A 48,729-nucleotide genomic window follows, 5' to 3' on the forward strand; every position below is an offset into this window, starting at 1 on the left:
ACAACAGATAGTAGTTTCTTTTAAATAAAGGATGTAGTGTAAACTACATCCTTTTCATTTTGCAAAAAATACGTTTATATATAATTTAAGTTAAAATCTTATTAATAATTTTATTAAAGTTTATAATAAAAAAAACTTGATTATTGTTCATATGGATGTTACAATAACTATTGTAGTAATACAAAAAAATAATTTGATTAAAGATAACTAGATTATAACTTTCTCCTTTTAGAGAATTTATAACTTGAAATTGGTCTTTAAACAGGAGGAATTAGAATGGATAAAACATTAGAATGTAAAGATTGCGGTAAGGAATTCATCTTCTCAGAAGGAGAACAAGCTTTCTACAAAGAAAAAGGATTCGATAACGAACCAGTAAGATGCCCAGATTGCAGAAGAGCAAGAAAGCAACAAAGAAACAACAGATAGTAGTTTCTTTAAATAGAAGGTTGTAGCGTAAGCTACAGCCTTTATTTTTATGTTAAATTTAAAAAATATTTTGAAAATTTCAAAAAATACTTGCTTATTATTACAATAACTGTTATTATAAATATTGTAGCAATACAAAATAAATTGATTAAAGATAATTAGATTATAACTTTCTCCATTTAGAGAATTTATAAATTCAATGAAGTCTTTAAACAGGAGGAATATAGAATGGATAAAACATTAGTATGTAAAGATTGTGAAAAGGAATTCATCTTCTCAGAAGGAGAACAAGAATTCTACAAAGAAAAAGGATTCGATAACGAACCTGTAAGATGTCCTGATTGCAGAAGAGCAAGAAAGCAACAAAGAAACAACAGATAGTAGTTTCTTTAGATAGAGGGTTGTAGCGTAAGCTACAATCCTTTCTTTTTATATAAAAATGTAAACGAAATGCATTAGTTATATATTAGGTAAAATATTTGGTAAAAAAAGTTTAAAAAAATTTATGAAAACGCTTGATTTCACTTTTTTATTTTGGTAATATGGATTTGTAGAAATACAAAAAATTTGATTAAAGATAGATTAGGTTATAACTTTCTCCTTTTAGAGATAGTATAAGTTTTAATGAAGTCTTTAAACAGGAGGAATTAGAATGGATAAAACAATAGAATGTAAAGATTGCGGTAAGGAATTCATCTTCTCAGAAGGAGAACAAGAATTCTACAAAGAAAAAGGATTCGATAACGAACCAGTAAGATGCCCAGATTGCAGAAGAGCAAGAAAGCAACAAAGAAACAACAGATAGTTTGTAAACTCAAATTCCATAGGTTAGCCTATGGAATTTTTTTTATACTAAATTTTACGTACTAATAATATAAGTTAATTATATATTGTAATATAACAGTTATTAGAGGGGAATATATGATCACAATAAGTTTATGTATGATAGTTAAAGATGAAGAAAAAACATTAGGAAGATGTTTAGGATCAGTTAGTGAAATAGTAGATGAAATAGTTATAGTAGATACAGGTTCAAGTGATAATACTAAAGAAATAGCCAAATCTTTTGGAGCAAAAATATATGATTTTGTGTGGGAAGATAATTTTGCAAAAGCAAGAAACTATGCTTTTAGTAAAGCAACAAAGGAATATCAATTATGGTTAGACGGGGATGATTACTTAGATGACTCTAACTCCAAAAAATTAAGTGAACTTAAGAATACTTTAGAGAGTGATGTGGATTCTGTAACGATGAATTATTCTTTAATTAGAAACGAAAAAGACGAGACAACCTATTCATTAAGAAGGAATAGATTAGTTAAAAGGCAAAAGGGATTCATATGGATTGGAAAGGTTCATGAGTACTTAAGTGTTTACGGCAATATATATGATAGTGATATATCTGTAAATCACAATAAAGTTAAGGAGAATACGAATAGAAACCTTATGATTTTTAAAAAAATGGAGTTAGATAAAGATAAATTCACAAGTAGAGATTTATTTTATTATGCAAATGAACTTTATGATAATAAGTGTTATGAAGAAGCTATAATAAAATATAAGGAATTTTTATGTGAAGAAGGTATATGGGTTGAGGAAGTTAAGAGAGCTACGAGCAATCTTGTGCGGAGTCTAAGTTATGTGAAGGCTTTGCCGGATGATAGAATTTCAGTTATTTTTGATTGTATGAAAAAATACACTCCAAATGGTGAGATGCTATGTGAACTTTCAAATGCATTTATGGAAAAGGGTATGTATGATGAAGCTATACTACATTTAAAATCAGCATTGAATATTGATGAAGATATATTAAATAGTGGATTTAATAATAGAGCGTATGTAACATGGGTGCCAGCTATACAATTATGTGTTTGTTACTCTTTAATAGGGAAATTTGAGAAAGCATATTACTATAATGAATTAGCTTATTTAAATTCAGCACCAGAAGATAAAATAAATTATAATAGGGAATTTTTGAAGTCTAAAATAGATGAACTTGGTATTAAACTTGATAAAATAAAATATTTATTAAGCTGGGAAAAGTAAAAAAATAATAAGCGAAATATTATTTATAACAAAGTAGGAACCTTGAGAATATACTATAGTAATTATTCAAGGGTGGTGATTTTTTTGGGGTGCGAAAGTGTTTATAGCAAAGCAGATACTTTTGTTTCATCTAAATATCCAAATAAAAATTATAGTAAAGAGTCTCGTCTTTTTGTAGGGCAGAATTTTGACTGTAATTGTGAAGGGGATTTGGTAAAGACTTTAATGAAGTTTGATTTACCAGAATGGGTTTGTGGCTGCAAAGTTAGCGAAGCCGAAATAAGAATTTATGTTGAAAAAGTTAATGTTTCATGTGAATCTAAGGGGTTATATGTTGATTTGTTATATAATTTAGATTCTTTTTATGAAGAGTACGTAACTTATAAAACAGCACCATTTACAAGTTTGGTAAAGAAAAATATTTTAATTTCTAAAGCTTGTGAAGGAAGATATGTATCTATTGATGTAACTGAACTTGTTAAAGGTTTTATTAATGGACAAATAGAAAACAATGGAATAACAATAGCGCCATCTGAAGATAGCGTAGGAAGTATTGCATTATCATCTTTAAGAGGTGGAAATAGTGCAGTGCTTAAGGTATGTTATGTTGAGGACTGTTGTCCTTGCGAAGAAGGGCCTCCAGGACCAAGAGGACCTGAAGGACCAAGAGGAGAAATGGGACCAAGAGGTTGTATAGGACCAGAAGGAAAAGAAGGACCAAGAGGAAAAGAAGGTCCAAGAGGAATAGAAGGAAATGATGGACCAGAAGGTCCAGAAGGACCACCTGGTATTCAAGGACCGATGGGCCCAATTGGGTTAAGAGGACCACAAGGTATAGAAGGACCAGAAGGAAAAGAAGGACCAGAAGGAAAAGGAGGACCTAAAGGTGATATTGGACCAAGAGGTTTTATAGGGCCAACTGGAGAAACGGGACCACAAGGACCAAGAGGTTTTTCAGGAACTGAAGGACCGATAGGACCAACTGGTATTCAAGGAATACCAGGAATACAAGGTGTTATGGGTGGTGAAGGACCAGATGGATCACAAGGACCACAGGGAGCTACAGGTTCTAAGGGAGCAACTGGAGTAAAGGGTGATATAGGACCAACTGGCGCTGAAGGACCAATAGGACCAACAGGACCACAGGGGCCAAAAGGTGAAGAAGGACCAATAGGGGCAACTGGAGTTCAAGGACCAATGGGAACTAGGGGAATTCAAGGTGTAGAAGGATTAGAAGGACCAGAAGGGCCTCAAGGTAAAGAGGGTCCTCAAGGTATACAAGGACCAAAAGGTTGTGTAGGACCAACTGGAGCAACAGGACCGGAAGGACCAAGGGGAGTTCAAGGACCACAAGGGATACAAGGCGAAGATGGAATAACTGGACCGGAAGGAAAAGAAGGCCCAAGAGGAATCCAAGGACCAGTTGGACCACAAGGAATGACAGGATCTAGAGGGCCGATAGGACCAACAGGACCAAAGGGAGATCCAGGAGAACAAGGACCGAAAGGAGATCAAGGACCTATAGGAATACAAGGACCTAGAGGTATTATGGGAGTCATGGGACAACAAGGACCGGCAGGAGAAGTTGGCCCAGAGGGACCAAGAGGTATCCAAGGAGTTACAGGTCCTAAAGGAGATCCAGGACAGGTAGGTCCAAAAGGTACTACTGGAGATGCTGGACCAAAAGGACAAACTGGATCAAAAGGTGATAGAGGAGAAAGAGGACCAGAGGGGCCAAGAGGACCAGAAGGTCCGGATGGACCAAGAGGTGAAATGGGATTGATTGGGCCTATAGGTCCAGAGGGACCACAAGGACCAAGAGGACTAGAAGGGCCAGAAGGTATGCAAGGTGAATCTGGAGAAAGAGGTCCAATGGGACCGATGGGACCAGAAGGAAAAGAAGGACCTAAAGGGCCAGAAGGACCGATGGGACCAGAAGGCGAACGTGGAGAAATGGGACCTAGGGGACCGATGGGATTAAGAGGACCGGAGGGCCCGATTGGACCAAAAGGTGATCCTGGAGAGTGCAATTGTAAGTCTAATGAATCTGCATATATAGTATCTGAAAAGTGTAGATGTATTGGTAGCAACGAAGCAATACCTTTATTGGAGAATATAATTGTATGTGGTGACTCTATATATCACAGCGAAGGAGAAGAAATTGTAGTTTTAGATGAAGAAGGTCATTATTTAATTAATTTCTCATCATCTGCAAGTGGAGAGAATGTTGGAATAGCATCGTTAGAATTAAGAGTAAATGGAGTTGTATACAGTGTAGCAGCTGGTGAGCTTGATAAATGTGGAGATTTAATTAACTTAGCAAGCACTGCGATTGTATGTAATAAATGCGATGAAGAAATAGAAATTGAACTTGTAAATGGAAGTAAGTGTCCGGTAACCTTCTGTTTAACTAGAATAACTATAGTTAAATTATCATAGAATATACAAATATAAGGCATGATATTTATCATGCCTTATATTTTGTTAACAATTGATAAAGAAGATTAATAAAATTATACATTTATTGATAGAAATTTTAAAACAGGATATAATTATAAACATTAGAAAGATTAAGAATCAAGTTTAAAATAGAAACAATAGATTGGAGAAAATAATGAATGTAGTAATAGCAATAGGTATTATACTATTAATTCTAAATGCAGCTTTTGCATTCTCTTTAATATTTATTGAGAGAAAGGATCCTACAACAACATGGGCATGGCTTTTAATATTTGCATTGTTACCAGGTATAGGATTTTTGATTTATGTATTAATAGGGCAAAACTTTAGCAGACAGAAATTATTTACTGAAAAAAGAATTAAGGATGTTAATAAAAAGAAAGAATTAAATAAAGTATTAGGTGATAGTGGTCATGATGGTGGCGAACAATTCAAAGACTTAAGAAGGATGAATTACAATAATTGTGGCGCTAGGTACACAATTGGGAATGATGTTGATATATTCGTTAATGGGGAAGATAAGTTTAAAAAACTTTTAGAGGATATAAAAAACGCTAAGGAATATATCCATATGGAATATTATATATTCAGAAAAGATGGTATAGGAAAGGATATTGTTGATGCACTTGAAGAAAAACTTGCTGAAGGTGTTGAGGTAAGACTTTTAGTTGATAGTATGGGATCTTATACAATTACTAAAAAGAAGCTTAAGAGATTCCTAGAACTTGGAGGAAGATTTGCGATATTCTTCCCAGGACTACTTCCTCATATAAATACTCGTATTAATTTTAGAAATCATAGAAAGATTGTTGTAATTGACGGTGAGTATGGATACGTTGGTGGTTTTAATGTTGGAGATGAGTATGTAAATAGAGATAAAAAAATAGGATTTTGGAGAGATACTCATATTAGAATAAGGGGTATGGCAGTTAATGATTTAAATGAAAGATTTCTTTTAGATTGGTGCTATGCAGCTAGAGAAGAGTTAGAGGACTTTAGCACCTTTTTACCTAAGGAAGAATTTAAGGGTGGAGATGTTGGAGTTCAAATAATTACAAGTGGACCAGATCATAATGAAGAGTATATTAAAAATGCGTATATTAAATTAATTAATAATGCAAAACAAAATGTATTTATTACATCACCGTATTTTGTTCCTGATGCACCAATTCTTGAAGCTATAAGAATTGCGGCGTTATCAGGAGTTGATGTTAGGCTATTGATTCCTGGCAAGCCTGATCATATGTTTATGAAGTGGGCTGCGGATTCATATTTAGGAGAATTATTTACATCAGGAGTACGTGTATATTATTATAGAAGGGGTTTTGTTCATGCAAAGACTATAGTTGTTGATAGTTCAGTTGTGTCTATTGGTACTGCAAATATGGATATAAGAAGCTTTAGTCTCAATTTTGAAGTTAATGCCTTTATATTCGATGAAGGTAAGGCTAAGGAATGTGAAGAGGATTTTAGAAATGATTTAGATGGTTCAGTAGAAGTTACAATGGAGATGTTTGAGTCTAGGCCAAAGAGGGTTCGTATAGTGGAATCTCTTGTGAGACTCGTATCACCAATATTATAAATGGAAGAGGTATGGCTTTAAGGCTGATTGAGAAATCAGTGTTAGAGCTGTACTTTTTTTATTTTAGATGTATGTTGTGAGCTGCGGCTAATTTTATTTTGTATGTAGGGTGTGAGGTGTGTATAAAATAACTATATTGGAATGTTATACGTGACTGTTGGTAATAGAAAAGTTACAATGTATAAAAATGAAGAATGTTGAAATAAAAGATAGGAAAATGTAGAAAAAAGTTTAATGCAAAATGAATAAAAAATACATAATTATAAATAGGATAAGCTTGTACAAAATTGTTGCTATAATAATAAAATAGAAAAGAAAAATGAAAAAAATTATGAGCAGAATAGAGCATTAATAATATTTGAAGTCATAACTTTATTTTTAAAAGATTTTTCAAATACGTGAATAAACCAATCTAAATAAGCATCTAAGTACTTAGTAGCTACTCCCTTAAAGGCACCAAGCCATACTTTTAATAGAGAAGAGAAAGCATATAAAAAATCTTTTAAATTTATTTTTTTTAGCTTAGGACATTCTTTAAATCTTCTAAGATCTATATTTAACCTACTAGCAATGGCGGGTGCATATCTATCAGAAAACCCAATAATATTTGAATTGAAAGTAACTTTGTTTTTTAGTAAGGAATAAGAAATAGGTTGAAAAAGCATTCCTTTAGATACTATTTTAGAAAAAGACATACAATTATCATTTACTGCAATAGAAACGAAAACCTTTTTTCTAGGTTCTGGAGCTAATGATACTGGAGGTACTTTCTGACCTTTAAAACTTTCTCTGAAATTTATATGCTTTAGACCGATGTAATTATAAAGAAAGATATTTTCATTGCAGTTAGGGAGCTTATTTAATATTTTATGTCTCCACTTGAACGAAGTGTTTATACTTAAGTTTAATTTGGAAGCGCATGCACGTATACTATTGCCAGAAAACATAAGGAAACAGTAGTCATACCAAGTTTTTGATGTTTTTTTAGAGTTGTACCATATAGAAGTTGTGGAATCTGAAAAAGTTCTACTACAATTTTTACATTTGTATCTTTGAATTTTTTTGTAACGTCCATATTTTATAAAATAGTCATTAGAACAAAAAGGACATTTTTTATAATTATTCATTAATATTCACCTCATTAGATTATAGACAATAAAAATGATATTTAAACTAACAACACACAAATGCAACATTCATATAAGAAGAAATAATTAGTATGAAAATCTAACTAAGCTAAAAGAAATGAATTACATAAACATCCATAAAAAAATCAATCCTTTTTTGTTGGAAAAGGTCAAAATTAGCATATTATTAAGAAAATAACCATAATACAATTAATTTATTACAATTAAACCTATATTATTGATTATATGGTATAATAAGTTAAATTTATTAATGTTATTTTAAAGGGGGCTTATAAATGATAGTAATACTACAACCAAAAACAAAACAGGAAGAAATAAAAAAACTAACTAAAGAGTTAGAAGCACAAGGGGTGTTAGTAAACCCTGTTATAGGAACAGATCTTAGCATACTTGGACTTGTTGGGGATACAAGTGCATTAGATCCAACTCAAATTGAGGCAAACTCAAATGTTATAAGAGTAATGCATGTACAAGAACCATTTAAGAAAGCTAATAGAATGTTCCATCCAGATGCTAGTATAGTTGATGTTAATGGAGTTAAAATTGGTGGTGAAAAAATAGCAATGATAGCAGGACCTTGCTCTGTAGAAAGTGAGAATCAAATACTTGAAATAGCTGAAAGTGTGAAAGAATCAGGTGCAGGTCTTTTAAGAGGGGGAGCGTTCAAACCAAGAACATCTCCGTATAGTTTTCAAGGACTTAAATATGATGGATTGACTCTTTTAAAGCTTGCAAGGGAAAAGACAGGTCTTCCGATAGTAACTGAAATAATGTCACCTTATGATGTGGAACTTTTCAATGATGAAGTAGATCTTATTCAAGTTGGGGCAAGAAACATGCAAAACTTTGATCTTTTAAAAGAACTTGGAATGACTAGAAAACCAATTCTTTTAAAGAGAGGATTATCAGCGACTATTGAGGAGCTTTTAATGAGTGCTGAATACATTATGGCAGAAGGTAATGAAAATGTAATTCTTTGTGAAAGAGGAATTAGAACTTTTGAAACTTACACAAGAAACACTTTAGACTTAAGTGCGATACCTGCAATTAAGAAATTAAGTCATCTTCCTGTTGTTGTTGACCCGAGTCACGCTACAGGCAAATGGTGGATGGTTGAGCCATTATCAAAAGCTGCAATAGCAATTGGAGCTGATGGATTAATAATAGAAGTTCACAATAATCCAGAGAAAGCATTATGTGATGGAGCTCAATCAATTAAGCCAGATCTATATAATCAGTTAGTTGAAGACTTAAAACCAATTGCAAAGGCAGTAGGAAGAGTATTATAATTAATAGTTATAAATATAGATTTTTAAAAAGGCGGTACAGTATGAAGAGACTTTTAGTAGATTTAGGAGAAAATTCTTATAATATAGATATAGAAAAAGGAAGTATCAATAATGTAGGGAAATACATTAAAGAAATTTTTAATTGTGAAAAAGTATTTATTATTACAGATGAAAATGTTGATAAGTATTATGGAGATATCGTTAAGAAATCTCTTATAGATAATAACTTTAAAGTTTTTAAAATAGCAATTAAACCAGGTGAGGAGAGTAAGTCTTTTCATTCGTTAGAAGACATTTATAATAAACTTTTAGATTTCAAGTTAACTAGAAAAGACTTAATTATAACTTTAGGTGGTGGAGTTGTTGGAGACCTTGGAGGGTTTGTAGCATCAACATTTTTAAGAGGAGTAGCTTTTTATCAAATTCCAACTTCACTTTTAGCACAAGTAGACAGCAGTGTTGGAGGAAAAGTTGCGGTTGATTTAGAAAGAGGTAAAAATCTAGTTGGAAGCTTTTATCAACCAAAAGGAGTATTAATAGATCCTAGTGTTTTAAATACATTAGATGAGAAATTCTTCAAAGATGGCATGGGTGAAGTAATTAAATATGGTCTTATAAGAGACAAAAATCTTTTTAATCTTTTAAAGTCATTAAAAGGTAGAGAAGAAGTTATGAGGCATATAGATGATATAATATTTACTTGCTGTAATATTAAAAGAGAAATAGTAGAGCGTGATGAGAAAGACCTTGGTGAGAGAATGGTTTTAAACTTTGGTCATACATTAGGTCATGCTATTGAAACTTTTTATGGATTTAAATCTTACACTCATGGGGAGTGTGTTGGTATTGGTATGTACTTAATATCAAAGCTTTCTTATGAAAAAGGGATAGTTCCAATAGATTATTCAGAAAATATTAAAAGTATATTAACTTCTTATGGGTTGCCATATGAGGCTAAATTAGAAGATAATGAAGAGATTGTAAATACAATAGCTTTAGATAAGAAGAATATGGGAAGTACTCTTAAGATAATTATAATGAAAGAACTTGGAAATGCAGAAATATATAATACAACAGTTGAATTTTTTAAATAGAGAAGAGGTGAAATAAATGGGAAGTCTAAAGATATACAACAAAAAACTTAAAGGCGAAGTTAATATTCCGCCATCAAAGAGTATGGCACACAGAGCAGTAATATGTGCATCATTAGCTAAAGGTACTAGTATTATTAATAATATTGATTTATCTGATGATATTATAGCAACGATAAATGGGATGAGATCATTAGGTGCAGTTATTACTATTAATAATAACTCTCTAGAAATTATTGGAGCTTCAAATGAATCAAGAAGTTATAATAGATTAATAGATTGTAATGAATCAGGATCAACACTTAGATTTCTCGTTCCTATAGCTCTATTATTCGAAGGAAAAAATAGATTTATAGGTAAAGGTAATTTAGGAAAAAGACCTCTTAATATTTATTATGATATATTTGAAAAACAAGGGATAAAATATTCTTATAAAGAAGAAACTTTAGATTTAGTAACTGAAGGTATTTTATCACCTGGAACTTTTAAAGTTAGAGGTGATGTAAGTTCGCAGTTTATAACAGGACTTATGCTTTCATTACCATTATTAAATGGAGATTCTAAAATAATAATAGAAGGAAGACTAGAGTCAAAAGGCTACTTAGACTTAACTTTAAGTGCAATGAAAGATTTCTCTGTTAATATAGAAAATAAAGGTTATAAAGAGTTTATTATAAAAGGCAATCAAAATTATATAGGTAGAGAATATAAAGTATGTGGAGATTATTCTCAAGGGGCATTCTTTTTATGTGCAGATGCTATAAATAATGAAGTTACATGTAATGATTTAGATGAAGATTCTCTTCAAGGAGATAAAGAAGTAATAGAAATATTAGAAAGAATGGGAGTTTCATTTAATAGAGAAAGTGATTCTATAATTGGAAATGCTTTAAATCTTAAAGGAACTGTTATTGACGCAGCTGGTTGCCCAGATATAATTCCAATACTTTCTGTAGTAGCATCTCTTTCTAACGGAAGAACTGAAATATTTAATTGCAAAAGGCTTAGAATTAAAGAATGTGATAGATTATCTGCCATAAGAGAAGAACTTACAAAGCTAGGCGCTATTATTAAAGAAGAGGGTGATTCATTAATAATAGATGGAGTAGATAAGCTAAAAGGCGGGGTCACTGTTTGGAGTCATAAAGATCATAGAATAGCTATGATGCTCTCAATAGCAGCAACACGTTGTGAAGAGCCAATTATATTAGAAAATTATGAATGTATAAGCAAATCTTATCCGCACTTTTTTAAAGACTTTAAGATGTTAGGAGGAGATTTTAAATGAGTGGAATGTTTGGAAATAACTTAAAATTTTCAATATTCGGAGAATCACATGGAGCTGCAATTGGACTTACAATTGATGGACTTCCATCAGGGTTTCCAATTGATTTAGAAAAAATTAATATTGAAATGGAAAGAAGAGCACCAGGTAGAAATTCATTATCAACAGCTAGAAAAGAGGGAGATAATGTAGAAATCCTAAGTGGATTATTTAATGGTAAAACGAGTGGTACACCTCTTTGTGGAATTATTAAAAATAGTGATAAGAAGTCAAAAGATTATAGTAAACTTAAAGATTTAATGAGACCTGGTCATGCAGATTATACAGGTAATATAAGATATGATGGATTTAATGATTATAGAGGTGGTGGACATTTTTCAGGAAGAATTACAGCACCACTAGTATTTGGAGGAGCTTTATGCAAGCAAGTTCTTGAAAGTTATGGAATCAAAATTGTATCTCACATTAAGCAGATTGGTAACATAAAGGATGAATTTTTTAATCCTTTAGAAATAGATGAGGATTTAATAGAAGAACTTCCAAAGAGAGTACTACCTTTATTAAATGAATATTTAGAAGATAGTATGAAAGAGGAAATATTAAGAGCAAAGAAAGATGGCGATTCTGTTGGTGGAATAATAGAATGTGCTATAGTAAATGCTATGCCTGGTATTGGTGATCCTTTCTTTGATTCTGTTGAGTCAACATTATCACATTTATTGTTCTCAGTTCCTGCTGTTAAAGGTGTTGAATTTGGAGAAGGATTTAATATTGCAAACCTTAAAGGTTCTAATGCAAATGATGAATTCTACTATGAAGGAGATGAAGTTAAAACTCGTACAAATAATAATGGTGGAATACTAGGTGGAATAACAAATGGTATGCCAATAATATTTAGAGTTGTAATTAAACCAACTGCTTCAATTTTAAAGGTTCAGCAAACAATAAATATAAGTGATAAGACAAACTGTGACCTTCAAATAGAAGGAAGACATGATCCTTGTATAGTGCAAAGAGCTGTTCCGGTTATTGAGGCTTGTGCAGCTATTGGGATTTTAGAACTTTTGAAAGGAAGAAAATAATTAATGGATGCTTTAGAAGGCTATAGAAAAGAAATCGATAATATAGATAAAGAGATAACTAGACTTTTTGAAGAGAGAATGAACGTAGTTTTAAATGTAGCAAAGTATAAGAAAGAAAACAATTTACCTATATTTCATAAAGGAAGAGAAGAAGAAGTTATTACTAAAAATATTGAAAGACTTAATAACAAAGATTATAGTTTAGAGATTAGAAAGTTTTTTAATGGAATGATGGAAGTTTCAAGAGAACTTCAAAGTAGAAAGTTAAGTGATGAATCTAATAATGATAATGAAGTTAAGGAACTTAAAGTTTTAACTGAAGATATTATAGGGTTTCAAGGAGTGCCAGGATCTTTTAGTGAAGAAGCACTTTTAAAACATTTTGGTGAAGATAATAAGAGGATTTTCTTTGAAGAATTTGAAGATGTATTTAAAGCTTTAAAAGATGGGAAAATAAATTATGGAATACTTCCAGTTGAGAATTCATCAACTGGTGGAATTAACGAAGTTCATGATCTTTTAATTAAGTATGGATTTTATATAGTTGGTGAAGAGAGTATTAAAGTTGAGGAACATCTTATGGCTCCAAAGAATGCCACTTTAGATACGATTAAGGAAGTATATTCTCATCCTCAAGGATTTAGTCAAAGTACTGAATTTTTAAAGGGATTTGAGAATTTAAGATTAATTCCATTTCATAATACTGCAACAAGTGCAAAACTTGTTAGTGAACTTAATAGTATAGAAAAGGCTGCGATTGCAAGTGAAAGAGCTTCTTGTATTTACAATCTTGAAATTATAAAACGAAATATAAGTAATAATAAAAACAACTGCACAAGATTTATCGTAATAGGTAGAGAACTTTTAAAAGAAGAGTTAGCAGATAAAGTAAGTATAGTATTTTCTCTTGAAGATAAGCCAGGAACTTTATATAAGCTTCTGAAATATTTTGGAGAAAATGATATAAATATGATAAGAATAGAATCAAGACCAACTAAAGGCGAAAGATGGAAATATTTTTTATATGTAGATTTTGAAGGTAGTATTCAAAATGATGAAGAGAAGAAAGCTATTGAATTTATTAAATGTAGTAGCGAATATTTTAGGCTTTTAGGATGGTATAAAAAGAGAATGGAAGTGAGATAATGGAGTTTTTTGGACTTGTCGGAGAGAAATTATCACACTCTTTATCACCAGAAATACATGAAGAAATATTTAAAGGTCTTAATGTTAATTGTGCTTATAAATTATTTGAAATAGAAAAAAGTAATATAAATAATTTAAGTAATGCATTAAAAACTTTAAGTATTAGAGGAGTAAATGTAACTATTCCTTATAAGGAAATTGTTATGGAGTCATTAGATGAAATATCAGAGGAAGCTAAAAAAATTGGTGCTGTTAATACCATCTTTAATAAATGTGGTAAATTAATAGGATATAATACAGACTACTATGGTTTTAAATATATGTTATTAGATAAAAATATTAAAATTAAAGATAAGAGAGTAGTTATTCTTGGAACTGGTGGTGCAAGTAAAGCTGTATTAGCTTGTATTTTAGATATGGGTGCTTCTGAAGTTTTATTAGTTAGTAGAAACGTTAAAGAAAATGATTTTAATGATGAAATAGTTAAATATATAACTTATGATAAACTTAAAAATGTTGATGGTGAAGTAATAATTAATGCCACTCCTGTTGGTATGTATCCTAGAGTTACAGAATCACCAGTTGGAAAAGATATTATAAGTAATTATAATAGCGTAGTAGATCTTATATACAATCCTATGGAAACCGAGTTTTTAAAGTATGGTAAAGAACTTAAAAAGAATACATGTGGGGGACTTATGATGCTTGTTGTTCAAGCTATTTGTTCGGAAGAAATTTGGCAGGGAAGAAGTATTGATAAAAAGGTTATAATAGATATATATAATAATCTTAGTAAGAAATTTTAGTTCTTATAAATAAGGAGCATGTATGGAAAAGAGAGATAAAATTATACTAATTGGTATGCCAGGTTGTGGTAAAACAACAATAGGAAAAGTACTTGCAAGGGAACTTAATTATAATTTTTACGATATGGATGATTACATTGAAGAGACTTCAAATATGTCTATAAAAGAGATTTTTGATAAATCAGAAGATGATTTTAGAGACCTTGAAACAAAAGCATGCAGGGAGCTCTCGTTAAAGAAGAGGTGTGTAATTTCAACAGGTGGTGGAGTAGTTAAAAGAGATATCAATATGGATATTTTAAAAGATATTGGTGTTATTGTATTTATAAATAGACCAATAGAAAAAATATTAACTGATGTAGATATCTCAAAAAGACCTCTATTAAATGGTGGTAAAGAAAGACTTTATAAACTTTATAGTGAGAGAATTTATAAGTACAGGAATTCTTGCCATGTAGAAGTAATCAATGAAGGATTTTTAAGGGAGGCTATTGATTTATGTAAGCTTCTTTTAAAAGGTAAGATTAAGGAGTAATTGTATATGAAGATTATGGTTATTAATGGACCAAACTTAAATATGCTTGGTGTAAGAGAAAAGAATGTTTATGGTACGAGTAATTTTGAAGATGTTATAAAATACATTAAAGAAGAAGGGGAAAAGAGAAATTTAAATATTACTTTTTTCCAAAGTAACACAGAAGGGGAAATAATAGATACTATTCAAAAGGCTTATTTTGAAAATTTTGATGGTATTATAATAAATCCTGGAGCCTATACTCATTATAGTTATGCAATACATGATGCAATAAAGGGAGTTTCTATAAATACTGTAGAAGTGCATTTATCAAATATTCACGCTAGAGAAGAATTTAGAAAAATTTCAGTTACAGCACCAGCTTGTATAGGACAGATATCAGGCTTTGGTGCACATGGTTATATTTTAGCTATGGATGCGCTAATAAAGGGAGTTAAGTAGTAAACAAAAGAGTTAATAATGTAGGATATGAAGTATTGTGGGTGTTAAACAAACAAATAGAGAAATTATTTTGGAGGAAATTTTATGATTATTGTTATGGATCCAAAGGCTAACGAGGATGAAATTAGAAAGGTTAGCTGTATTATAGAGGGATTAGGACTTAAAACTAATCTTTCAATGGGAGAATCCCATATTATTATTGGTGTGGTAGGAGATGCTTCAGTACTTGACTCGAATAAATTACTTAGATTTGATGGAGTTTCTAAAGTAGTAAAGGTTGATGAACCTTTTAAAAAAGCTAATAGATTATTCAAACCAGATGATACTATAGTAGATGTTTTAGGAAATAAAATTGGAGGAGGACATATCGGGGTAATGGCTGGTCCTTGTTCAGTTGAAAGTGAAGAACAAATTATACAAATTGCAAAGTCAGTTAAAAAATCAGGAGCTAACTTTTTAAGAGGGGGAGCATTCAAACCAAGAACCTCTCCTTATAGTTTCCAAGGGTTAGAACTAGATGGACTAGAATTATTAAAGAAGGCTAAGGAAGTAACAGGGTTACCTATTGTAACTGAGCTTATGTCAACTGATTATATTGATGATTTTGTAGAGAATGTTGATGTTATACAAATCGGAGCAAGAAATATGCAAAACTTTGATCTTTTAAAACAAGTAGGTAAGACAAAAACTCCTATTTTATTAAAGAGAGGGTTATCTGCAACAATTGAAGAATGGCTTATGTCAGCTGAATATATTATGGCTGGAGGCAATGAAAATGTAATTCTTTGTGAAAGAGGTATTAGAACATTTGAAACTTACACAAGAAATACTTTGGATTTAAGTGCAATTCCAGTTATTAAAAAGCTAAGTCACCTTCCTGTTATTGTAGATCCAAGTCATGCAGCAGGATATTGGTACTTAGTAGAACCACTTGCAAAGGCAGCTATTATGGCTGGTGCAGATGGACTTATGATAGAAGTTCATAACGATCCAAAGAATGCATTAAGTGATGGACAGCAGTCAATTAAAGAAGAAAGTTTTGAAAAGCTTATGGATAAAGTTAAAGCAATTTGTGAGTTTGAGGGGAAAACTCTTTAAAATTTAATAGGGGGTTATTTGGGTTTATGAGAATTACTATTGTTGGTCTTGGTGTTATAGGTGGATCCTTTGGGATGGCACTTAAGAAAAATGGTTACACAGATGTTTATGGTATAGACAATGATATAAATACAATTAAGAAAGCTGAGGATATTGGGATAATAAAGAAAGGGTATTTAGATGGTGAAGAAATATTGAAGTCATCTGATTTGGTTATAATTTCAATATATCCTAAGCTACTTAAGAATTTTATATTTAATAATAGAGGTAATTTTAAAGATGGAGCTGTAATTACTGATGCAACAGGTATTAAAGAAATGTTTATTGAAGATATATTAAGCATAATACCGAGTAATGTTGATTTTGTTTTTGGACATCCTATGGCTGGGAGAGAAAAAAAGGGAATAGACTTTGCATCAGATGAAGTTTTTAAAGGAGCTAATTATATAATTACAGAAACTAAGATTAACAAGGAAAATAATATAGTTCTTATAGAAAGTTTAGCTTACACTCTAGGATTTAAGAAAGTTAAGAGAATAAGTCCTAAATATCATGATGAAATGATAGCATTTACAAGTCAACTGCCTCACGTACTTGCAGTTTCACTTATAAATAGTGATAAAGAAGGACGAAATACTGGGGATTTTATTGGTGATAGTTATAGAGACTTAACTCGTATTGCAAATATTAATGAAGATCTTTGGAGTGAACTTTTCCTAGGAAATAAAGAAAATCTTTTAAAATGTATTAATAATTTTGAAGAAGAACTTTTAAAAGTTAAACAATCTATATTAAATGAGGATTCTTTAGTGCTTAAAGAATATTTAAAGAAGGCTACATCTAGAAGAGAAAAATTATAAAAGATTGAGGATTCATAATATGAGTCCTCAATCTTTTTCTGTGTAAATTTAAATAAAAAGGATATTTTACACAGAAAAAACATACAGTGTAAACTGTGTAAATACGATTACACAGTTATTGTGTCGAATAGTGGAAAAATATTTTGCGTGTAAACTGTGTAAATGTAAGGGTTTACGAATAAGTATAAAAAAATAATAAATTAACTAAAACTTGGCATGCAAATTGCTATAAGTAATAGTGTAAGGAAATATAAAAACACAAATGAAAATATGTCATATTATTTATAAATGAAATTATAAATATGAAAATTATATTTTAGAAATAGTATGGCAAATTAAATAGCATGGGAGGAAAGTCAAATGAAAAAATTTATGGACTGGATGGAAGCACACTTTATACCTGTTGCGGCTAAAATAGGGGCTCAAAGACACTTAGTTGCTATTCGTGACGGTTTTGTAACTATCATGCCACTAATTATGGCAGGAGCATTTGCTGTATTAATTAATAACTTAGGTTGGGAACCTTATCAAAACTTTATGAATAGTATTTTACCAGCAAACTGGAAGGATTTCGGAGGAGCAATTTGGAATGTTTCCTTTGGATTTATGTCAATCCTTGTTGTTTGTACTATCTCATATCATTTAGCTAAGAGCTATGATAAAGATGGAATGGCAGCAGCTGTTATTTCACTAGCATCATTTATGATGTTATATCCTCAAACAGCTTTAGCTGGAGATGCAGGATCTGCATACTCAGTAGATGCTATGGGAGCAAAAGGATTATTTGTTGCAATTATAGTAGCACTTATAGCTACAGAAATATTTGTTAAACTTATTGGTAATCCTAGATTAGTAATTAAGATGCCAGATGGAGTACCACCTGCAGTATCAAAATCATTTGCTGCATTAATACCTTCAATATTAGTATTAATAATTGCAGGAGCAGTTAAATTTATATTACTTGGAATCGGAATAGACAATATATTTGATACAGTATACAATGCAATACAAAGTCCACTTCAAGGAGTTATAGGTAGCTTCTGGGGTATGATAGTATTAATTTTAATACAACAATTACTATGGTTCTTTGGACTACATGGTTCAAACATATTAGCACCAGTAATAAATGCAGTATTATTACCATTACTTGAAATGAACATGTTAGCTGTTAAGTCAGGTGCACAACCTCAATACATCTTTAACAGCCAATTCCTAGATTCATATGTAAATCTAGGTGGTTCAGGTACAACTATTGCTTTAATAATAGCTATATATATAGCAGGTAGAAGAAGTAAACAACAAATGATGATTACTAAATTAAGTACAGCACCAGGATTATTTAATATAAATGAGCCAATGATTTATGGTATGCCACTTGTATTAAATCCAATCTACTTTATACCATTTATGCTAGCACCACTAGTATCAGCATCAATTGCATACTTCTTAACATCAATTGGATTTGTTCCAAGAGTAGCTTACATGGCAACATGGACAACTCCACCAATTATAGGGGCTGCAATTTCAACTAACTCAATTATGGGAGCAGTTACAGCATTAATTTGTTTAGCAGTTTCAATATGTATTTACTTACCATTTGTAATAATGGCAACAAAACAAGAATTAGACTCAGAAGGACTTTAAAAGTAATAACCTTAGGCTTTTGCCTAAGGTTATTTTAGTTTAGATAATTAATTGATAATTTAAAAAAGGTATATTAAAACTTCTTTTGTGAAACATAATTATAAGATATTTTGTATCTAATTATGATCGTGAAGGGAGTTTTTCTATTTTGGATAATTTAATGTTCTGTTATCAGTGTGAGCAAACTTTTGGTGGTAAAGGGTGTACAAAAATTGGGGTATGTGGAAAAACACCAGAAATTGCAGCACTTCAAGACTTACTTATATATGAGCTTAAGGGGATTAGTATTTATGCTAAAGGTTTAATGAAAAAAGGCGACAGTATAAATAAAGATGTAGTTAAATTTGTTGAAGATAGTTTATTTACCACTTTAACTAATGTTAATTTTGATGAAGAAGTTCATGTTGAATTACTTAAAAAATCACAGTTAATAAAAGAAGAACTTGAAGAAAAATACGGTGATGTAATAGATAAGGAACAGTGCACATATAAGCTAAGTAGTACTAAAGAAGAGATGATAAAGGATGCAAAGATAGCATCTATTATGTATGATGAGGATTTAGATGAAGATATTCGCTCATTAAGACAAACGATAATATATGGATTGAAAGGAATAAGTGCTTATGGTCATCAGGCAAGATTCCTAAATTATTTTTCAGATGAAGTAGATAACTTTTACTTTAGTGCATTAGAGTGTACTACAAATGATAGCTTATCTGTTGAAGAATTAATAAGAATGACTATGAAAGCTGGAGATATTAGCGTTATGGTTATGAAAGTTTTAGATGAAGCTAATACAGAATCGTATAAACATCCATCACCGAAAAAAGTGAATGTGAATATGAAAAAGGGCCCATTTATAATTATATCAGGGCATGACTTAAAAGATTTAAAAATGCTCCTAGAACAGACTGAAGGCACTGGGGTAAATATTTATACTCATGGAGAGATGCTTCCGGCACACGGCTATCCAGAGCTTAATAAGTATACTCATCTTGCAGGTAACTTTGGGAGTGCATGGCAAAATCAACAAAAAGAATTTGATAATATTAATGGGTGCATAATAATGACAACTAATTGCCTTATGCGACCTAGGGAAAGTTATAAAGATAGAATTTATTCAACGAATGTTGTTGGATGGGAAGGTATTAAGCATATAGGTACTAAAGAGGGTGGGATGAAAGACTTTACTGAAGTTATAAATAAAGCTATAGAGCTTGGTGGGTATAAGGAAGATGATGAAATAAAAGAAATTACAGTTGGATTTGGACGTAATGCAACACTTTCACATGCAGAAGATATAATAAATTTTGTTAAGAGTGGTGACATAAGACACTTCTTTTTAATTGGTGGATGTGACGGTGCAAGACCTGGAAGAAATTATTATACAGAATTTGCAGAAAAGGTTCCAAAGGACTGTGTGATTTTAACTTTAGCTTGTGGAAAGTATAGATTTAATAAATTAGATTTTGGTGACATAAATGGTATACCAAGATTACTAGATGTTGGACAGTGTAATGATGCCTACTCAGCAGTTAGAATTGCAACAGCACTTGCAGATGCGTTTGAAACGGATATAAATGGCTTGCCATTGGCTATTGTGTTGTCATGGTATGAACAGAAAGCTGTTGCAGACTTACTTGCGTTATTATCATTAGGTGTTAAAGGAATATATTTAGGACCATCACTTCCAGCATTTATAAGTCCTAATGTGCTTCAGTATCTAGTTGACAATTTTGATATAAAACCAATAAGTACAGCAGAAGAAGATTTAAATTCTATTCTTAAGCAAGAATCATAGGAGGTTTATAGTATGAGTTCAAAGGATAATAAAGAGGAAAGTAACAAAAAGGAAGTAGTTAAAGAGCATAGTAATAGAGAGAAGGATCTTAAAAAGAGTGAAATAGACTGGGAATTAATTAGATAAAGTAAAAAGGGGTGTAAAATATTTTACACCCCTTTTGAATAGATTATTTTTCATTGTATTCAGATACAAGTTCATAGACTGTTTTAGAAGTTGTATCTTCCATTTTATAACCGATTAAGTCTAGTATGTTTTGAAGGCTTTCTTCAGATGAAGTTTCAATTTCTATATAAGGGAAGGGACAGAAATCTTTATCATTTATATCTATTTCAACTAAGCCATCTAACACTGCATAGCTTTCTCTATATTTTTTTATTGATTGATGAAGTTTAAGACCTAGTGCTTTAAAGATTCCTTCAGACATTACTTTATCACTTACTATCACTTCGTTTTCTTCCATCTCTTTGAATTTACCTTGAGATAGAAGTTTTTTTGTTGTCATAAAGATTACTTCTTTATTTTCTAAAAGATCATTTACAGTTCTTATTCTTGCATAACCTTTATGCTTTAGAAGTCTACCATCTTCAAAATCATATATATCATTTATTTGATTTTCAGATTTTACTTTTTTAGCACCAATTGAATTAAGTTTTTCTCTTAATTTATCAACATCAATATTTACGATTCTTGTTTCTAATTCTTTTGCCATATTTTACGCCTCCTGAATATAGTTTATATAAGTAATTTTACATTAATTAGATGAGGTTTTAAATATAAACGACAGAATTATGTAAAAAATGAGTCGAAATAGAAACAAAGTGTAAACGGAAAGTTAATATAACGTTATACCTATTAACTTTATGAATAAAAGGTTATATTATTAGATTATACGTTAAAAATAAGTTAAACATTTATAATATTTATAAAACGATATAAAGGTTGGAGGAAGAAAATAGTGGATATATTAGCAATTATTTCAGGTCTTATTGGTGGATTAGGTCTTTTCCTTTATGGTATGAAGTTAATGGGAGATGGTCTTGAAAATGCTGCCGGTGAAAGATTAAAATCAATTATTGAAAAAGTTACGAGTAATAGATTCATAGGAGTTTTAGTTGGTGCATTTGTTACTGCTATAATTCAAAGTTCAAGTGCAACTACAGTAATGGTAGTAAGTTTTGTTAATGCAGGACTTATGAACTTAATTCAAGCTGCTGGAATTATAATGGGAGCTAATGTTGGTACAACAATAACAGCTCAAATGGTATCATTTGATTTAGAAGGAATAGCACCACTAGTAATAGGAATTGGTGTTATAGTAACTTTAGTTGCTAAAAAGAAGAAGACAAGAGACGTTGCAGGTATTTTATTAGGATTTGGTATTCTATTCTTAGGAATGGGAATGATGTCAAATGCTATGAAGCCAATTGCGGATTCAGAAATATTTAAACAATTCGTATTTTTAGTTGGAAATAATATATTCTTAGGAATTTTAGCAGGTCTAGTAATGACTGCTGTAGTTCAAAGTTCATCAGCAACAACTGGTATACTTATAGCTCTTGCAACAGCAGGTGCAATTCAATTAAATGTTGCATTACCAATTATACTTGGATGTAACATAGGAACATGTGTTACTGCATTACTTGCAGCAGTTGGTGCAAATAAGACAGCTAAAAAAGCTGCTATAATTCATCTGTTATTTAATATTATTGGAACTGTAATTTTCATTCCATTCATAGGAATGTTAGTAAATATAGTTCAAACAATGAGTCCAGATAGTGTAGCTAGACAAGTAGCTAATGCTCATACTATATTTAATATAACAGTTACTTTAGTACTGTTACCATTTGCTAACCTTTTAGTAGTATTAGCAAATAAGATACTTCCAGGTGAAGATAAAGTAGAGAAAAAAGGTACTTTATACTTAGATGATAAACTACTTGAAACACCAGTTATCGCATCAGTTCAAGCGGAAAAAGAAACTTTAAGAATGGCTAAGAAAGCAAAAGAAAACTTTGAGCTTTCAATGAGGGCATTTAAGAATAATACTGAAAAAGATGCTGATAAAGTTATCAAGGATGAAGATATAATAGATATGCTTGAAAGAGAAATTGCTGATTATTTAGTTAAAATATCTCAAGCAGAACTTTCTGAAGAGGTTAATAATGATGTAACTTCAAACTTCCATGTAATAAGTGATCTAGAGAGAATTGGAGATCATGCTAAAAATATAGCAGAACTTGCTTTAGAAAAAATACATGGCAAAATTGAGTATGATGAAGATGAAACTCAAGATTTAAATATTATGTATAATACAACATTAGAAGTGGTTGAAATGGCATTCTATGCATATGAAAATAAGGATGCTGAAGGTATCAAAGCATTAGCTAAGTTAGAATCTGCTATCGATGCTATGGAAAAAGAATTAAGAAATAACCATATTAAAAGACTTTCAGGTAAGAAGGCTTCAGCTTATGGTAGTGTAATATTCTTAGATATTATAAGTAACTTAGAAAGAATAGGAGATCATGCAGTAAATATTGCGGAAGTAATTTCAAATAAATAATATATAATCTGTGTAATTTAGGAGTAGCACTTTAGGGTGGTGCTCCTTTTTGTATGTAGAGGCGTATGTGGAAGTATTTCATAATAAAACTCTATATTGCAATGTTCTAGTTTAATGTTGATGGGCTAAATTCAAGAAAGTAGAAAAATGTATAATAAACTAATAAAAAGAAGAAAAATATAGAAAAAAAGAGAAAGTGAAATGAATAAAAAATACATAAATATTAATAAAATAAGCTTGTACAATATTAAGTTAAATAGAATACTCTTAAAAATATAATTAAAAAATTTAGGAGCAGAATATTGCATTTATAATATTTGAAGTCATAACTTTATTATTAAATGAGTCTTCAAAAACATGAATAAACCAATCTAAATAGGCATCTAGATATTTAGTTGCAACACCTCTAAAAATACCAAGCCATATTTTTAAAAGAGAAGAAAACCCATATAAACTATCTTTTAAATTAATCTTTTTTAATGCGGAACATTCCTTAAATCTAAATAGATCCTTATTTAATCTCTTAGCTATTGCAGGAGAATATCTATCATAAAAACCAGTGATATTAGAATTGAAATTAATTTTATTTTTTAGTAAATTATATGAATCAGATTGGTACAGCATGCCTTTAGAAACTATTTTAGAAAAAGACATATATTTTTCATTTACTATAATAGATAGAAAAACTTTTTTTCTTGGTTCTGGAATTAAAGATACTGGGGGTACTTTCTGTCCTTTAAAGCTTTCATTAAAATTAATATGTTTTAAGCCAATATAATTATAAAGATAAATATTGTTATTGCAGTTTGGAAGTTTGTTTAAGATTTTATGTCTCCATTTAAAGGATGTATCAATACTTATATGTAATTTAGCTGCACATTTTCTAATACTATTACCTGAGAACATTAAATTACAGTAGTCATACCAATAACTACTAGGTTTTTTTGAATTATACCATATAGAGTTAGTACATTCAGAAAATGTTCTACAACAAACTTTACACTTGTATCTTTGAATTTTTTTGTAACGACCATATTTAATAAATGATTCACTTGAACAAAAGGGACAATTTTTATAATTATTCATGCATATTCACCTCATTAGATTATAGCCAAGAAAAATGAAAATTAAACTACCAACACATAAACGGAACATTGGAATAAGGAAGTATTTATTATAAAACAATGCAATAACGACAACTTATAACTATATAAAAAATAAAATTATACTGTAGAAAGTATAAGAAGAATCACCTATTGCGGAAGAGAACATTTATGATACAATATAACATGTTATGAATTAGGGAGGATTAGAAATTTTATGGAATATATAAATGATATTAATATAAATGAAGCAGTAATACATATATTAGATAGCAATGGCGGTGAGCCGGTACTAAACGAATACACTTTAGATTTAAATGAAGATATATACAAATTTGTATTTAAACATATAGAAAAATGTTTCAAAGATGAAGAATTAAAATATGCGAAGTTTAATGCAGGAAGAAGTATAGTAAAGGAAGTTGTACAAGATTACTTAAATGGAATCGACAGTGACCTTATAAGCTTATCAAAAGAGCTTGCAATGCAGATGTTTGCAATAATGAATGGTAATGTTAATATACCATCATGTGACCTTATAGTAGCATCAATAGTTACAGATCAAGGACCAATGATTGCAGTACTTAAAATGGATTACATAAAAAACTTTACACACCAAGTTGAATTTGTTGAAAACAAAATAGGTATAGGAATAGTACCACAATCAGCAGGACTTCCAGGAAGCTCACAAAAGATTCAAAAAGCTGCTTTTATAAAACCTATAAGAGAAGATGATAAGTACAACCTTATGGTACTAGACAAACAAAGAAAGAGTAAAAATGAAGAAGAGTATGGAGCAAATTACTTCATAAACAATTTCTTAGGATGTACTATAGTTGCAAATGAAAGAGATGTAACTAAAAACTTTTTAAAGGCAGCAGAGGCTTGGACTAGAGAAAACTTCAGTGAAGATGCTGACCAAGCAGAAAAAGTTCGTAGTACAGTTAAAGCTAAACTTAGAGAAGAAGAAGTAATAAATATAGATGAACTTTCAGAAGAGCTATTTAAAAATGAAGGAAATATAAAAGAGAATTTCAGAACTTTTGTTAAGAGTCAAGGTGCTGAAGAAGTAGAAGTCGACAAGACATGGGTAGATAAGAAGCTTAAAAGAGTGAGACTTAAAATAGATAAAGAGATAGACCTTTATATAGATGAAGAAGTTTATAATGATGAAAGTAAATTTGAAATTGTAAGAAATGGTGACGGAAGTATTAATATGGTTATTAAACATGTTAAAAACTACATAGAAAAATAATTATATAAAAAATGCAAATATAAGTGAAAGAATTTTTTTAAAATCTTAGATTTATTCTTGAGGGAATTACAAGATGATAAATTCACTATATATTTGCACTTATACAAAATTTAACTCATTAGCTTAACTAATACTGCTTTTTGTGCATGAAGTCTATTTTCAGCTTCATCAAATATAGAAGGAGAGTATCTATCTAGTATTTCACTAGTTATTTCTTCGCCTCTATGAGCAGGCAAGCAGTGAAGAACTATAGCATCATCTTTTGCATAGTTCATAAGATTTGAATCCACACAGAAGCCTTTGAAGGCTTCTTTTCTTTTGTTACTTTCAGACTCTTGCCCCATGCTAGCCCAAACATCAGTTATAACAACATCAGCATCTATAATTGCCTCTTTAGGTGAAGTTGTAAATTCAAAGTTAACTTTGTTTAAAGAAGCTAGTTCCTTTGAATATTCAATATAATCATCTAAAGGTGAATAATCTTTTGGACATGCAACAGAAAAGTTCATACAGACTTTAAGGCAACCAACCATTAAAGAATGAGCCATATTGTTACCATCTCCAATATAACAAACTTTAAGCCCTTCAAAGGAATTCTTATATTCACGTATTGTCATTAAATCTGCTAGTACTTGACATGGATGTTCTAAATCAGTAAGCCCATTTATTATTGGAATAGTTGAATACTTTGAAAGGTCATTAACTTCATCTTGAGAGAATGTTCTAATCATTATCGCGTCTATATATCTAGATAAAACTCTTGCTGTATCGCAAATTGGTTCACCACGACCAATTTGAAGGTCGTTAGAACTTAAAAATAATGGATAGCCACCAAGATCATTCATACCAACTTCAAAGGAAACTCTAGTACGAGTAGATGCCTTTTCAAATATCATACCTAAAGTTTTTCCTTTAAGTAATTTATGTGGTATACCATGGTTTTTTTCATATTTTAGTTGATCCCCAAGGTTGAGTATTTCAAGTATTTCATCTTTAGAAAGTGATTTCATAGTTAGCAAATCTTTTTTCATAAATAGCCCTCCTTTATTTATCCTATTAAGTCTAATAGAATATTAGCCCCAATTTTAATTTCTTCATAGCTTATAGTAAGTGGAGGAAGAAGTCTTATTACATTTCTACCAGCAGTTAATACAAGAAGACCTTTATCTAAAGCTTTTTTTTGTATTTCGCTGCTATTTAAATTAGTTTCTATTCCAATCATTAGACCTTTTCCACGTACTTCTTTTATGTGGTTACTTTTATAATTTTTTAATATAGATGAAAGTAATTCACCTTTTTTTGATACATCTAACAAGAAATCTTCATTTAATACTTTGTTAGAAACAGTTAAAGCTGCGGATGAACAAAGGGGATTACCACCAAAGGTTGTACCGTGGTCACCCGGTGAAAATACATCTTTTAATTTCTCATTACACATAAATGCGCCAATTGGAAGTCCAGAACCAAGACCTTTTGCAACTGTTACTATATCAGGAGAAACATTAAAGTGATTATAGCCAAAGGCCAATCCAGTTCTACCTATTCCACATTGGACTTCATCAAATATAACTAATATATCTTTTTCACTACAAAGTTTGAAAATTTCATGGACAAATTCTTGAGATAAGGGATTAACGCCACCCTCACCTTGAATAGCTTCAATCATTATGGCACAAACATCTGCAGTAAGTGATTTCTTTAACTTTACAATATCGTTAGCCTTAGTATATTTAAATCCTTCAGGGAATGGGTGGAAGTATTTGTGAAATTTTTCTTGGCCCGTTGCTTTTAATGTACTTAAAGTTCTTCCATGGAAAGAATTTTCTAATGTTAATATAGTACTTCTTTTATCGGTTTCATATTTGTCATAACTATATTTCCTTGCTAGTTTTATTGCACCTTCATTTGCTTCAGCTCCAGAGTTTTGGAAACATATTTTACTCATTTTAGAAATAGAACATAATTTGTTTGATAATACAGTATTTTTATCATTTAAAAAAATATTAGAAGTGTGAAGCAAATTTTTAGCTTGTTCTATTATAGTTTCAGTTAAGTCTTTATCACAATAACCTAGTGAATTAACACCTATTCCACTTGTAAAGTCTAAATATTTGTTGTTTAAATTATCATAAAGATAAGTCCCAGAACCTTTTGTAAATATTACTTCAAAAGGTGAGTAAGTATTCATTAGAGAATTATTTAAATAGTCCATAAATATCATATCCTTTCTTAATAAATCATTGTACCAATACCATCATCTGAAAATAGTTCAAGAAGAAGAGCATTTTTAACAGTGCCATCAATAATATGAGCTCTATTTACTCCCATCCTAATTGCTTCAACGCAGCAATCAATTTTTGGAATCATTCCAGATTTTATAATCTCATCTTGAGTAAGTTTTGGTATTTCATGAAGTCTAAGCTTGGATATAAAAGTATTAGGATCATTTTGGTCAAGCATAACTCCTTTAACATCAGTTAGAAGTATTAGTTTTTCAGCTTTTAAAGAAGCTGCTATTTTTGAGGCGCATGTATCAGCATTAATGTTATATACACTATTTCCATCAGATGATAGTGCGATACTTCCAACTACAGGAATGTAATCTGAATTTAATGCCATATCGAGTAGGTTATTATTTATAGTTGTAATTTCCCCAACATTACCTAGGTCTTCTGATGATTCATATTTTGTAGCTTCAATTAATGCTCCATCCATTCCGCAAAGGCCTATAGCTTTTCCGCCTTTTTTTTGGAATAAACTAACTAGATCTTTATTCACTTTTCCGGCAAGAACCATTTGAACTAGTTCAATAGTTTCATTATCTGTATATCTAAGTCCATTAATGAATTTACTTTGGATATTTAATTTGTTAAGAAATTCAGATATGTGAGGACCTCCACCATGAACGACTACAGGGTTAATGCCGACGCACTTTAAAAGTATAATATCTTTAATAACAGACTCTCTTAAAGAATCTGAAAGCATAGCATTTCCACCATATTTAATAACGATTGTTTTACCATAATGTTTTTGGATGTAGGGAAGGGAATTAACTAATATATCCCCCCTTAATGAATCCTTTGAACTCATAAAAATTTCACTCCTTTAACTTCGATATTCAGCATTTATTTTTACATAATCATAACTTAAATCACAGCCAAAGGTTGTAACTTCAAAGTCACCTATTTTTAAATCAATAATTATAGTTACTTCAGGAGAATTTAATATATTTATAGCTTTATCTTCAGAGAAGTCTAAAGCGGAACCATTTTCGCAAACTTTAATCTCTGAAGTTGATTTAAAATATACATCAACTAAATTTAGATCAAAATCTCCATTGCTATAACCAAGAGCGCAAAGTATTCTACCAAAGTTTGGATCGCTACCAAACATAGCTGCTTTAACTAAAGAAGAATTAATTACACTTTTTGAAATAAGTTCTGCAGACTTTATAGATGACCCATGTAAGACAGTACAGCATATAAGTTTTGTTGCGCCTTCACCATCACTTGCTATTCGTTTAGCTTGAGTTAAATTTAATGTATTTAATGCATTTAAAAACTTATAATAGTTTTCATCTTTTTTATTTATAATTTCATTTTTTGCTTGTCCGTTTGCAATTATTAATACCATATCATTAGTACTTGTATCACCATCAACTGAAACCCTGTTGTAACTTATATTTACACTTTCTTTTAATGCTTCATTTAGAAGAACATTACTTATTGAAAGGTCAGTCGTTATAAAGGAAAGCATTGTTCCCATATTAGGTTCAATCATTCCTGATCCTTTAGAAATAGATCCTATAGTTATTTCTTTATCATCTATATAAAATTTAATAGCACATTCTTTTGTAAAAGTATCAGTTGTTAAAATTGCAGATGCTGCATCATTAGAGTTAGAACTAAGTGAAGAAACAAGAGAATCCATATTAGAGGTTATTAGTTCTATATTTAATGGAACACCAATTACTCCAGTTGAAGCAACTAATACATTACTTGGATTTATCTTAAGTGTATTTCCACAGGTTATAGCCATCTTTTTAGCATTTTTAAGTCCATTTTCTCCATTTAATGTATTTGCATTACCGCTATTTATTAATATTGCTTGAGCTTTATTATCTTTAAGATGATCTTTAGTTATAAATAGAGGAGCTCCTTTCACCGCGTTTTTTGTATACACACCAGCTGCCGTACCTAGTGTGCTTGAATATATGAGTGCTAAGTCTTTTTTTGATTTTTTAAGGCCAACATGTATACCAGAAGAATAGAAACCTTCTGGGGAAGTTATACTTCCATTTTCTAAAAATTCCATTTAAAAAGCCCCCTTTTTTATTGGAAAGTATAAAAGTTAATATTAATTAGAACGCAGGAGGAATAAAGTTTAGACCACAAGTTTCTTCAAAGCCTAAAGCTATATTCATATTTTGAATTGCTTGTCCGCTTGCACCTTTTATCATATTATCAATAGTACTTATAATAATAAGTTCATCTTTTCTATGATTAATATGAAGAGATATATTGCAATGATTTGAAAATGTAACATCTTGTATTTTTGCTGTTGAATAAAGAGGAAGAACATTTACAAAAGGCTCATTTTTATAGAATTCATTATAAATTTCGTGAATTTTTTTTAGAGTGGAAGTTAAAGGGTTTTTTAAAGTACAGTATATAGTTGAGAGTATTCCACGATTTATCGGAAGTAGGTGAGGTGTAAATATAACAGTTACATCATTAGTAGGTGAGGAAGCTTTAGTTAAAGTTTCTTCTATTTCAGGTATATGTCTATGCGATCCAATGCTATATGGACCAAAGTTTTCATTAACAGAAGTGAAGTGTGATGAATCAGTTAAGCCTCTTCCAGCTCCAGTAGTGCCAGATTTTGAGTCACAGATTATTTTTTTTGTTTCTATTAATGAATTTTTAAGTAGTGGAAGAAGAGCAAGTTCAATAGATGTTGGATAGCAGCCAGGATTACCAATTACTTTAGAGTTTTTAATTTTGTCTCTATTCATTTCAGGTAGTCCATAAATACTAATTTCATGAAGTGATTTTTTACTATATGATTTTCCGTACCATTTTTTATAAGAGTCTTCATTATCTAATCTAAAATCAGCCCCTAGATCAATTGAAAGTTTTCCTTTAGTAAAAGCTTTGTATACAATATCTTCACTTAGTCCATGGGGAAGAGCGGTAAATATAACATCACAGTTATTTATAACCTCATCTATATCTTCACATACTAAGTCAGTTTTGTTATAAAAGTTTTTATAAATATCACTAATTTTATTACCTTTATAGCTAACAGAGCTAATTTTATAAAGTGATACTTTAGGATGTGAAAGGAGGAGCCGCGTAAGCTCTGCTCCTACATATCCAGTTGCCCCAATTATCCCAACTTTAATCATAAATATAACCCCCTTTTGCATATATGATTATTTTAAATCTAAGTTAATTAATTCATGCTCCTTTATAAAGCTTTCTAAAAACTTTAGCTGAGTTAATATTGAATCTTTACCAGGACCACCAATTACATTTCGTTCATTTACACAAGTTAAAAGATTTATAGCGTTATAAACATCTTCTTCAAAAACATGAGAAAAGTTTTTAAGTTCTTGAATTGTTAAATCACTTAAACCTTTATTTTCCTTTATGCAGTACAGAACAGATTCCCCAACTATTCCATGTGCTTCTCTAAAAGGAACGCCTTTTTTAACTAAGTAATCAGCAAGATCAGTTGCATTTGTAAATCCAAGCTCTGCACCATCTCTCATAATATCTTCATGTAGCTTCATAGTATTTATCATTCCAGTGAATGTAGTAATAGAAATTTTTACTGTATCTAATGCATCAAATAAAGCTTCCTTATCTTCTTGCATATCTTTGTTATATGCAAGAGGTAGTCCTTTCATTACTGTAAGAAGTGTTATTAAGTCTCCATAAACTCTACCAGTCTTACCACGAACTAGTTCTGCAACATCAGGATTCTTCTTCTGAGGCATAATACTACTGCCTGTACTGTATTCATCTGATAGTTCTACAAAGTTAAATTCATTAGTACACCAAAGAATTACTTCTTCAGAGAATCTTGAAAGATGCATCATAATTATTGATAGTACGGATAGAAGTTCTATAACGTAATCTCTATCTGATACCGAGTCTATGCTATTTAAAGTTACTTTCTTAAATGAAAGTTCTTTTGCTACAAAGCATCTATCAATTGGATAAGTTGAAGTAGCAAGTGCGCCACTACCTAAAGGCATTTCATCTAATCTAATTAAATAATCTTTAATTCTTGAAATATCACGCTTAAACATTTCAGCATAAGCTAAAATATGATGTGAAAATGTAATCGGCTGTGCCTTTTGAAGATGAGTATAGCCAGGCATAATAGTGTCGATATTCTCATTAGCTTTTACATAGATTACTTTTAATAGTGATACTAAGTCATTAATTATCATAGGAACATAGCCTTTTAAATAAAGTTTAAGGTCTAAAGTAACTTGATCGTTTCTACTTCTTCCAGTATGAAGCATCTTCCCATCATCACCAATATAGTAAGTTAAAAGTCCCTCAATAAAACTATGAATATCCTCTGAGGATTCATCTATATCAATAACATCATTGTCTAATCTTTTTAATAACTCATTTAAACCATCTTCAATTTTAATACATGAAGACTTAGGAATTATATTTTGCTTTTTTAACATTCTAACGTGAGCTATACTTCCTAAAATATCTTCTTTATACATTCGTTGATCTATTCTAATGGATGAGTTAAAATCATTAACATCTTTATTAGTTCCTTCTTTAAATCGTCCGCCCCAAAGTTTCATAATATTTAGCTCCTTACAATTAATTATTTGATAAGGACTTTTCCATCATAGCTTTTACTGTAATAGGTAGTCCAAATAGATTTATAAATCCTGCTGAATCATTTTGATTATAAACATCATCTTCGCCAAAGGTAGCAAAGTCCTCGTTATATAGTGAGTATGGAGAAGTTATTCCTGCATTTATTATATTTCCTTTATATAATTTAAGCTTAACATCACCAGTTACATTTTCTTGAGTTTTGTTTACAAAGGAGGAAAGAGCTTCTCTAAGAGGAGTGTACCACTGGCCGTTATAAACTATATCTGCAAATTTTAAAGCTATCATCTCTTTGTAGTGTGCTGTTTCTTTATCAAGGCATAATGATTCTAAAAGTGAATGTGCTTCATAAAGAATTGTTCCACCTGGAGTTTCATAAACACCTCTTGATTTCATACCAACAAGTCTATTTTCAACCATATCGATTATCCCAATGGCATTTTTACCACCAATTTCATTAAGTTTTTCTAAAAGTTCTACGCCAGGTAAAGTTTGTCCATTTAATGAAACTGCAACTCCTTTATTAAATCCAAGTGTTATATAAGTTGGTTCATCTTTTGCATCTTCTAATGTTTTAGAAAGTTCTAATATTTTTTTGTAATCTGGTTCATTTTTAGGATCTTCAAGGTCTAGTCCTTCATGGCTTAAGTGCCATATATTTTTGTCTTTACTATAATTTGTTTCTGGTGTTATATTAAGCGGAATATTTCGTTCCTTAGCATATGCGATTTCTTCTTCACGAGATTTTATATCCCATATTCTCCAAGGTGCAATTATATCCATTTCAGGTGCAAATGCTTTTATTGCAAGTTCGAATCTCACTTGATCATTTCCTTTACCAGTACAACCGTGACAAATAGCTAAGGCCCCATTTTCTTTAGCTATTTCTACGAGTCTTTTACCCATTAATGGTCTTGCAAATGATGTTCCTAAAAGGTATTTACCTTCGTATACAGCAGATGCTTTAATTGTTTCAAATATATATTCATTAACAAATTCTTCTGTTAGATCTTCAATATATATTTTTGATGCCCCAGAGTTTAATGCTTTCTCTTCAAGTCCAGAAAGTTCATCTTTTTGTCCTACGTTGCAAGCAACTGCAATTACTTCTTCCACCCCATAAGTTTCTTTAAGCCATGGAATTATAATGGACGTATCAAGGCCTCCTGAATATGCTAATACAACTTTTTTATAATTTTTCATAATATAGCCCCCTTAATTTTAAAAAATATTTACAATAATTACTAAGATAAAAAAGATTATACTACTTAAAGTATAATTATGCAAGTATAAATGCATAAAAATTTAAAAAACAAAGAATTAATGTATAATATGCAATAAATAGCAAAAAATATACATAATAATTGTTATAAATTTTAGGGTTAAAATATGTAGTTTAACAAATAATAAAGAAGTAAAGATATATTAAAAGGAGTGATTAATTATGGCTACATTAAGTTGTGGAGTAGGAGAATGTTCTCATAACAAAGAAAATCATTGTTGTTTACAATCAATAGATGTAGGAGGTTGTCATGCTAAAACATCTAGTTCAACTAATTGTAATAGTTTTGATGAAAAAGAAGGATCATTATCAAGCTTAGAGCAATCAATAAATCCCAATATGGCAATAAGTTGTGCAGCTGCAAACTGCATGTACAATGAGAATGAAAGATGCGTATCAAATTATGTTGATATAGAAGGACAGAATTCTAGTACTGAATGTTCAAGTTTTGTACCAAAACAATAAGTATAAATAAAAAGTGTCTGCTATAAATATTTATAGCAGACATTTTTTATAAGATGTTTCTTATTTTAGGACTTTGAAGTTCTTTAATTCTAGCTGCATTATATTTTACAACATGGAGGGCTGCTAGAGCATCGTTTTTAGTTTTACATTTTATGTTAACTGTTAATAAAACAGTATTGTCAACTAATTGGTCAAGTTCTACATGGTTAGTGTACATAGAAGAAATAAATGATTCGTTTCTTAACAATTCTAATAATACAACAGAATCAGCATAAGCTTTATCCCAATTGTTTTCATTTAATAATTCTTCAATTTTTTCACTATCTGCAGAAATTGTATCACAAAGATTGATAAGTTCGTTATGAGCAAAAAAAACAAATCCAATAACTGTTAAAAATAAAATTATTGATAGTACTGTATTCTTCATTACTGTTGCTCCTTTGAATATTTATCGTAAAGTTGTACCTTGAAATTTCCATTTGTATCATACATGGCAATAAGAACTTTTTTAATATCATCAATACCGTTATCTTTCAATTGTTTATATATCCAATCTTTATTTTTATTAACTTTAGTTAATGGATTTTTATTTATCTTTCCATCAGATACTAGAATTTTAGGAAGATGTAATTCATTTGATTTTGAATTATCTTTTTTTTGAATACTTTCTTTACTTAAAATTTCATTATTTTCCATAGGTAAAAATGATATATGGCCATTTGTTTCAAGAATAGCATAATTAATCTCGTCTAAATTAAAATATCCTGAAAGCCTCATTTCTTCCATAAGTTCATCTATATTAATTTGCTGACTTTTAAGCGAATTATAATTAATTTTACTTTTATAAATTAAAATTGATGGTTCTCCTTCAACAACTCTTCTTGCAAACTGACATTTTAGTTGAAGTTGAGAAAGTAAAATTTTAAGAAATAAAAGAGTTAATATTGGAATAATTCCGAGTAACAATGGTAGCCTACTATCTTGCATTGGTAGTGAAGCTAAGTCAGAAATCATTATAGTAATTACGAATTCATAAGGCTGAAGTTCGCCTACTTGACGTTTTCCCATAAGTCTCATTACTAAAACTACTAAAATATAAAGTATAGTAGTTCTTATACAAACAACAAACATTTTTAAACACCTCTCTAGTAAATAATATTTGTAGAATTGTACAATTCTATTCAAAGATAGATTATATTTCATAGGTTTTAAAAAAGGTTAAAAAGAAATATAATAAAAGTAAGTTAAAGAATTTATATGTAAGAGAGGAGCAAGGTAAAGTTATGAATTTAAATATAACTCTTGAGGATGGCAAAATAATTTCAATAGAAAAGGGAAGTACATTTAAAGATATTATAGAGATGTATTACAAAGAGGATATTAATAATATTGCTCTTTGTACATTAAATGGTGAGTATTACGAGCTTATAAGAGAAGTACCAGAGGATGGAAAGCTTAAAAGAGTACATTTTAATAGTGATGAAGGAATTAATGTTTATACAAGAACACTTCAATTTATATTTATAAAGGCAGCACTTGATTTGTTTGAAGATTCTAAGATAACAATAGAACATTCTATTAGCAAGGGGCTTTTTGGTGAAATTCATAAAGAAAAAGTTCTAAATGAAGAGGATGTTAAAAATATAAAAGTTAGAATGAAAGAACTAATAGATAAAAATTTACCTATTAATAAAATACAAGTATCTAAAAATGAAGCAATAGAAGTATTTGAAAAATATAATATGGAAGATAAGGTTAAGCTTTTAACTTATATGGATTTTGATACTGTAAAACTTTATGAATTAGATGGAAGATATGATTATTTCTATGGTCAAATGGCATACAGTACCGGTGTTATAAAAGCATGGGACCTTATGTATTATGATTCAGGATTTATTTTAAGATGTCCAAGAAAGGAAGACTTAAATAGCATTCCACCTTATAAAGAGCAAAAGAGACTTTCTAATGTTTTTTATGAGACAGAAAGATGGCTTAATATACTTGGAATCAGTGATGTTGGAACACTTAATGAAAAGATTATGGAAAATGATCTTAAAGATGTAATATTAGTTTCAGAGGCACTTCATGAAAAGAAGTTTGCAAATATTGCAGATAATATTACAAATAAAAAAGGTGTTAAAATTATTCTTATTGCAGGACCATCGTCATCAGGTAAAACAACTTTTGCAAATAGATTAAGTATTCAACTTAGGGTAAATGGATTCCAACCAATACCTCTTAGTTTAGATGATTACTTTATAGATAGAGAGCTTAGCCCTAGAGATGAAAATGGTGATTATGATTTTGAATCTATATATTCATTAGATTTAGAAACTTTAAATGATCATTTAGAAAAGCTTTTAGAAGGAGAAAAGGTTGAAATTCCAACTTATAACTTTATGAAAGGGAAGAGAGAATGGCTTGGACATAAAGTTAGACTACCTCAAAATGGTGTTCTTATTGTTGAAGGAATACATGCTCTAAATCCTATTTTAACAGCAGCAATAGGAGAGGAATTCAAGTATAAGGTTTATATATCAGCATTAACACAACTTAACTTAGATAATCATAATAGAATACCAACAACTGATGTAAGAAAGATTAGAAGGATAGTTAGAGATTTTTTATCAAGAGGTTATGGTGGGGAAGAAACATTAAAGATGTGGCCATCAATTAAAAGAGGAGAGAGAAAAAATATTTTCATCTACCAAGAAGAGGCAGATGAAATGTTTAACTCAACATTAGTTTATGAACTTTGCGTACTAAAACCATATGCATTAAAAGAGCTAACTAAAATAGAAAAAGATAGTCCAATTTATAATGAAGCAAGACGACTAATATCATTTTTAAATTTCTTTAAAGAAATACCAATGGATAAAGTTCCAGAAAACTCAATATTACGTGAGTTTATTGGAGGAAGTTGTTTCTATAAATATTAGATTGTAAAAAAAGCCTAAAATGCAATTATACATTTTAGGCTTTTTATAATATTATAGTTTAGTTATTTTTATTCTATATTTTTTGAAAGCTTCTTCAACAAGGAACTTATTGTTCTTATTTACTTTAAATGAAAGAGTTGCTTTATTAGTAAATATAATAACATTAAATTTATCTTTAACTGGTACTATTTGGACAGTTTTTAATTGTTTATAACTATAAAATTGTCCTAAATAACAAACACCATCTTGGCAAAATGTAAATCTTAAAGATAAAACTGTTTGATAAATTATAAATAATATAGGAATCAAAATGTATATACTTGATACATCTAGTAATGTACCACCTGAATTTTTTATAGAAATCATACCAGCAACTAAAATAAATAAAACGAGCATAACGTTAAAAATAGCAGCTCCTGAATAAACACCTATTTTAATATAAGGACCTTTCTTTTTATGATGTGACTCAATATAAAAGCTTCTTCCAACAAAGAAAATTACAGCTACAAGTAGAGCTATTTCAAATATGTGCATTCCACTCACATGAATCTCCCCCTTTCATAATTATTCAATTATATAATAGCAAATTTTTTTTAGTTAATTGTTTACAGTGTGTGAACAATTAACTAAAGATATTATTAATAGAATGTTTTAAATCAAAAAAAGGTGAGCTTTTAATTAAGCTCACCTTTAAGATTTAACCGCACATTTTTACATTTACACGATTTTCTCTTAATGATTTAGATAATAAATCAGTACGTTTTTTACCTATCCTGAAATTGAATGAGTCACCTTTACCTTCAATAACAACAGTAGATGCAAAACGACCTTCTCTAATTAAAACTTTATTTATGTTTTTTGAATCTAAATATTGTCCCATACATAATAAGCCTTTATTAAATAATACTAATCTTGATGAAGCGAAAGCTTGGAATACTATCATTATTAATATTAGTAATATAAATATGTACTTCATTGAGAAAAGATTAATATTATTTGCAGTTATATAGGCAAAAGCAAGAATTAGTAGTCCTATGTTTACTAAAGTAATACCAGAAAAGATAGCAAACTTATCTGTTTTATTAGATGTTTTCTTGCAAGTACGTTCAATGTATATTGCCTTACCGATTAGAAATAGAAGTGTTAGAACGATTAATATATTTAATATTAATGAAAAATTTTTCATATGTGTTAAGTCCTCCTTAAAAGTTATGTACTAATTATTGTATAGATAAAAAAAGATAATGGTATGAATAAAATGTAAATTTTACATAAAAGAATAAACTTCTAAATTATCCATTTAACTTGAGTATTTCAATTAAATGTAGTTAAATTAAAATATAATATTAAAATAAGAGGTGTGTAAATAGTGGAAAATAAAGAAGTTCAAGATTACATAAAGAATATAACAAAGGCATCAGCTTACTTTATATTTAGAAATGGACCTATTAAAGATTTATATAAAGACGGCAAAATAAATGATGAAGAAATGCGTAACATACAAGAATATATGCAAAATCATTTAGCATATCTTTATAATGTATTACTTGAAGAAAGTAATATAAAGAAATTTGAATTAATAACTTCAACTATGAATAAGTTTTATGTTAATGACGAATTAGAAATTGCTATGAATGATGATGGATTTGATAATTTCTATAAAAATTTATTTGAAGGAACAAGCAATCACGGTGGAATTACATTAAAGTAAAAATAAGAAAAATCTAAAAATATAATTATATTTTTAGATTTTTCTATTTTTTTGCCCTATAATTTTAGATTCGTTCTACTTTTATCTTACGATTTTTTAGAACTTCGTAGAAATCATCAGCAGATAATTTATTTATTGAAAAGTTGAATGTAGTTTTATCAAATTCTAATTTTAGTAAATAACTATTTTTTGATTTTTCTTTAAATATAACAGATTTAATATCTGTATATGGAACATTGTAATACATATAGTAAAAGGAGCTATGTGTAAGCAATATTTCTGAATTTACAAATGTGTTTAAAACAAAAATTAATATTATAATAACGAATAAAATCTTATCAAGAAGAGTTCCTTCATTTATAGAAATTATATAAATAAGACCTATAACTAATAAAAGAAATAAAGTTATTATAAATGATAAATTATAATTTCGTATTACGACAAAAGGACCTTCTTTCTTTAAAGCAGATCTTTTAAAATAATTCTTTAGCATAGCAAAGGAATAAAGAACTATAAAGGCAATTTCAATAACTAAAAACCAATCCATTTTTGTATCCTCCTTTAAACTTTAACATTATTTAGTAAATTAAATATAACACCATTGTATGAACACTTAATTAACAACATTTAAACTAAAACTTAAAAATAAATTCTTGTTCATATTCAAAACATATATTGATAAAAGTATATGTAATGGATTAAACTATACTTAGACAAAATTTGCACAGAGGATAAGGTGAGGTATATGAATAATGTAGGTGTTTTTGATATTCTTGGGCCAATTATGATTGGACCATCTAGTTCACATACAGCAGGTGCTGCAAGACTTGGGAAGGTTGCAAGATCAGTTGCTGGAGATGAAGTTGTTAAAGTAACTTTTTATCTTCATGGATCATTTGCAAAAACTTATAAAGGTCATGGTACAGATAGAGCTTTAGTTGCTGGAATTCTTGGAATGGAACCAAGTGATAAAAGATTAAGAGATGCTCTAGAAATTGCTAAAGAAAAAGGTTTGCAATTTGCTTTTGCTGAAGTTGATTTAGGGGATGTACATCCAAACACTGTAAAATTTGATATGATTACAAAATCAAATGAAAGAAGAGAAGTTGTAGGATCTTCAATTGGTGGTGGAAGCATTAAAATTACTGAAGTAAACGGTAATAAAGTTGAATTTACAGGAGATTATCCAACTCTTATAATTGCTCAAAAAGATGTCCCAGGTGTTGTATCTAAAGTAACTAACCTTCTTTATGAAAGAGGAATAAATATTGCATTTATGAGTGTATTTAGAAAGCAAAGAGGACAAGGTGCTAATATGGTTTTTGAATTAGACCATGGTATAGACCGCGAGACAATAAATAAAATAAAAGACACAGAACATATAACAAGAGTTATTATGGTAAACCCTGTAAAGGAAGGTGAAGAATAATGGTTGCAAGAAGTGGAGAAGAACTTGTAAGAATCTGTGAAAATAGAGGGATATCTTTAAGTGAATATGCTATAGAGAGTGAAATGGAAAAGTCAGGTCAAGATAGAGAAGCTGTAATTAAGAAGATGAAAACAACTTTAAAGGTTATGGTTGATGCTGCAACAGAAGGTATGGAAAGTGAAGTTTACTCAGTAAGTGGACTTATTGGAGGAGACGGATATAAAATAAATGAGTACTTAAAAAAAGGTGAAACTTTAACTGGCACTACAACAGTTATGGCAATGGCGATGGCTTTATCATCATCAGAAGTAAATGCATCAATGGGAAGAATAGTAGCTTGCCCAACTGCGGGTTCTTGTGGAATACTTCCAGCTGTTATTTTATCAGCTGGTGCTAAGCTTAATAAGACAGAAGATGAACTTGTTATGGCTCTTTTTGCATCAGCTGCAGTAGGAACTATTATTGCAATGAATGCAACAGTTTCAGGAGCGGAAGGTGGATGTCAAGCCGAATGTGGATCAGCTGCTGCTATGGGATCAGCTGCAGTTGTATACTTAATGGGTGGAACTCCAAAGATGAGCTTAGATGCTGCTGCAATAGTTCTTAAAAATATTTTAGGACTTGTATGTGATCCAGTTGCTGGACTTGTTGAAATACCATGCGCTAAGAGAAATGCATCAGGTGCTATAAGTGCTCTTTGCATGGCTGATTTAGTAATGGCTGGAGTATCATCAAAGATTCCGTTTGATGACACTGTATCTGCTATGTATAAGGTTGGAAGACAACTACCACCAGAACTTAGAGAGACAGCTATGGGTGGTATTGCAATTACAAAAACAGGGCTTGAACTTAAGAAAAAAGTTTTTGGTGATAACTAAATATTAAAGTAAGTATATAAAAAAGATAAGAATTTTGATATTCTTATCTTTTTTAAGTTAATTCATATTTCAGTTTTTGAATTTTATTTTTAATTCTTCCTCTACAATTGCAAGAGAGGCAAGCATTGAAATTACTGAGAATGTTAATCCAACTAATGAAATTATTTCAGGTGTTAGATTAAATAATGTTTTTAATAAAAAAATAAGGGAAATAGATATTATTCCAAATATAACCCAAAGCTTTCCTAAATTAGTATTAGCAAATAGCCAAGCTTTAGAAGATTTCATTGAACGCTCGCTTCTGAATCCACAGTGCTCGTTAATACGGTCTGGTGGATTTATAACATATGTCCCTCCTAAAATAATCATAATAATTGGAATTAAAAAATCAATATAATTTCTTAATATACTCATAAAATCGCCTCCGTTATATGTAAGATTATATTCCCTCTATAGTTATAATATAACACATATATACAATATGTGAATACGATTTCAAAAATTTATTAGATTGTGAATAATGACCTTATAAATTTAGATTATATTTTAAAATTTGTGGACTATATTAAAAATATGGTATAGAATTAAATAGTAAAATAATTAGATATAGAGCTAGGGGAGCCATGAGTTTTTGGCTGAGATTGAAATTGAAATTTCTAAACTCTTATTACCTGATATGGTTAGTACCATCGTAGGGATGCCTTTCGTTTATGAATAATAATATTGATGGATAGAGCGTAACCTTACGTAATTAGGTTACGCTCTTTTTTTATAAATTTTACGTAAGGGGGATATTATGATGAGGAAAGAAAATATGTCTTATAAGTTAGCTTTAAGTGGATTACTTATAGCTGTAGCAACAGTATGCGGTACATTTTCGATACCAATTTTAGGTGCAAGGGTATCACCTATTCAACATTTTATAAATGTAGTATCAGCTATAACTTTAGGACCAGCTTTTTCAGTAGGGAATGCTTTTATAGCGTCACTTATTAGAAATATATTAGGGACAGGGAGCATACTTGCTTTTCCAGGAAGTATGGTTGGCGCGTTACTTGCAGGATTACTTTATAAAAAGTTTGGTAGTGCTATTTTAGCAGTATTTGGGGAAGTATTTGGTACAGGAATAATTGGAGCAGTATTAGCTTATCCACTAGCAACACTTGTTCTTGGAAAAGAGGCTTCAGTATTCTTATATGTAGCACCATTTTTATCAAGCTGTATAGTTGGGTCAATTTTGGCATATACGCTTGTAAGTATTCCAATTATAAAAGAGACACTTGGGATTAATAACAAAAGAGTATTAAAAAAGAAAAAAATATTTAGTTGAAAGGATGATAATTATGTTTAGAGCATTAACAATTGCAGGATCAGATTGTTCAGGAGGAGCTGGAATTCAGGCAGATTTAAAAAGTTTCTCAGCAAATGGAGTATTTGGAATGAGTGTAATTACTGCGATTACTGCACAGAATACAAAAGGTGTTTTTGGAATTCAAGATATAAATGAGGATATGATAAGAGATCAAATAAGAGTTATATTTGATGATATTAGGGTAGATGCTGTAAAGATAGGTATGGTTTCAAAGATTGAGTCAATTAAAGCTATAGGACAAGCGTTGAAAGAAGTTTCAGATGTTAAAAAAATAGTAGTTGATCCAGTTATGGTTTCAAAAAGTGGGTTTAAATTATTATCAGAAGATGCAAAGGATACTTTAATTGAGGAATTATTTCCTATAGCAACTTTAATTACACCAAATCTTCCAGAAGCAGAAGAAATATTAGGCGTAGAAATTAAGACTTTAGAAGATATGAAGGAGGCTGCAATAAAGCTTAAGGAACTTGGACCAAAGTATGTATTAGTTAAGGGTGGTCACTTAGAAGATGATGCAACAGACCTTTTATACGATGGAGAAAACTTTACTTATTATAGTCAAGAGAGAATAAATAGTAAAAACACTCATGGAACAGGATGTACACTATCATCTGCAATAGCTGCAAATCTTGCAAAAGGAATGAATATCCAAGATGCAGTAAAAGAAGGCAAAAGATACATAACTGTGGCTATAGAACATGGAATAGAACTTGGACATGGAGTAGGGCCTACTAATCATTTTTATGAATTATATAAATTAGCTGGAATAGAATAATTTTAATTAAGGGAGTATTTGATTATGGATATAAAAGAGATTTTAAAAAGAGCAAATAAAGGGACGTGCAGTAGCCCATTAGTAGATTCAATAACGAATAATGTAACAATGAATGATGTGGCACAAACTATACTTTCATATAATGGTAAACCAATGATGATTGATGATATTAGAGAAATTGTTGAAGGTGTTACGATTTCTAATTGTCTTCATATCAATATTGGAACAATGGGTTATAAAAAAGAAGATAGTATGATACTTGGAACTAAAACTGCAAAAGAGAATAATATTCCAGTAGTATTAGATCCAGTTGGAGTTCATGTAAGTAAGTTAAGGACAGATTTAATAAAGGAGCTTTTAGAAATTGGTGTTACAGTAATTAAAGGGAATTTAACTGAAATAAAGAGCATAATAGGACTTAAAAGTGATTTTATTGGAATAGATTCTTTAGACAACTCAGAATATACTGAAGGTTTAAGACAGGCTTTTAGAAACTATTCTAAGGATAATAATTGCTTAATTGTTGTTACAGGAAAAGAAGATTATATAACAGATGGAAGAAGAGAGATTAGAATAAATAATGGTACAAGTAATCTTGCATTAGTAACAGGGACTGGTTGTATATTAGGTGGAATGCTTGCAGTAGAATGTGGAAAAAATCTTTCAGATGATTTAATATTTGGAGCTTGCAAGGCAGTTTTAACTATGAATATTTCAGGAGAAATAGCTATGGAGAGTAATGAAGGGCTTGGTATACTTTCATTTAAACATAAAGCATTAGATAAAATTTCATCTATTAAAGATAGTGAAATAATAGAAAGAGGAAAGATAACTTATGAAGAATTTTAATAATAAAAAAGTATATTTAGTAACTGACTATAGAATACCTTTTGATGAACTTATGGAAAAAACAGAAGAAACATTAAAATTTGGGGTAAGGCTCGTTCAGTATAGAGATAAAAATGTTGATACAAAGATTATGTGTGAAAGAGCTAATTTACTACTTAAGTTATGTGAAAAATATAATGCTATATTTTTAGTTAATGATAGAGTTGATGTAGCACTTGCAGTTAATGCACATGGAGTTCACTTAGGACAAGATGATATGGATTGCAAAGTGGCAAGAAATTTACTTGGAGATAATAAAATAATTGGAGTATCAACAAAAACATTAGAAGAAAGTAAGAAGGCATTTGAAGATAGTGCTGATTATTTAGGCTGTGGTGCTATATATAGTACAGATACTAAAGATACAAGTGTTATAAGTATGGATGCTTTAAAGGAAATAAAAGATAATGTTAAATTACCTGTATACGGGATAGGAGGAATTAATACCTCAAATATCACAGATGAACTTAAGTCAGTATTAGATGGAGTTGCCGTTATAACTGCAATTTTAAATTCTAATAATATTGGAGAAGCAGTGAAAAATTTTGAAGATACATTAAAGTAACGAGTAATAACGTATTTGAATATTATTATAAGTAAACAATGCTTCAAGGAGAAAATATGGGCTTTAGCGAAACAGAAAATTTTGAGGAATTTATGAAGCAGTTTGGAGCAGCCTTTGATTTTCAAAACTCTAATACTAGTGAAGAAGGTTGTAATGATATTAATGGAGGATTTCAAGATTTAAATCCTAATATATTTCCGCTTACAGCGGAACTTGTAGGACATATTATATCAAGTAATCTTCCATTTAATATTCAAAATGCTATTGGGAATTGGTTTGAATTATTAGGTCAAGTAATATTAACATATAATGCACAGCAACAATATTTTCAAAATGGCCCTGGATTATACTATAATGTTAAAAATAAAAATATTGGTAATAATTATTGTAATAATAATTCAAATGATAATGAATCAAGCAAAAATAGTGGAAATAAAGAAAAAGAACTTGCAGAAATGAAACAATGTATTAATATTATGTTAAAGAAAATTGAAACGTTAACAAATGATATCAATAAGTTAAAAAATGATTGCTAAACCTAAAATTATGGCAAATAAAAGGGTTGAATTTTGCCATAATTTTAGGTGTTTTTTATATAAGTAAATACCTATGTAATCATAAAAAAAAGAGATTTGAATTATGAAATTTAGAGGAGTATTATCAAAGTGTAATCTTATTAAATTTACGAAAAATAGGAGGATTTTATATGGGATATAAGTTAGAATTTGATAAAGCTAATAAGCTTTTAGAAGAGTTAAGAAAAGAGTACAAAATTTATGCACCAAAAAAATTTAGTAAACAAGGACGTTATTCAGATACAGATGTTGTTAAATATGCAGAGATAACATCAGTTGAAGACATAGTCTATAAAGAGAAATCTACATATCCAGCAAAGGAAGTTATCACACCTATTAGCCAAACATTATATTACTTTACAGAAGATGAATTCCGTGAAAGTAAGCCAGTTCATAACAAGAAAATACTAATATTCGCGAGACCTTGCGATATAAATGCTCAAAAAAGACAAGATAAAATATACTTAGAAAATGGAGACTTTGAAGATTCATTCTACAAAGGCGTTAGAGACAGAGTGAAATTTGTATGTATGGAATGTGTTGAAGGTTTTGATACATGCTTTTGTACAACAATGGGAACTAATGAAACAGATAACTACAGTTTAGCAGTTAGATTTTTAAAGGACGGTCTTTTACTTAATGTAAACGATGAGGAGTTTGAAAGTTACTTCAAAGATGAAAAGCAAGAACCATTTAATCTTGAATTCATAAAGAAAAACAAAGCAGAAGTAAAACTTCCAGATATACAAAATGTTGAAGTTTTAAATAAATTAAAAAAACATCCTATGTGGGAAGAATATAATAAAAGATGTATAGGATGTGGAAGTTGTACTGTTGCATGCAGCACTTGCACATGCTATACAACAAGAGACATAGTTTATGATGAAAATGGAAAAATTGGAGAAAGAAGAAGAGTACAAGCTTCTTGTCAAATTGAAGGCTTCGATGAAATGGCTGGAGGTCATAGCTTCAGAAATACTGTAGCTGATAGAATGAGATATAAAGTTCTTCATAAAATACATGATTATAAAGAAAAATTTGGAGAAAATATGTGTGTTGGGTGTGGAAGATGTACAGATAGATGCCCTGAAGCTATTTCATTTACCGCAACAATAAATAAGGTAACAAAAGCAGTAGAAGAAATAATGGAGGATATGTAGATGGAAAATATATTAACACCTAAAGCATGTGAAATAATTAGCGTTACTAAAGAAACTAAATCAGAATATACATTTAGAGTAAAGACAGATATAAAAGTTGAACACGGTCAATTTTTACAATTATCAGTACCGAAAATAGGTGAAGCTCCAATTTCAGTTAGTGGATTTGGTGATGGATACTTAGATTTTACAATAAGAGCTGTTGGTAAAGTTACTGATTGTATATTTAGCTTACAACCTGGAGATACAATGTTCCTAAGAGGATCTTATGGAGTGGGTTGGCCACTTAAAAAGTTTAAAGGAAAGAATATTATAATTGTAGCTGGTGGAACAGGAGTTGCACCTGTAAGAAGTATGATAAATAAGTTCTATAACGAAGATAATTTCGTAGAAAGCTTAAACTTAGTAATTGGATTTAAAGATGAAAATGGAATATTATTTAAGAATGAACTACAACAATGGAAAGAAAAGTTCAATACAATATACACTCTAGATAATGGAGAAAAAGAAGGATGGAGCACAGGTTTAGTTACAACTCATTTAGATAAACTACCTATAAAGAGCTTTAAAGATAACTATGAAGTTATAATAGTTGGACCACCTGTAATGATGCATTTTACAGCTCTTGATTTCTTAAAACTTGGAGTTCCAGAAGAAAAGATATGGGTTTCTTTTGAAAGAAAGATGTCATGTGCAGTTGGAAAATGTGGACATTGTAGAGTTAATGAAACTTATGTTTGTCTTGAAGGACCAGTATTTAACTATACTAAAGCAAAAACATTATTAGATTAGGGAGTGTTGTATATGAATCATGATATAGATATTAAAAAAGTAAGACTTAACTGCTATCGTCAATCTAAAGTGCCAGGAGAATTTATGCTTCAAATGCGTATACCTGGAGGACTTGTAAGTGCTAAGTATTTATCAACAGTTCAAGAGATAGCAGAAACTTGGGGAAATGGATCATTCCACGTTGGTATGAGACAAACTTTTAACATACCAGGTATTAAATACGAAAGTATAGAAAAAGTAAATGCTTTTATTAAGAATTATATTAAGACAGTTGAAGTTGATGGCTGTCGTTGTGATATGGAAGTTGATGACTTTGGATATCCAACAATAGGTGCTAGAAATGTTATGGCATGTATTGGTAATTCACATTGTATAAAGGGAAATGCTAATACAAAAATATTAGCAGATAAAATTGAAAAGTTAGTATTCCCATCACATTATCATATTAAAGTTTCAGTATCAGGATGTCCAAATGACTGTGCTAAAGGTCACTTCCAAGATTTTGGAGTTATAGGACAAGCAAGAATGGAATATCATCCTGAAAGATGTATAGGATGTGGAGCTTGTGCTAAGGCATGTGAACATCATGCAACTAGAGTACTTAGCTTAAATGATAAGGGATTAATAGATAAAGATGCATGTTGTTGTGTTGGTTGTGGAGAATGTGTTCTTGCATGCCCTGCAAGTGCATGGACAAGAAAGCCAGAAAAGTATTACAGAATAGTTATTGGAGGAAGAACAGGTAAGCAAACTCCGAGAATGGGTAAAACATTCGTAAACTTTGCAACAGAAGAAGTTGTACTTGGCATATTTGGTAATTGGCAAAAGTTCTCTGCTTGGGCATTAGATTATAAGCCTGAGTACTTACATGGAGGACATTTAATTGATAGAGCTGGATACCATAAATTTAAAGAAATAATATTAGATGGTGTTGATTTAAATCCAGAAGCATTAGTTGCTGATAATATATTCTGGGCAGAAACAGAATATAGATCAAACTTTAATGTTAAACCAATTGGAAAAATTAAAAATATACCGTTAGATAGACCAGTTAGATAATTTATAAATATTAATATAAAGGATATTCTCAATGTAGTTTGAGAATATCCTTTTTAATGTAAAAAAAATTACTTAACAGAATGAATTGAATCATAAAAACACTTTTCGGGTAAATCAATATCTTTATTAAACTTTATACATATTTCAAAGAAAGTTGAAAAATATAAAGCATCATCACACACTACTTCATAGTCTTTTGAGAGTAGTTTTGTAGAATAATTTACTATGCATAAATCATTAGCACAGGCATCGACACAAAAATGGGCATTAAAGGGCTCAACAAAGCTAGTAGATCTAACT

General features: G+C 30.1%; 49 protein-coding genes, 1 pseudogene and 1 riboswitch. Of the genes and pseudogenes, 33 read left to right on the forward strand and 17 right to left on the reverse strand.

From position 1 onward, the window contains the following. Positions 1 to 276 precede the first annotated feature (276 nt). From RSF37_RS07485 to cls, 6 genes are all read left to right on the forward strand, one after another. The gene (locus RSF37_RS07485; protein ID WP_332563781.1) at positions 277 to 429 is read left to right on the forward strand and encodes a zinc-ribbon domain-containing protein; all 153 of its coding nucleotides are present in this window, start codon (positions 277 to 279) and stop codon (positions 427 to 429) included. Positions 430 to 657: 228 nt separating this feature from the next. Continuing rightward, on the forward strand, positions 658 to 810 hold the full coding sequence (locus tag RSF37_RS07490) for a zinc-ribbon domain-containing protein (protein ID WP_332563782.1): 153 nt from the start codon (positions 658 to 660) through the stop codon (positions 808 to 810). Positions 811 to 1,081: 271 nt separating this feature from the next. Further along, on the forward strand, positions 1,082 to 1,234 hold the full coding sequence (locus RSF37_RS07495) for a zinc-ribbon domain-containing protein (RefSeq protein ID WP_332563783.1): 153 nt from the start codon (positions 1,082 to 1,084) through the stop codon (positions 1,232 to 1,234). Between the two features lie 116 nt (positions 1,235 to 1,350). Continuing rightward, positions 1,351 to 2,475 carry a glycosyltransferase gene (locus RSF37_RS07500; RefSeq protein ID WP_332563784.1) on the forward strand — a complete coding sequence of 375 codons (1,125 nt, stop codon included), beginning with the start codon at positions 1,351 to 1,353 and terminating at the stop codon, positions 2,473 to 2,475. An 84-nt stretch (positions 2,476 to 2,559) separates the two neighbouring features. Next, positions 2,560 to 4,914 (forward strand): DNRLRE domain-containing protein, encoded by a 2,355-nt coding sequence (locus tag RSF37_RS07505; protein WP_332563785.1) that lies wholly within the window; start codon positions 2,560 to 2,562, stop codon positions 4,912 to 4,914. 175 nt (positions 4,915 to 5,089) lie between these two features. Beyond that, entirely contained in the window at positions 5,090 to 6,517 is a 1,428-nt protein-coding gene (gene cls, locus RSF37_RS07510; RefSeq protein WP_332563786.1) for a cardiolipin synthase, read from the forward strand. Between the two features lie 329 nt (positions 6,518 to 6,846). Here cls and RSF37_RS07515 read toward each other — a convergent pair whose 3' ends face one another. Continuing rightward, a complete protein-coding gene (locus tag RSF37_RS07515; RefSeq protein ID WP_332563787.1) occupies positions 6,847 to 7,644 on the reverse strand; it encodes an IS1/IS1595 family N-terminal zinc-binding domain-containing protein in 798 nt (265 codons plus the stop codon). A gap of 296 nt (positions 7,645 to 7,940) precedes the next feature. Between RSF37_RS07515 and aroF (RSF37_RS07520) the strand changes: the two genes are divergently transcribed. The 12 genes and pseudogenes from aroF (RSF37_RS07520) (at position 7,941) to hcp (ending at position 20,743) form a co-directional block, all read left to right on the forward strand. After that, positions 7,941 to 8,954, forward strand: coding sequence for a 3-deoxy-7-phosphoheptulonate synthase (aroF, locus tag RSF37_RS07520; protein ID WP_332563788.1), 1,014 nt, complete (start codon positions 7,941 to 7,943; stop codon positions 8,952 to 8,954). A gap of 41 nt (positions 8,955 to 8,995) precedes the next feature. After that, positions 8,996 to 10,048, forward strand: coding sequence for a 3-dehydroquinate synthase (gene aroB / locus RSF37_RS07525; RefSeq protein ID WP_332563789.1), 1,053 nt, complete (start codon positions 8,996 to 8,998; stop codon positions 10,046 to 10,048). A 16-nt stretch (positions 10,049 to 10,064) separates the two neighbouring features. After that, positions 10,065 to 11,352: pseudogene (gene aroA / locus RSF37_RS07530) on the forward strand (3-phosphoshikimate 1-carboxyvinyltransferase). Further along, on the forward strand, positions 11,330 to 12,412 hold the full coding sequence (aroC, locus tag RSF37_RS07535) for a chorismate synthase (RefSeq protein ID WP_332563790.1): 1,083 nt from the start codon (positions 11,330 to 11,332) through the stop codon (positions 12,410 to 12,412). Before aroA ends, aroC begins: the two are co-directional and overlap by 23 nt. Positions 12,413 to 12,415: 3 nt before the next feature. Further along, positions 12,416 to 13,558, forward strand: a complete 1,143-nt coding sequence (locus RSF37_RS07540; protein ID WP_332563791.1) for a chorismate mutase — start codon at positions 12,416 to 12,418, stop codon at positions 13,556 to 13,558. Then, positions 13,558 to 14,364 (forward strand): shikimate dehydrogenase, encoded by an 807-nt coding sequence (aroE, locus tag RSF37_RS07545; RefSeq protein ID WP_332563792.1) that lies wholly within the window; start codon positions 13,558 to 13,560, stop codon positions 14,362 to 14,364. Before RSF37_RS07540 ends, aroE begins: the two co-directional genes overlap by 1 nt. Before the next feature lie 22 nt (positions 14,365 to 14,386). Further along, a complete protein-coding gene (locus tag RSF37_RS07550) occupies positions 14,387 to 14,899 on the forward strand; it encodes a shikimate kinase (protein ID WP_332563793.1) in 513 nt (170 codons plus the stop codon). 6 nt (positions 14,900 to 14,905) lie between these two features. After that, entirely contained in the window at positions 14,906 to 15,340 is a 435-nt protein-coding gene (gene aroQ, locus RSF37_RS07555) for a type II 3-dehydroquinate dehydratase (RefSeq protein ID WP_332563794.1), read from the forward strand. 84 nt (positions 15,341 to 15,424) lie between these two features. Continuing rightward, complete coding sequence (gene aroF / locus RSF37_RS07560) at positions 15,425 to 16,438, forward strand: 3-deoxy-7-phosphoheptulonate synthase (protein WP_332563795.1); 1,014 nt, start codon at positions 15,425 to 15,427, stop codon at positions 16,436 to 16,438. Positions 16,439 to 16,464: 26 nt separating this feature from the next. Continuing rightward, complete coding sequence (locus RSF37_RS07565) at positions 16,465 to 17,298, forward strand: prephenate dehydrogenase (protein WP_332563796.1); 834 nt, start codon at positions 16,465 to 16,467, stop codon at positions 17,296 to 17,298. Between the two features lie 360 nt (positions 17,299 to 17,658). After that, complete coding sequence (locus RSF37_RS07570) at positions 17,659 to 18,942, forward strand: PTS sugar transporter subunit IIC (RefSeq protein ID WP_332563797.1); 1,284 nt, start codon at positions 17,659 to 17,661, stop codon at positions 18,940 to 18,942. Positions 18,943 to 19,102: 160 nt separating this feature from the next. Further along, complete coding sequence (hcp, locus tag RSF37_RS07575) at positions 19,103 to 20,743, forward strand: hydroxylamine reductase (RefSeq protein WP_332563828.1); 1,641 nt, start codon at positions 19,103 to 19,105, stop codon at positions 20,741 to 20,743. A gap of 169 nt (positions 20,744 to 20,912) precedes the next feature. Here the strand turns inward: hcp and RSF37_RS07580 are convergent, their stop codons facing one another. Further along, the gene (locus RSF37_RS07580; protein WP_332563798.1) at positions 20,913 to 21,455 is read right to left on the reverse strand and encodes a class IV adenylate cyclase; all 543 of its coding nucleotides are present in this window, start codon (positions 21,453 to 21,455) and stop codon (positions 20,913 to 20,915) included. 246 nt (positions 21,456 to 21,701) lie between these two features. Between RSF37_RS07580 and RSF37_RS07585 the strand changes: the two genes are divergently transcribed. Beyond that, positions 21,702 to 23,309 (forward strand): Na/Pi cotransporter family protein, encoded by a 1,608-nt coding sequence (locus tag RSF37_RS07585; protein WP_332563799.1) that lies wholly within the window; start codon positions 21,702 to 21,704, stop codon positions 23,307 to 23,309. A 288-nt stretch (positions 23,310 to 23,597) separates the two neighbouring features. Here RSF37_RS07585 and RSF37_RS07590 read toward each other — a convergent pair whose 3' ends face one another. Then, positions 23,598 to 24,395: a transposase-like zinc-binding domain-containing protein gene (locus tag RSF37_RS07590; protein ID WP_332563800.1), complete on the reverse strand. Its 798-nt coding sequence runs from the start codon at positions 24,393 to 24,395 to the stop codon at positions 23,598 to 23,600. Between the two features lie 234 nt (positions 24,396 to 24,629). On the opposite strand from RSF37_RS07590, the gene RSF37_RS07595 reads away from it, so the two are divergent. Beyond that, a complete protein-coding gene (locus RSF37_RS07595; RefSeq protein WP_332563801.1) occupies positions 24,630 to 25,667 on the forward strand; it encodes a nucleoid-associated protein in 1,038 nt (345 codons plus the stop codon). A gap of 110 nt (positions 25,668 to 25,777) precedes the next feature. Here RSF37_RS07595 and argF read toward each other — a convergent pair whose 3' ends face one another. From argF to RSF37_RS07630, 7 genes are read right to left on the reverse strand one after another with little or no spacing between them, the layout of a single operon-like run. Further along, positions 25,778 to 26,698 (reverse strand): ornithine carbamoyltransferase, encoded by a 921-nt coding sequence (gene argF, locus RSF37_RS07600; RefSeq protein ID WP_332563802.1) that lies wholly within the window; start codon positions 26,696 to 26,698, stop codon positions 25,778 to 25,780. Positions 26,699 to 26,715: 17 nt separating this feature from the next. Beyond that, on the reverse strand, positions 26,716 to 27,879 hold the full coding sequence (locus RSF37_RS07605; RefSeq protein WP_332563803.1) for an aspartate aminotransferase family protein: 1,164 nt from the start codon (positions 27,877 to 27,879) through the stop codon (positions 26,716 to 26,718). Positions 27,880 to 27,896: 17 nt separating this feature from the next. Beyond that, the gene (gene argB, locus RSF37_RS07610) at positions 27,897 to 28,757 is read right to left on the reverse strand and encodes an acetylglutamate kinase (RefSeq protein ID WP_332563804.1); all 861 of its coding nucleotides are present in this window, start codon (positions 28,755 to 28,757) and stop codon (positions 27,897 to 27,899) included. A gap of 15 nt (positions 28,758 to 28,772) precedes the next feature. Then, positions 28,773 to 29,981: a bifunctional glutamate N-acetyltransferase/amino-acid acetyltransferase ArgJ gene (argJ, locus tag RSF37_RS07615; protein WP_332563805.1), complete on the reverse strand. Its 1,209-nt coding sequence runs from the start codon at positions 29,979 to 29,981 to the stop codon at positions 28,773 to 28,775. A gap of 46 nt (positions 29,982 to 30,027) precedes the next feature. Then, positions 30,028 to 31,074, reverse strand: coding sequence for an N-acetyl-gamma-glutamyl-phosphate reductase (gene argC / locus RSF37_RS07620; RefSeq protein WP_332563806.1), 1,047 nt, complete (start codon positions 31,072 to 31,074; stop codon positions 30,028 to 30,030). 27 nt (positions 31,075 to 31,101) lie between these two features. Next, positions 31,102 to 32,502: an argininosuccinate lyase gene (argH, locus tag RSF37_RS07625; RefSeq protein WP_332563807.1), complete on the reverse strand. Its 1,401-nt coding sequence runs from the start codon at positions 32,500 to 32,502 to the stop codon at positions 31,102 to 31,104. A 19-nt stretch (positions 32,503 to 32,521) separates the two neighbouring features. Further along, positions 32,522 to 33,742, reverse strand: coding sequence for an argininosuccinate synthase (locus RSF37_RS07630; RefSeq protein WP_332563808.1), 1,221 nt, complete (start codon positions 33,740 to 33,742; stop codon positions 32,522 to 32,524). Between the two features lie 241 nt (positions 33,743 to 33,983). On the opposite strand from RSF37_RS07630, the gene RSF37_RS07635 reads away from it, so the two are divergent. Beyond that, on the forward strand, positions 33,984 to 34,286 hold the full coding sequence (locus RSF37_RS07635; RefSeq protein ID WP_332563809.1) for a DUF1540 domain-containing protein: 303 nt from the start codon (positions 33,984 to 33,986) through the stop codon (positions 34,284 to 34,286). Between the two features lie 46 nt (positions 34,287 to 34,332). On the opposite strand, the gene RSF37_RS07640 is transcribed toward RSF37_RS07635, so the two are convergent. Further along, on the reverse strand, positions 34,333 to 34,713 hold the full coding sequence (locus tag RSF37_RS07640) for a DUF4363 family protein (protein WP_332563810.1): 381 nt from the start codon (positions 34,711 to 34,713) through the stop codon (positions 34,333 to 34,335). Next, a complete protein-coding gene (locus RSF37_RS07645; protein WP_332563811.1) occupies positions 34,713 to 35,417 on the reverse strand; it encodes a DUF421 domain-containing protein in 705 nt (234 codons plus the stop codon). The genes RSF37_RS07640 and RSF37_RS07645 overlap by 1 nt, the downstream gene beginning before the upstream one ends. A 152-nt stretch (positions 35,418 to 35,569) precedes the next feature. On the opposite strand from RSF37_RS07645, the gene RSF37_RS07650 reads away from it, so the two are divergent. Continuing rightward, positions 35,570 to 37,225 (forward strand): nucleoside kinase, encoded by a 1,656-nt coding sequence (locus tag RSF37_RS07650; protein ID WP_332563812.1) that lies wholly within the window; start codon positions 35,570 to 35,572, stop codon positions 37,223 to 37,225. Between the two features lie 51 nt (positions 37,226 to 37,276). Here RSF37_RS07650 and RSF37_RS07655 read toward each other — a convergent pair whose 3' ends face one another. Together RSF37_RS07655 and RSF37_RS07660 are read right to left on the reverse strand one after the other, a co-directional pair. Further along, positions 37,277 to 37,768 carry a hypothetical protein gene (locus tag RSF37_RS07655; RefSeq protein ID WP_332563813.1) on the reverse strand — a complete coding sequence of 164 codons (492 nt, stop codon included), beginning with the start codon at positions 37,766 to 37,768 and terminating at the stop codon, positions 37,277 to 37,279. A 154-nt stretch (positions 37,769 to 37,922) separates the two neighbouring features. Continuing rightward, complete coding sequence (locus RSF37_RS07660) at positions 37,923 to 38,411, reverse strand: hypothetical protein (RefSeq protein ID WP_332563814.1); 489 nt, start codon at positions 38,409 to 38,411, stop codon at positions 37,923 to 37,925. A 183-nt stretch (positions 38,412 to 38,594) separates the two neighbouring features. Here RSF37_RS07660 and RSF37_RS07665 point away from each other — a divergent pair, with 183 nt between their 5' ends. Then, positions 38,595 to 38,936 carry a hypothetical protein gene (locus RSF37_RS07665; protein ID WP_332563815.1) on the forward strand — a complete coding sequence of 114 codons (342 nt, stop codon included), beginning with the start codon at positions 38,595 to 38,597 and terminating at the stop codon, positions 38,934 to 38,936. Between the two features lie 64 nt (positions 38,937 to 39,000). On the opposite strand, the gene RSF37_RS07670 is transcribed toward RSF37_RS07665, so the two are convergent. Beyond that, complete coding sequence (locus RSF37_RS07670) at positions 39,001 to 39,483, reverse strand: hypothetical protein (protein ID WP_332563816.1); 483 nt, start codon at positions 39,481 to 39,483, stop codon at positions 39,001 to 39,003. A gap of 198 nt (positions 39,484 to 39,681) precedes the next feature. Between RSF37_RS07670 and sdaAB the strand changes: the two genes are divergently transcribed. Both sdaAB and sdaAA read left to right on the forward strand, forming a co-directional pair. After that, positions 39,682 to 40,365 carry an L-serine ammonia-lyase, iron-sulfur-dependent subunit beta gene (sdaAB, locus tag RSF37_RS07675; protein ID WP_332563817.1) on the forward strand — a complete coding sequence of 228 codons (684 nt, stop codon included), beginning with the start codon at positions 39,682 to 39,684 and terminating at the stop codon, positions 40,363 to 40,365. After that, positions 40,365 to 41,243: an L-serine ammonia-lyase, iron-sulfur-dependent, subunit alpha gene (sdaAA, locus tag RSF37_RS07680; protein ID WP_332563818.1), complete on the forward strand. Its 879-nt coding sequence runs from the start codon at positions 40,365 to 40,367 to the stop codon at positions 41,241 to 41,243. Before sdaAB ends, sdaAA begins: the two co-directional genes overlap by 1 nt. Positions 41,244 to 41,312: 69 nt before the next feature. Here the strand turns inward: sdaAA and RSF37_RS07685 are convergent, their stop codons facing one another. Continuing rightward, positions 41,313 to 41,657, reverse strand: a complete 345-nt coding sequence (locus tag RSF37_RS07685) for an SdpI family protein (RefSeq protein ID WP_332563819.1) — start codon at positions 41,655 to 41,657, stop codon at positions 41,313 to 41,315. Positions 41,658 to 41,847: 190 nt separating this feature from the next. Next, positions 41,848 to 41,958: riboswitch (TPP riboswitch) on the forward strand. Between the two features lie 84 nt (positions 41,959 to 42,042). Between RSF37_RS07685 and thiW the strand changes: the two genes are divergently transcribed. From thiW to asrC, 8 genes are all read left to right on the forward strand, one after another. Next, positions 42,043 to 42,573, forward strand: coding sequence for an energy coupling factor transporter S component ThiW (gene thiW / locus RSF37_RS07690; protein ID WP_332563829.1), 531 nt, complete (start codon positions 42,043 to 42,045; stop codon positions 42,571 to 42,573). 13 nt (positions 42,574 to 42,586) lie between these two features. Further along, positions 42,587 to 43,390, forward strand: a complete 804-nt coding sequence (gene thiD, locus RSF37_RS07695) for a bifunctional hydroxymethylpyrimidine kinase/phosphomethylpyrimidine kinase (protein WP_332563820.1) — start codon at positions 42,587 to 42,589, stop codon at positions 43,388 to 43,390. Positions 43,391 to 43,414: 24 nt separating this feature from the next. After that, a complete protein-coding gene (thiM, locus tag RSF37_RS07700) occupies positions 43,415 to 44,239 on the forward strand; it encodes a hydroxyethylthiazole kinase (protein WP_332563821.1) in 825 nt (274 codons plus the stop codon). Next, the gene (thiE, locus tag RSF37_RS07705; protein ID WP_332563822.1) at positions 44,226 to 44,843 is read left to right on the forward strand and encodes a thiamine phosphate synthase; all 618 of its coding nucleotides are present in this window, start codon (positions 44,226 to 44,228) and stop codon (positions 44,841 to 44,843) included. The genes thiM and thiE overlap by 14 nt, the downstream gene beginning before the upstream one ends. Positions 44,844 to 44,899: 56 nt before the next feature. Further along, on the forward strand, positions 44,900 to 45,379 hold the full coding sequence (locus tag RSF37_RS07710) for a hypothetical protein (protein WP_332563823.1): 480 nt from the start codon (positions 44,900 to 44,902) through the stop codon (positions 45,377 to 45,379). Between the two features lie 170 nt (positions 45,380 to 45,549). Continuing rightward, positions 45,550 to 46,578: an anaerobic sulfite reductase subunit AsrA gene (gene asrA / locus RSF37_RS07715; RefSeq protein ID WP_332563824.1), complete on the forward strand. Its 1,029-nt coding sequence runs from the start codon at positions 45,550 to 45,552 to the stop codon at positions 46,576 to 46,578. Continuing rightward, positions 46,579 to 47,370 (forward strand): anaerobic sulfite reductase subunit AsrB, encoded by a 792-nt coding sequence (gene asrB / locus RSF37_RS07720; RefSeq protein ID WP_332563825.1) that lies wholly within the window; start codon positions 46,579 to 46,581, stop codon positions 47,368 to 47,370. 12 nt (positions 47,371 to 47,382) lie between these two features. Continuing rightward, entirely contained in the window at positions 47,383 to 48,429 is a 1,047-nt protein-coding gene (gene asrC, locus RSF37_RS07725; protein WP_332563826.1) for a sulfite reductase subunit C, read from the forward strand. A 68-nt stretch (positions 48,430 to 48,497) separates the two neighbouring features. On the opposite strand, the gene RSF37_RS07730 is transcribed toward asrC, so the two are convergent. Continuing rightward, on the reverse strand, positions 48,498 to 48,729 hold a 232-nt coding region (locus RSF37_RS07730; protein ID WP_332563827.1), incomplete at its 5' end, for a hypothetical protein.

This window comes from Clostridium sp. (assembly GCF_036643715.1).
Lineage (GTDB): Bacteria > Bacillota > Clostridia > Clostridiales > Clostridiaceae > Clostridium.

Coding starts and splice junctions, on each gene's coding strand:
- RSF37_RS07485 (WP_332563781.1), top strand. CDS start 277: ATGGATAAAACATTAGAATGTAAAGATTGCGGTAAGGAATTCATCTTC.
- RSF37_RS07490 (WP_332563782.1), top strand. CDS start 658: ATGGATAAAACATTAGTATGTAAAGATTGTGAAAAGGAATTCATCTTC.
- RSF37_RS07495 (WP_332563783.1), top strand. CDS start 1,082: ATGGATAAAACAATAGAATGTAAAGATTGCGGTAAGGAATTCATCTTC.
- RSF37_RS07500 (WP_332563784.1), top strand. CDS start 1,351: ATGATCACAATAAGTTTATGTATGATAGTTAAAGATGAAGAAAAAACA.
- cls (WP_332563786.1), top strand. CDS start 5,090: ATGAATGTAGTAATAGCAATAGGTATTATACTATTAATTCTAAATGCA.
- RSF37_RS07515 (WP_332563787.1), bottom strand. CDS start 7,644: ATGAATAATTATAAAAAATGTCCTTTTTGTTCTAATGACTATTTTATA.
- aroF (WP_332563788.1), top strand. CDS start 7,941: ATGATAGTAATACTACAACCAAAAACAAAACAGGAAGAAATAAAAAAA.
- aroB (WP_332563789.1), top strand. CDS start 8,996: ATGAAGAGACTTTTAGTAGATTTAGGAGAAAATTCTTATAATATAGAT.
- aroC (WP_332563790.1), top strand. CDS start 11,330: ATGAGTGGAATGTTTGGAAATAACTTAAAATTTTCAATATTCGGAGAA.
- RSF37_RS07540 (WP_332563791.1), top strand. CDS start 12,416: ATGGATGCTTTAGAAGGCTATAGAAAAGAAATCGATAATATAGATAAA.
- aroE (WP_332563792.1), top strand. CDS start 13,558: ATGGAGTTTTTTGGACTTGTCGGAGAGAAATTATCACACTCTTTATCA.
- RSF37_RS07550 (WP_332563793.1), top strand. CDS start 14,387: ATGGAAAAGAGAGATAAAATTATACTAATTGGTATGCCAGGTTGTGGT.
- aroQ (WP_332563794.1), top strand. CDS start 14,906: ATGAAGATTATGGTTATTAATGGACCAAACTTAAATATGCTTGGTGTA.
- aroF (WP_332563795.1), top strand. CDS start 15,425: ATGATTATTGTTATGGATCCAAAGGCTAACGAGGATGAAATTAGAAAG.
- RSF37_RS07565 (WP_332563796.1), top strand. CDS start 16,465: ATGAGAATTACTATTGTTGGTCTTGGTGTTATAGGTGGATCCTTTGGG.
- RSF37_RS07570 (WP_332563797.1), top strand. CDS start 17,659: ATGAAAAAATTTATGGACTGGATGGAAGCACACTTTATACCTGTTGCG.
- hcp (WP_332563828.1), top strand. CDS start 19,103: ATGTTCTGTTATCAGTGTGAGCAAACTTTTGGTGGTAAAGGGTGTACA.
- RSF37_RS07580 (WP_332563798.1), bottom strand. CDS start 21,455: ATGGCAAAAGAATTAGAAACAAGAATCGTAAATATTGATGTTGATAAA.
- RSF37_RS07590 (WP_332563800.1), bottom strand. CDS start 24,395: ATGAATAATTATAAAAATTGTCCCTTTTGTTCAAGTGAATCATTTATT.
- RSF37_RS07595 (WP_332563801.1), top strand. CDS start 24,630: ATGGAATATATAAATGATATTAATATAAATGAAGCAGTAATACATATA.
- argF (WP_332563802.1), bottom strand. CDS start 26,698: ATGAAAAAAGATTTGCTAACTATGAAATCACTTTCTAAAGATGAAATA.
- RSF37_RS07605 (WP_332563803.1), bottom strand. CDS start 27,879: ATGGACTATTTAAATAATTCTCTAATGAATACTTACTCACCTTTTGAA.
- argB (WP_332563804.1), bottom strand. CDS start 28,757: ATGAGTTCAAAGGATTCATTAAGGGGGGATATATTAGTTAATTCCCTT.
- argJ (WP_332563805.1), bottom strand. CDS start 29,981: ATGGAATTTTTAGAAAATGGAAGTATAACTTCCCCAGAAGGTTTCTAT.
- argC (WP_332563806.1), bottom strand. CDS start 31,074: ATGATTAAAGTTGGGATAATTGGGGCAACTGGATATGTAGGAGCAGAG.
- argH (WP_332563807.1), bottom strand. CDS start 32,502: ATGAAACTTTGGGGCGGACGATTTAAAGAAGGAACTAATAAAGATGTT.
- RSF37_RS07630 (WP_332563808.1), bottom strand. CDS start 33,742: ATGAAAAATTATAAAAAAGTTGTATTAGCATATTCAGGAGGCCTTGAT.
- RSF37_RS07635 (WP_332563809.1), top strand. CDS start 33,984: ATGGCTACATTAAGTTGTGGAGTAGGAGAATGTTCTCATAACAAAGAA.
- RSF37_RS07640 (WP_332563810.1), bottom strand. CDS start 34,713: ATGAAGAATACAGTACTATCAATAATTTTATTTTTAACAGTTATTGGA.
- RSF37_RS07645 (WP_332563811.1), bottom strand. CDS start 35,417: ATGTTTGTTGTTTGTATAAGAACTACTATACTTTATATTTTAGTAGTT.
- RSF37_RS07650 (WP_332563812.1), top strand. CDS start 35,570: ATGAATTTAAATATAACTCTTGAGGATGGCAAAATAATTTCAATAGAA.
- RSF37_RS07660 (WP_332563814.1), bottom strand. CDS start 38,411: ATGAAAAATTTTTCATTAATATTAAATATATTAATCGTTCTAACACTT.
- RSF37_RS07670 (WP_332563816.1), bottom strand. CDS start 39,483: ATGGATTGGTTTTTAGTTATTGAAATTGCCTTTATAGTTCTTTATTCC.
- sdaAB (WP_332563817.1), top strand. CDS start 39,682: ATGAATAATGTAGGTGTTTTTGATATTCTTGGGCCAATTATGATTGGA.
- sdaAA (WP_332563818.1), top strand. CDS start 40,365: ATGGTTGCAAGAAGTGGAGAAGAACTTGTAAGAATCTGTGAAAATAGA.
- RSF37_RS07685 (WP_332563819.1), bottom strand. CDS start 41,657: ATGAGTATATTAAGAAATTATATTGATTTTTTAATTCCAATTATTATG.
- thiW (WP_332563829.1), top strand. CDS start 42,043: ATGAGGAAAGAAAATATGTCTTATAAGTTAGCTTTAAGTGGATTACTT.
- thiD (WP_332563820.1), top strand. CDS start 42,587: ATGTTTAGAGCATTAACAATTGCAGGATCAGATTGTTCAGGAGGAGCT.
- thiM (WP_332563821.1), top strand. CDS start 43,415: ATGGATATAAAAGAGATTTTAAAAAGAGCAAATAAAGGGACGTGCAGT.
- thiE (WP_332563822.1), top strand. CDS start 44,226: ATGAAGAATTTTAATAATAAAAAAGTATATTTAGTAACTGACTATAGA.
- RSF37_RS07710 (WP_332563823.1), top strand. CDS start 44,900: ATGGGCTTTAGCGAAACAGAAAATTTTGAGGAATTTATGAAGCAGTTT.
- asrA (WP_332563824.1), top strand. CDS start 45,550: ATGGGATATAAGTTAGAATTTGATAAAGCTAATAAGCTTTTAGAAGAG.
- asrB (WP_332563825.1), top strand. CDS start 46,579: ATGGAAAATATATTAACACCTAAAGCATGTGAAATAATTAGCGTTACT.
- asrC (WP_332563826.1), top strand. CDS start 47,383: ATGAATCATGATATAGATATTAAAAAAGTAAGACTTAACTGCTATCGT.